We start from the raw sequence: 57,671 nt of genomic DNA on the forward strand, positions 1-57,671 counted from the left end.
GCAGATCCACCGAACTAAAGGAGGCGCACGGGTTTCTCCCGAAGTCGCGCCGCCGCCAAACCCATGCCACTATCGCTCCAGATCTGGGAGCACCAAAGGTGAGCATCAAAATCGGTCTGATCGGCTGCGGCGTCATGGGGCTCGACCATGCGCGGCTCGTCATGAACGCCATCGGCGGAGCGGATCTCTCAGGCATCTATGATGCCGACCCGGCGCGCGTGAAATCGCTTGCCGAAATGTCTTCGGCGATCCGGACCTTTCCGACACCCGAGGCATTGATCGAGGATCCCGGGATCGACGCGGTGATTATCGCCGCGCCCGACGCGACCCATGCCGCTCTCACGCTCTCGGCGATTTCCGTCCGCAAGCCGGTGCTGTGCGAGAAACCGCTTGCCACCACGCTCGATCAATGCCGGGAAGTCATCGCGGCTGAGATGGCGACGGGCCGCCGACTCGTCCATGTCGGCTTCATGCGCCGATTCGACCCCGGGTACCGCGCCATGAAAGCGCAGCTCGACAGCGGGGCTCTCGGCCAGCCCCTCTTCCTGCACTGCGTCCATCGTAACAAGGTCGCGCCAGATTACGTCACCTCCGATCTCGTCATCGCCAATTCGATGGTGCATGAGATGGACATCGCGCGCTTCCTGCTCGGCGAGGAATTCGCGTCAGTCACCCTGACCAGCGCGCGCCGCAGCCGCTTCTCCTCAGCCCGGCAGCCGCAATTCGCCGTGCTGGAAACCGCAGCCGGCGTCGTCGTCAGCATCGAAATGACACCCGACTCACAATATGGCTATGAGGTGCAAGGCGAACTGGTCTGCGAGGAAGGCACCGTCTCTCTCGCGCCCGCGCCGCCTTTCGCGCTGCGCCAGGCCGGGCTGTCGGGATACCCCGTTGAGGAAGACTGGCGCCCGCGCTTCGCCGACGCCTATCGCATCCAGCTTCAGGAATGGGTCGCGGCGATAACCAGCGGCGAATCCTCTCCGGGATCCACAGCCTGGGACGGCTACGCGGCGTCGTTCACTGCTGCGGCCGCGCTTACTTCGCTAGCGACCGGTCAGCGGGAAGCGATCGAAATGCCCGCACGCCCCGCCTTCTACGACACCTGAGACAGCAGGGCGCCTGCGAAGCCGCGCGCCTAATGCGCGGCGCTCGGTGCCAGCATGTCGGCCGGCCTCACCCAGGTGTCGAACTGCTCGCCGGTGACGAAGCCCAATGTGAGTGCCGCCTCGCGCAGGCTGCTGTTGTCGCGATGCGCCTTCATCGCGATCTTCGCTGACTTCTCGTAGCCGATATGGCGGTTCAGCGCCGTCACCAGCATCAGCGAGTTTCCAAGGTTCTCTCTAAGGCGCGGCAAGTTCGGTTCGATCCCGCGCGCGCAATGCTGCTCGAAGGCCAGCATCGAATCCGTCAGCAGCCCCACGGACTCCAGCACATTGTGCACCATGACGGTCTTGTAGACGTTGAGCTGGAAGTTGCCCTGGCTGCCCGCGAAGGCTACCGCCGCGTCGTTGCCGAAGACCTGCACCGCGACCATCGTCATCGATTCGCACTGCGTCGGATTGATCTTCCCCGGCATGATCGAAGACCCCGGCTCGTTCTCTGGTATCGTGATCTCGCCGAGCCCGGCGCGCGGGCCGGAGGCGTGCCAGCGCACGTCGTTGGCGATCTTCATCAGCGCGCCCGCCAAGGTCCGCAGCGTGGCGCTCGCATGCACCATCGCGTCATGCGCCGACAACGCGGCGAATTTGTTGGGCGCGGAGACGAAGGGATGCCCGGTCTCGTCTGCGATATACCGCGCCGCGACTTCGCCGAAACGCGGATGCGCATTGAGGCCCGTGCCGACGGCCGTGCCGCCGATCGCCAGATCCATCAGCCAGGGCAGGCTCGCCGCGATCGCCCGCTTGCATTCGTCGAGCTGCGTGACCCAGCCCGAAATCGCCTGACCCAGTGAAATCGGCGTCGCATCCTGTAGATGCGTGCGCCCAATCATGATGACATCGGCGTAGGCGCGCGCCTTGGCATCGAGCGTATCGCGCAACACCGTGATCGCTGGAAGCAGCTGCTCGGCGATTTCCTGCACGGCCGCGATATACATGACAGTCGGGAAGGTATCGTTAGATGATTGCCCGCGATTGACATCATCATTCGGATTGATCGGCTTCTTAGTGCCGACAATGCCGCCGGCCATCTGAATGGCGCGGTTCGCGATGACCTCGTTCGCATTCATGTTGCTCTGAGTTCCAGAGCCAGTCTGGAACACGACGAGCGGAAATTCACCATTCCACCGGCCGTCGATCACCTCCTGCGCCGCGCGCACGATGAGCTCCACTTTCTCAGCCGGCAATTCGCCAAGCTCGCCATTTGCGAGGGCGGCGCATTTCTTGAGGATGCCGAAAGCGCGGATGACCGGCGGTGTCCAGGCGAAACGGCCGACACCGATTGGGAAGTTCTCGATCGACCGCTGCGTCTGAGCACCCCAAAGATGATCAGCGGGCACCGCCACTTCGCCGAGCGAATCGGTTTCGATCCGCGTCCCTGCTGGAGGCTGCGTTGCTGGGATGCCGCTCATCTACCCGATCCTTGTCTCGTCGTGGCCGCTTGCTACAGCGAAGTCGCCGCCTCTTCCAGCGCCGCCCGAAGGAGGCCGCCATGGCGCAGGAGAAGAGCTTCGGCGCTCGCCGCGTCCACGTCCTTCCGCACCATCACAAGGGCGAGCTTGATTCGCCCCTGCGCCTCCTTCAGCGCCGCCTCCGCCCGCTTCGTCGAACAGCCCTCGAGTTCGACGATCATCCGGGCGGCGCGCCCGGCAAGCTTCGCGTTGGTCGGCCGCATCTCCACCATCCGTCCGCGATAGATGCGGCCGAGCCGTATCATGACCAAGGTGGAAAAAAGGGTGAGTGCCGCCTTCTGTGCGGTTCCGGCCTTCATACGGGTCGATCCGGCGATCGCCTCAGCGCCTGTATCGAGCAGAACAGCGTGCTCGGCGGCTGCGAGCAACGGCGTTCCAGGACTATTCGCCATGCCGATGACGAGCATGCCGTGCGCCCGGCCCGCCGTCGCTGCGGACACCGCCCAGGGCGTCGTGCCGCTTGCCGCGAGCGCGACCATCACGTCCTCCGGCCTCGGATCAAGGGCCGTGAGCGCCGCGACGGCCGCCGCACCGTCATCCTCGGCACCCTCCGCGGCCCTAAGCAGGCTGGCGGTGCCGCCCGCAATTAGGATGAGACTGCGCTCCGGGGGCCAATCGAAGGTCGGCGGCAGTTCCGCCGCATCGAGCGCCGCCAGTCGGCCGGAGGTTCCCGCGCCGACATAGATCAACCGGCCTCGCCCTGGCGCCAGACGCGCCGCGGCCGCGTCGGCGGCGGCTGCCAGGCCGGGCAGCGCGGGCCGCAGTGCCGCGACAGCCGCCATCTGACCCTCCCACAAAGCCTCGAGCGCGACGGCGCTGTCCCAGAGGTCGAGATCGCGGAAACGCGGTGTGACGCGCTCCGTGGTGGGCAGCGGCGCTGGAGAATGGGTCGGGCTCATGCTCCCCGTTGACGGCAGGGCGGCCGCATCGTCAAGCGGCGCGGCTGGTCAATCGGCGCACTGTGGGTATGCTAGGAGCCTCCGGTCAAAAGGAGCCCATGTCAGCATGGTCGCGCGCATCATCACCGTCGATCCCTTCGATATCGTGGTCTTCGGGGGCTCGGGCGATCTCGCCCGCCGCAAGCTGCTACCGGCGCTCTACCAGAGGGACCGCAGCGGCCAGGTGCCTGCCGAAGCCCGCGTCATCGGCTCCTCTCGCCGCCATCTCACGGATGCCGACTATCAGGCGATGGCACGCGAATCGATCACCGACTTCGTGCCCAAGGATGATATCGACCCCGAGGTGCTTGAGCGGTTCATCGCCCGCGTTGGCTATGTCTCGATGGACGCCACCGGCACGGACGGCTGGAGCGATCTCGTGGACAAGCTCGCGGATGGCGCGGACCGCGTGCGCGTCTTCTACTTCGCGACGTCGCCGGAGCTTTTTGGCCCAATCTGCCAGCAGATCGCCGCCCATCACCTCGTTACACCGCTGAGTCGGGTCGTGATGGAGAAGCCGATCGGCAAGGATCTGGAATCAGCCCAGGAGCTCAACAACGCCATTGGCCGGGTCTTTCTCGAGAGCAGCATCTACCGCATCGACCACTATCTCGGAAAGGAGACGGTACAGAACCTCATGGCTCTGCGCTTCGGCAATTCGCTCTTCGAGCCGCTGTGGAATTCCGCCCATATCGACCATGTGCAGATCACGGTCGCCGAGGATCTCGGGCTCGAAACCCGCGCTGGCTACTACGATACGGCCGGCGCGCTGCGGGACATGATGCAGAACCATATCCTGCAGTTGATGTGCCTGATCGCGATGGAGACGCCGACCTCGCTCGACGCCGATACGGTGCGCGACGAGAAGCTGAAAGTGCTGAAGTCGCTGACGAAGATGACCCCGGACCAGGTCGCGCAGCACACCGTCCGCGGTCAATACACGGCTGGCGCCTCCACGAAAGGACCCGTGCCCGGCTACCTGGACGAGCTTGGGCGTCCCACGAGCATGACGGAGACCTTCGTCGCGGTGAAGGCGGAGGTCGGAAACTGGCGCTGGGAGGGCGTGCCCTTCTACCTGCGTACCGGCAAGCGCCTGCCAAGCCGCGTGTCGGAGATCGTGGTGCAGTTCCGCGGCGTCCCGCATCGCGTTTTCGAGCATGGCGCCGGCCAGCTACAGGCAAACCGCCTGGTCATCCGCGTGCAGCCGGATGAGGGCGTGCGGTTATGGCTGATGATCAAGGATCCGGGGCCGGGCGGCATGCGCCTGCAATACGTGCCCCTCGATATGAGCTTCGCCAAGGCCTTCTCGGTGCGCAATCCGGATGCCTATGAGCGGCTGATCATGGATGTCGTCAGGGGCAACCAGACCCTGTTCATGCGCCGCGACGAGGTCGAGGCCGCCTGGGCCTGGATTGACCCGATTCAGGATGCCTGGGTCGCTTCGGAGGAACTGCCGAAACCCTACCGCGCCGGCACCTGGGGTCCCTCCGCCGCGATCGCCCTGCTCGAACGCGACGGGCGGACTTGGTACGAGGAATAGAGGTCGCGAGGGGTTGTGCTGTCGGCTCAGTCCGACAGCACACAACGCTTACGGACTCGTCGTCGGGATGACCGAGATCGAGTTGAACGGACTACCTTCTTTGAGGCGGCTGCTGATGGCGAGGTAGATGACGACCTTCTTGTCCGCGTCCAGCATCCGGAAAATGACGAGGTGCTTGAAGAATACCGAGAGGCTGGCGGCGAAGACCTGCTGCTTCTTCGGCAGGTTCGCCGGATAGGCAACCGGCCCGACGGCGCGGCAGGCGATCGAGAAGCGCGACGGATCCTCCGCCAAACCCACGCTGCCCGAGATACCACCCGTAACGGCGCGGGCGAGGTAGCACGAGGCGTTGGGCACATCGGGATCATCGTAGCGGTCCACCACCACGCGGTCATTGGCGCCGAGCAAACGGAAGGTGGTGTCCACACCGCCTACGCGCGTTTGCGCCATCGCCGCAGCGGGCAACAGCGCCATCAGGGTCGTGATCAGGAATTTCGTTCGCACCGGCGCCATCCGTGAAAGTGTTTTCGTCATTTAGCGATGAGGCGCGGCTTTCCCACGCTTGATCGCCCTGCACTTGATCGCTAGGCCACGCTCCTGCATCCCGTCAGGAGGATGCAAAGCGAGGAAGGCATGCCTTCCGCATGACCAAGAAAGCCGAGACCGAGCCGCTCGCGAAGCCAGCGCGATCCACGACCGCTCGCCATCGGTCGCGGCAATGGCGCACCGTCAATCGCCCCATCCTCGCGACGGTCGTCTTTACCTTTGCCGCCTATATGATGGTCGGACTGCCTCTCGCGGTTCTGCCGCCCTTCGTGCGTGGTCCCTTGGGGTTCAGCTCCGTTCTCGCCGGCCTTGCCGTAAGCACGCAGTATCTCGCCACCTTCATCACCCGCGCACCGGTCGGCCGCCTGACGGACTCGGTTGGCCCGAAACACATCGTCATGTTCGGGCTTAGCGCCTGCGCTGGCAGCGGCGTTCTCACCGCCCTCGGTGGGTTGTTCCAGTCGCAGCACGTCCTCAGCCTCGTGTTGCTGCTGCTGGGTCGCCTTTGCCTTGGCACCGGTGAGAGCGCTGTCTCGACCGGCGGCATCGCCTGGGCCATCGGCAAGGTTGGCGCCACGCATAGCGCCAAGGTCATCTCCTGGAACGGCATCGCGACCTACGGCGGCATCTCGCTCGGAGCCCCGCTCGGCGTGCTGATCCAAAGTATCGCTGGGTTCAGCACGATCGGCATCGCGGTGGTGGTCGTCGGTTTGGCGGCGCTACCCTTTGCCGCCGCTGGCCCGATTACGCGCTTGGTGACAGGCCCTCGGATGTCCTTCGGCAGCGTCTTTGGCCGCATCCTGCCCTACGGCGCGGCGCTGGCGCTGAGTTCGATCGGCTTCGGCGCCATCGCCTCCTTCATCACGCTCTTTTACGCGAGCCGACACTGGGGCCATGCTGCGCTCGCACTGTCGGCCTTCGGTGGCTGCTTTATCCTCGCCCGCCTCATCTTCGTCGGCAGCATCGCGCGCCAGGGCGGCAATCGTGTCGCCCTGGCCTCCTTCCTGGTCGAGTGCGCCGGCCTGGCGCTCCTGTGGCGAGCGGGTGATCCAGCCTCCGCCCTCATTGGCGCAGGCCTCGCGGGTTTCGGCTTCGCCCTCGTTTTCCCGGCGCTGGGTGTCGAGATTCTGGCGCGCGTGCCCTCGACCAGCCGCGGTGCGGCGATCGGTGCCTTCAGCGTCTTCCTCGACGTCGCCCTCTGCGTTACGGGACCGCTCGCGGGCTTCATCGTCGGCTCCTTCGGCTACGCCACCATCTTTCTCGTCGCCGCCTTCGCTGCCGCCATCGCGGCCGTGATCCTCATCATGATGGGCGCGCTGCGCACTCCAGCCAGCCGCTAGGGCAGGCGAGCCCGCCTTGCCCAACGCGCCGCCTATGCGGAGACTGGCGGAAACCAAGCGGGAGACGCGCCATGGCGACCGGTCAGCAACCCTTCGAGTTCCGCACAGTTCCCTCGATCCAGGTCGAGTGGTCCGGCGCGCAAAGACTGGGCGCCCTGCTCGCGCCTCGCTTCGCCGCGCGTCGTGCCCTCATTGTGACGGATGGCGGTTTGGTCCGCGCCGGGCTCCTCGGGCCGGTTGAAGCCAGTCTGAAAGCAGAAGGCTTTACCGTGGCAGTCTTCGATGCCGTGGTGGCGGACCCGCCCGAGGCCGTGTTGCTGAGTTGCGTCGAGCAGGCAAAGGCTGCGGGAGTGGACATCGTGATCGGCCTCGGCGGCGGATCTTCGCTGGATGTCGCGAAACTTACCGCGGTTCTGGTGAGGTCGGATCAGCGCCTTGCCGATATCTATGGCATCGGCAAGGTCCAGGGCGACCGCCTGCCGCTCGTGCTGGTCCCGACCACGGCGGGCACCGGGTCGGAGGTCACCAACATCACCATCCTGACCACCGGCGAAACCACCAAGATGGGCGTCGTGGCGCCGCAGCTCTTCTGCGACTACGTGCTGCTCGACGCCGAACTCACCCTCGGCCTGCCCGCGACCCATACCGCCGCGACGGGCATCGACGCGATGGTCCATGCGATCGAGGCCTATACCAGCAAGAACAAGAAGAACCCGCTCTCGGACGCCCTGGCCCGCGAGGCGCTGCGCCTGCTCAGCACGCATCTCGTCACCGCCTGCCGCGACGGGAAGAACCGCGTGGCGCGAGAGTCGATGCTGCTGGGTGCCACGCTCGCCGGCCAGGCCTTTACCAATGCGCCGGTCGCGGCGGTTCATGCGCTCGCCTATCCCTTGGGCGGCCACTACCATGTGCCGCATGGCCTCTCGAACGCGCTCATGCTCGGCCCGGTGCTGCGCTTCAACTCCGCCGCCGCCGCGCCGCTCTATGCCGAACTCGCGGATGTCGTCATCGGCCCGGCCAAGGGTGACGCGCAAAGCCGTGCCTCGGCCTTTGTCGGCGAGATGGAGCGGTTGATGAATGAGAGCGGCGCGCCCCGCCGCCTCCGCGATGTCGGAGTGACCGACAACAGCCTGGCCTTGCTTGCCTCTGACGCCATGAAACAAGGGCGGCTGCTCGTGAACAATCCGGTGGAGGTTACCGAGGCCGATGCCCTCGCCCTCTATCGAGAGGCCTTCTAGGGAGACTGGATCATGCCCGTCAGCGGCCTCGGCAACTATGACGACCAGAACATCTTCGCGCGCATTCTGCGTGGCGAAATCCCGAACCGCACGGTGTTCGAGGATGAGACGGTGCTCGCCTTCCACGACATCGCGCCCCAGGCGGCGGTGCATGTGCTGGTGATCCCCAAGCGCCCCTACATCTCCTTCGCGGATTTCGCGAAAGCACCGGCTGACGAAGTCGCCGCGTTCTGGCGCGCGGTGGGCCGCGTCGCCGGCGAGCTTGGGTTGGAGGAAGGCGGCTATCGCCTGCTCACCAATATGGGCGCCGACGCCGGACAGGAAGTGCCGCATTTCCACGTCCACATCTTCGGCGGCGAGCCGCTCGGCCGGATGATCCAACCGCGGGGCTGACGCGCCCGCGAGTGCGGCGGCTAACGCGGTCCAACGGATAGTCCGTCATGGCATGCGCAGGCATGCCATCCACGCCTTACCTTCGCTACGCGGGTGAAGGCGCGGATGCCCGGCCTTCGCCGCGCATGACATGGTGGGGTACGCGCCGTTCAGACCAAAGTCGTTCTGATTTAGGCACCGCTTCGACGCGGGTTTGACTGGTAATAACGCTTTTAGGTAGGATATTTTGTAATCCACCATATCAAATCTACCAACGAAGGATCAGCGTATGTCCCAAGGAGAATACGCGCTTACGATGCCTCGACGAGGAAGGCGTCGCGCTGTCGCGGCAGGGCTGGTGGCGCTTGGCCTGTTCCTGCTCGGCCTCGTCGCCCATGCCCGCGCCGATGAGGTATTGCGGATCGCCGGGACACCTGGCCCGATGGCGGAGGTGCTGCGTCACGCCGCCGACCTCGCCGCCAAGCAAGGGCTGAAGGTGCAGGTGGTACAATTCTCGGATTGGGTGACGCCCAATGTCGCGGTCAACGAGGGCTCGGTCGAGGCCAATCTCTATGAGCACAAGCCGTTCCTGAACGCGGCCATCAAGGCTCGTCACTTCAACCTCGTGCCCGTCGCCTCGGCGGTCGTGATGCCGATGGGCCTGTTCTCGCATAAGCTCAAAAGTCTGGACCAGCTGCAAAATGGCGAACAGGTGGCGATCGCCAATGATCCGGTGAACCGCGCGCGGGGCCTGCAGCTGTTTGAGAAGGCGAGGCTCATCACGCTCACGCCCGGCATCGGCGATGCCGCGACGGTGAAGAACGTGACCTCCAACCCGAAGCATCTGCGGTTCATCGAACTGGAAGCGCCGCAGCTCGCCCGCGCGCTGGACGACGTGAAGGTTGCCCAGGTGAGCTACACCTTTCTCATCGCATCCGGCGGCGATCCTAATTCAGCGCTGATCGAAGATGGCGCTGGCAACCAGCATTATGCGTTGTTCTTTGTATCCAGGCCTCAAGACGCGCAGGATCCGAAACTGCTGAAGTTCATTCAGATCTTCCGGTCCGACGATGAGCGTGCCTTCATTCTCAAGCGCTACGCTGGCGCCATTTCCCCGGCTTGGTGATCGCGATGGACCAGACGGTTCTCGACTGGCAGCCGGACCACCGTGACCAGTCGGCGCCCGTACTGCGCGTCGGCAAGGTCTCGCGCCGCTTCGGCGGCGTGACCGCGCTCGACGATATCTCCTTCACGCTGGGCGCCGGCCAGGTGCTTGGCATCATCGGTCGTTCGGGCGCCGGGAAATCCACCCTCATCCGCTGCCTCAACGGGCTGGAGCGGCCGGATGCCGGACGCATCGAGATCGAGGGACGCGACGTCACGAACCTCTCCGAACGCGGCTGGCAAAAGGAACGCCAGCGGATCGGCATGATCTTCCAACACTTCAACCTGCTTTCCACCCGCACGGTGATCCAGAATGTCGCGCTCCCGCTCAAGCTCGCGGGTGTAGCCAAAGCCGAGCGGCTGGCGCGGGCAACGGCGCTGCTTGACCTCGTGGGCCTGGCCGACAAGGCCCACGCCTATCCGGCGCATCTCTCCGGCGGCCAGAAGCAACGTGTCGGCATCGCCCGAGCCTTGGCCTCGGACCCCGCGCTGCTGCTGTGCGACGAAGCGACCTCGGCGCTCGACCCGGAGACGACCCTCTCGATCCTCGCTTTGCTCCGGCGGATCAACGAGGAGATGGGCCTGACCATTGTCCTCATCACCCACGAGATGAACGTCGCCCGGCGCATCGCCGACCGCGTGCTGGTGCTCGCCGACGGCCGAGTCGCGGAGGAGGGACCGGTGCGGGAGGTCCTGATGGCGCCGCGCGCCGAGGAGACCCGCCAGTTGCTCGCCGCCGCCAGCCTCGGCTTCGAGGATGCGGGCCGGCCGGTGCGGGAGGTGCCGCATGGCCATTTCGCTTGACGATCTGCTGACGGCGCTGTGGCAGACGCTCGAAATGGTCGGCGTCTCCAGCGTGATCGCGGCATTGCTCGGCCTGCCGCTCGCCTTGGTCATGGTTGCGACCAGCCGGCGCGGCATCGCGCCCCAGGGTGCGATCAACATGGCGCTGTCCGCCGTCGTCAACGCTATTCGCTCGGTGCCCTTCATCATCCTGCTGGTGGCGCTGATCCCCGTCACGCGCCTCATCGCCGGCACCTCGATCGGCACCGAGGCGGCCATCGTGCCGCTGACCATTGCGGCGACCCCCTATTTCGCGCGCATCGTCGAGGTTTCGCTGCGGGAGGTCGATGGCGGTTTGATCGAGGCGGTGAGGGCCATGGGCGGCAGCCGCCTCGCGGTGATGCGGGAGGTGTTGATCCCCGAGGCGCTGCCGGGCCTCATCGCCGGCTTCGTGGTGACGCTGGTGACCATGATCGGCGCTTCGGCCATGGCGGGCGTCGTTGGCGCGGGCGGGCTGGGTGACCTTGCCATCCGCTACGGCTACGATGAGTTTGACACGGGCGTCATCATCGTGGTGGTCGCTGTGCTGATCGCCTTGGTTGCGGGGGTGCAATTCCTCGGCGACCGGCTGGTTGTCCGCGTCGACCATCGCTGAAGGACTTTCGATCGATGAGTGAGGCTCTTCGTGTAGCGCTGCCCACGGCACCGGCCGCGGCCCTCGATCCACGCGCGGCACCGCCGCTGCCGTTGCCGACCGTCCGGCCGCCTTTGCTGAACGCGGTGCAGGCCATCGAGGCTGCTCATGCCTTCGCCGCCTCCATCAAGGATGGCGCGGCGGAACGCGACCGGGACCGGCTTCTGCCCATCGCGGAGATCGAACGCTTCTCGGCAACCGGCCTCTGGGGGCTGAGCATTCCGCAAGCCTATGGCGGCCTCTCGCTGCCCTGGACCGTGATCGCCGAAGTGTTCCGGATCGTCTCGGCGGCTGACCCGTCGATCGGCCAGATCCCGCAGAACCACTATGCTTTCCTCAACCTCCTGCGCGCCGAACCTGACGAGGAGCGGAAGCGCTACTTCTTCGGCAAGGTTCTGGAGGGCTATCGCTACGGCAATGCGCTGGTCGAAGTGGGAACCAAGACGGCCGCCGAGTGGAAGACCCGTATCATCCCGGATGGCGGCGGCTTCGTTCTCGAAGGCACCAAGTTCTACTGTACTGGCGCGCTATTCGCGCATCTCGTGCCGGTGGTGATGCGGACCGAGGACGGTGCTGTGCTCCGCGCCATAGTGCCGCGCAATGCCCCTGGCCTTACCGTGATCGATGACTGGTCGAGCTTCGGGCAGCGCACGACGGCTAGCGGCACGGTCAGGCTCGACCATGTGCGGATCTCGGCTTTCGATGTCATCGGGCTGAATGGATTGGGCGATAAGCCCACCGTTTATGGACCTGTCTCCCAGATCATGCAGGCTGCCATCGATGCGGGCATCGCGGCGGGGGCCCTCGCGGATACGATGGAGTTCGTGCGCACGAAGTCGCGGCCCTGGATCGACAGCGGCAAGGAGAAGGCCGCCGAGGATCCTTTCACCATCAGCCAGATCGGCGACACGCAGATCCGGCTGCACGCGGCGGAGATGATGCTGGAACGCGCCGGTCGCATCATCGATGAGGTGCTGCTGGACGAGAATCCGGAAAGCATCGCCCGCGCCTCCATCGCGGTGGCGGAAGCGAAGGTGGTGACAACGGAGGTCGCCATGCATGCGACGAACAGCTTGTTCGAGCTTGCGGGCACCAGTTCTACGCTGGGTAAATACAATTTCGACCGGCATTGGCGGAACGCGCGCGTGCATACGCTGCACGATCCGGTCCGCTGGAAATACTTCGCGGTCGGCGACTACGCACTCAATGGCACGCCACCCCCGGTGCATAGCTGGATCTGAGCGGGGCCAGCGAAGAGCGACACTTGCGGAACGAGCCGCGCTGATTGGACGCAGATGACCAAGCCCATCCTGCTCAACGCCTTCGCGATGAACACCCTCACGCATCAGTCGCCGGGGCTGTGGCGTCACCCCCGCGACCGTTCGCGCGAGTTCAATCGCCTGCCGATCTGGCTGGAACTCGCGAAGCTGTGGGAGCGTGGGCTGTTCGACGGGGTGTTCCTCGCCGATGTGCTGGGTCCCTACGACGTCTATGGCGGCAATGCGGATGGGGCGGTTCGTAGCGGCGCGCAATTGCCGACCAACGATCCTATGATGCTGATCCCCGCGATGGCCGCCGTCACCCAAAACCTCGGTTTCGGCGTCACCGTCTCGCTCAGCTACGAGCCGCCCTATCTCATGGCGCGGCGTCTTTCGACGCTGGATCACCTTACAGATGGCCGCGTCGGCTGGAATATCGTGACGAGCTATCTCGACAGCGCCGCTCGCGCCCTGGGCCAGCCACGCCAGCGCGCCCATGACGACCGCTATGCCATCGCCGAGGATTATATGACGGCGATCTACAAGTTGTGGGAGCAGAGCTGGGAGGAGGGCGCGGTGGTCGCCGATCCCGTGCGCGGCTATGGCGACCCCAGCCGCGTGCATGTGGTGCGTCATTCCAGCGAACATCTCAGTATGGAGGCGCTGCATCTCTGCGAGCCCTCGCCCCAGCGGACGCCGATGCTGTACCAGGCCGGCAGTTCCCCGCCGGGCCAGGCTTTCGCGGCGCGTCACGCCGAATGCGTCTTTGTCTCTGGCCCCTCCGCGGCGGTCATCGGGCCGCGCGTCGCCAAGCTGCGCGCGGCGTTGGTCGCGGCTGGGCGCCGGCCGGATAGCATCAAGGTTTTCGCCCTCGCGACCGTCGTCGTGGCGCCGACCACCGCCCAGGCGCGCGAAAAACTTGCCGACTACCGCGACTATGTCGATCACGAGGGCGCCCTGGTGCTCATGGGCGGTTGGATGGGCGTGGACTTCGCCGGCTATGCCTTCGACCAGAAGATCCGCTTCATCGAGAACGACGCCGGCCGCGCGGCGATGGAGAACTTCACCCGGGGCGATCCCGGCCGTGAATGGACGGTGCGGGAAGTGGCCGAGCATGTCGCGATCGGTGGCGCCGGACCGGTCTTCGTCGGCAGCCCCTCCGATGTCGCGGAGACGATGCAGGCCTGGATAAAGGAAACCGACGTCGACGGCTTCAACCTCGCCTATGCCCTGCTGCCCGAGAGCTTCGAGGATGCGGTGAACTTGCTGGTCCCCGAGCTGCAATCGCGTGGCCTCTACAAGACGGCCTATGCCCCCGGCACCTTGCGGGACAAGCTGTTCGGCGAGGGTCCGCTCCTTGCCGACCCCCATCCGGCGGCCACTGCGCGCCGCCTGTCGCATTCGGCCGCCGCCGCTGTCGTTTCCGATCCAGTCGCCGTCTGAGCAAAGCGCCAGGAGGGGGCGGGTTGCGCGGGGGCTTCTTGGGACGATAGGAAGGCCCCTGAACTCGTAGCGAGTGTGTGGCGGTGGAGGCCTGATGAAGATCCTGGTGCCGGTTAAGCGGGTGGTGGATTACAACGTCCGCGTCCGGGTGAAGGCGGATGGCTCCGGCGTCGAGCTCGCCAATGTCAAGATGTCGATGAACCCGTTCGACGAGATCGCCGTCGAGGAAGCGCTGCGTCTGCGCGAAGCCGGCAAGGCGACCGAGATCGTGGCCGTCTCCATCGGTCCGCTGCAATCGCAGGAAACCATCCGCACCGCGCTCGCCATGGGCGCCGACCGCGGCATCCTGGTCGAAGTCACGGAAGCGGTGGAACCGCTGACGGTCGCCAAGATCCTCAAGGCGATCGTGGAGCAGGAGCAGCCCGGCCTGGTAATCCTCGGCAAGCAGGCGATCGACGATGATTGCGGCCAGACGGGCCAGATGTTGTCGGCGCTGCTGGGCTGGTCCCAGGGCACCTATGCCTCGAAGATCGAGATCGGAGATGGCCGGATCGCGGTGACGCGGGAAGTCGATGGCGGATTGCAGACCGTCGACCTGAAGCTGCCGGCTATCGTGACGACGGATCTGCGTCTCAACGAGCCGCGCTATGCGAGCCTGCCCAACATCATGAAGGCCAAGAAAAAGCCGATCGAGATGAAGAAGGCGGCGGATTTCGGCATCGACACCACGCCTCGGCTCAAGGTGCTGAAGACCGTCGAGCCGGCGGGCCGTAAGGCTGGCGTTATCGTGGGATCGGTCGGCGAGCTTGTCGCCAAGCTGCGCGACGAAGCCGGCGTGATCTGACGCAAGCACGACGGGACTGAGAACGCCGGCTTGCCGGACGGAAGAGGATAGGCTGATGAAGACGCTCGTTCTGGCGGATCACGACAATGCCAGCCTCAAGGAGGTCACGGCCCGCGCCGTCACCGCCGCTCAGGCGCTGGGCGGTGAGGTCGATGTACTGGTTGCCGGGCAGGGCGCCCGCGCCGCCGCTGAGCAAGCCGCCAAGCTCGCGGGGGTTTCGCGCGTGCGGCTGGCCGAGGATGCGGCGCTCGCCCATCAGCTCGCCGAGCCATTGGCGGCGCTGCTGGTCTCGCTGGCGCCCGAATATGATGTGCTGGCCGCGCCCGCGACAGCCATGGGCAAATCGGTGATGCCGCGCGTCGCGGCCCTGCTCGACGTCATGCAGGTGTCGGACGTCATTCGCGTCATCAGCGCGGACACTTTCGAGCGGCCGATCTATGCCGGTAATGCCATCCAGACGGTGCAGTCGGCTGACGCGAAGAAGGTGCTGACAATACGTACGGCAACCTTCGCGCCGGCGGAGAGCAGCGGCTCCGCGCCGATCGACAGTGTGACGGCGGCGGCGGATCCGGGTCTGTCTGGCTTCGTCGGCGAGAGCCTGTCGCGGTCGGAGCGGCCTGAATTGCCCTCGGCCAAGATCGTCGTTTCGGGCGGCCGGGCGCTGGGCTCCTCGGAAAAGTTTCAGGAGTTCATTATCCCGCTCGCCGACAAGCTGGGCGCGGCCATTGGTGCTTCGCGCGCGGCCGTCGATGCGGGTTATGCGCCGAATGACCAGCAGGTCGGGCAGACCGGCAAGGTGGTCGCGCCGGATCTGTACATCGCCGTTGGCATTTCGGGCGCAATCCAGCATCTCGCCGGCATGAAGGACAGCAAGATCATCGTCGCCATCAACAAGGATGCTGAGGCGCCGATTTTTCAGGTCGCCGATTACGGCTTGGTCGGCGATCTGTTCACGCTGCTGCCGGATCTCGTGAAGGCGCTCTGAACGACTACGTTTGATCAGCGCGTTATCCTCGGCCGTTGACGGCGGCTCGGCCCCGCTCGACCAGCGCCTGGAAGCGGGCATGCTTTATGCTCTCAAGATATTTATTGGTGGGATTTGGGTTTGGGAGCCAGTGGATGCCGTTGAAGCTGTAAGCATCCTGCCGCAACAGGACGGCAGTGGGAAAAGGATTCGAGAAGATATATTTGGTGACGTTTGAAGGCAGGTCCGCCAAATTTTGACTGTAGTTTACTGTGCTTGGTTGAGTGAATGTAATCACGCCTGGAGCTGGCCCTCTATTATAATGGGTCCAGCTTTGCCCATGAACTTCGGACCCGCGAAGGCCCACTTTGAGCAGGTGATCCAGCGAGGGAAAGAAAAACTCGCCATTTGCCCAGTCCTGAGCGGGAATGGTTGGCTGCCGATCAACATCCAAAAAATATTTGTCGATCGCTGACTGCGAGATGGAACTCGTCGTTGAGGTCGTTGAGGTCGTTGAGGTCGTTGAGGTCGTTGAGGTCGTTGAGGTCGTTATTGGCGGCGATGGCAGCAGGCCCGCGACCTGCGCGGATGCCGCCGCTTTCCTTTTGACCATCTCAAAGTTGATCAGGTCGTCTCGAATCGGCAGGCCGCGATAGAGCTCCTTCAGCACGCTGCGCCTGCAATCCGAGAGCGCCTCCTCGACGTACGGCACGAGGCGCCAGTTCTGCGCCATAGCCCAGTAAGTAGCCTGTTCCCGCGTGTTCCTCATCCTGGCGTTGAAGTCTCTGGCCGCTTGCAATGCTTTGAGGACGCCCTGAAATTCACCTGCTCTTTGGCCGCTATTGCCATTCTTGAAGGCAAACCTGACGTCTTCGAGGAAACCATCGACCACCCCGTTGGTGGATCTCGGCGCGGAGCGAAAATCGTCCATCTCCATAAGGCGTTGCACGAGTCCCTCGGTCTGGAGTCTGAGGTAGTAGCTTTGGAGATCTGTGAGATTGTTGCTCGCGATGGGAAGATACGAGGCAGCCGTCTGTCTTACTGCGGGGACCTGCCCGGGAAGCGATAAGAGCTGAGAGCCAATTTGGACGGGGGGAGCCACCGGGAAAAACGGACCAGCGATGGAACCCATTTGCGAACCCGCCGATAGCGGGGTTGTTCCGTTGAGCGCTGGCGCGTACATGCCGACATCCGTCTCATTGAGTGCAAACACCGCAAATACTGGACGAATACTTACCGATCGGTTTCCAATTGCTATCTTCAACGACCATCTTCGCACCTTGTTCAGCGATCATGGCGGTGGGCGTGTTGGTATTGCCCGAGGTGATGGTCGGCATGATCGACGCGTCGATGACGCGGAGGCCCGCGATTCCCAGCACGCGAAGACGTTCATCGACCACCGCGAGCGGATCGCTCGGCAGCCCCATCTTCGCCGTGCCGACGGGGTGGAAGATCGTCGTGCCGATAATGCCCGCCGCGCGATGGAGCGACTCGTCGTCATCGCCCACCGTCGGGCCGGGCAGGTATTCCTCGGGCGAGAAGGGCGCGACCGCCTTCTGCGACATCAGCCGCCGCGTCACGCGGATGGCGTCGGCCGCGACGCGGCGATCCTCTTCCGTCGTCAGATAATGCGGCGCGATCATGGGCGCGTCGCGCGGCTCGGCGGAGCGCAGCCGAACCGTGCCGCGCGAGGTCGGGCGCAGGTTGCAGGCCGAGACCGTAATGGCGGCGAAGCGATGGAGCGGATCGCCGAACTTGTCGAGCGACAACGGTTGAATGTGAAACTGGATGTTGGCGCGCTCCTGTCGCGGATCGGATCGCGTGAAGATCCCCAATTGCGACGGCGCCATGGTCAGTGGTCCTCGCCGGCGCAGCGCGTAGTCGATGCCCATCCAGCCACGCCGGAACAGCGAATAATAGATGTCGTTCATCGTCCGCACGCCGCGCATCTTGTAGATGGCGCGCTGCTGAAGATGGTCCTGCAAATTGCCGCCGACGCCGCGCAGCGCGTGAACCATCGCGATGCCGTGCGGGGCAATCGCCTCCGCATCGCCGACGCCCGAAAGCTGCAGGATTTGCGGCGAGCCGATGGCGCCCGCGCAAAGGATCACCTCCCGCGCTTTCGCCTCGGTGCGCGCGCCGTTACGCAGGAAACGGATACCCGTGGCTCGCTTGCCCTCGAAAATCACGCGCTCGACATGCACGCCGGTTTCCAGTCGCAGATTCGGGCGGTGCAGAACCGGCTTGAGAAAACCGCGTGCGGCCGACCAGCGGCGACCATGTTTCTGGTTGACGTGGAACGGCCCGGAACCCTCGTTATCGCCGGTATTGAAGTCGTCGATCTTACGGATGCCCATCTGCGCCGCCGCCTCACGCACCGCTTCTAGCACCGCCCAGGCGATGCGCGGCGCCTCGACGCGCCAGCCGCCGCCGACGCCATGGAATTCGCTCGCGCCGAGAAAATGGTCCTCCAGCCGCTTGAACGCTGGCAGCACGTCGTCCCATCCCCAGCCGGTCAAGCCGAGCTGCCGCCAATGGTCGTAATCCGCCCCCTGCCCGCGCATCGCGACCATCGCGTTGATCGAGGATGACCCGCCGATGACCCGGCCGCGCGGATAGGCAAGCGACCGGCCGTTGAGCCCGGCTTCGGGTTCCGTGCGGAACATCCAGTCGGCGCGCGGATTGCCGATGGCGAAGAGATAGCCGACCGGGATGTGGAACCAAATCCAATTGTCCATGCCGCCTGCCTCCAGCAGCAGGACCCGGCGGCGCGGATCGGCGGAAAGCCGGTTCGCCACGATGCAGCCGGCGGTTCCGGCGCCTACGATGATGGTGTCGTAATCGCCGTCGAGAAGGCTCGTCATGGACGGTGCCACGACCGAGGGGCCGGTTGCGTCACGCGCTTTTCCTCAACCGGCGTCGCTTGCCATCTGACCAACCTCGTCAGGACCCGCGGTTTCCTTCCGCGCCGGGTTTTCCGCCGGACTATCCGCAGCCAAAGCGCTCACCACCAGCGGATCGATTCCCGGCGCGCCTGCCGCGATCTGCGCCGCGAAGGTGCGTCGCATCTTCGGCGTCCAAAAGGATTCGAGATGCTTGGCGATGCCCGCCATGGCCTCGTCATCCGGATAGGAGCGGAAGAAGCTGGCGATCTGGTTCGCCATGCGGATCAGCTTGTCGTCGCCGCTCACTCGGCGGGCGCCTCTTCGAGCGAGGCTAGGCGCATCAGGCTGAAATCCTCCTCCGCGTTTTTCTCCTGCCAGGCGGAGATATGGTTCGTGCGGCGCACCTGCACCGCCGTCACCTTGTATTCCGGGCAATTGGTCGCCCAGTCGGTGTGATCCGTCGTCACCACATTCGCGCCCGTCGAGGCATGGTGGAAGGTCGTATAAACCACGCCCGGCTGCATCCGCTCGCTGATCCGCGCGGGCAATGTAATGTCGCCCGAACGGCTGGCGAGCGAGACCAGTTCGCCGTTCTTGATGCCGCGATGCTCGGCGTCGAAGGGGTGGATTTCGAGCACATCCTCCTCATGCCAGCGGCTATTCTCGGTCCTGCGCGTCTGCGCGCCGACATTGTATTGGCTGAGGATGCGGCCGGTGGTGAGGATCAGCGGGAAACGCGCGCCGGTGCGTTCCTCCGTCGGCACGAATTCCGTGATCATGAAACGCCCTTGCCCGCGCACGAAGCGATCGACATGCATCATCGGCGTGCCGGTCGGCGACGCCTCGTTGCAGGGCCACTGGATCGAACCCAGCGTGTCGAGCTTCTGATACGACACCCCGGAGAAAGTCGGCGTGAGCCGCGCGACCTCGTCCATGATCTCGGACGGATGCGTGTAGTTCATGGGGAAGCCCAGCGCATTGGAGAGAGCCATCGTCGCCTCCCAATCCGCGAGACCGCCCAGCGGAGTCATGACGCGGCGCACGCGGTTGATCCGGCGCTCGGCATTGGTGAAGGTGCCGTCCTTCTCCAGGAAAGACGAACCCGGCAGGAAGACGTGGGCGTATTTCGCGGTCTCGTTCAGGAACAAATCCTGGATGACGACGCATTCCATGGCGCGCAGCCCGGCGGTGACATGCTGCGTGTCCGGATCCGACTGCGCGATGTCCTCGCCCTGGATATAGAGGCCCTTGAAGCCGCCGCCCACCGCTTCGTCCAGCATATTGGGAATCCGCAGGCCCGGCTCGCCGGAAAGCGGCACACCCCAGATCGCCTCGAAGCTTTCGCGCACCGCGTCATTTGCCACATGGCGGTAACCCGGGAATTCGTGCGGAAAGCTGCCCATGTCGCAGGAGCCCTGCACGTTATTCTGCCCGCGCAGGGGATTAACGCCAGCGCCGAGTTTTCCGATATTCCCGGTCACCATCGCGAGATTCGCCATGGCCATGACGGTGGTCGAGCCCTGGCTGTGTTCCGTGACGCCGAGGCCGTAATAGATCCCCGCATTGCCGCCGGTTGCGTAGAGTCGTGCCGCTCCACGAACGTCGGCGGCGGGAACACCGGTTACGTCCTGCACGGCCTCGGGCGCATTGTCAGGCCGCGCGACGAAGCGCGCCCAGGTCTCGAAGGCCGGCATTTCGCAGCGGGCGCGGACGTAATCCTCGTCGATCAGCCCTTCCGTCACCACGACATGCGCCATCGCATTGAGCAGCGCGACATTTGAGCCCGGCATGAGCTGCAGGTGATAATCGGCCGCGACATGCGGCGTGCGCACCAGATCGATGCGGCGCGGATCGGCGACGATCAGCCTGGCCCCCGCTCGCAAACGCCGCTTCATGCGGGAGGCGAAGACCGGATGCCCATCCGTCGGGTTGGCGCCGATCACCAGGACGACATCGGCATGATCGACCGAAGCGAAATCCTGCGTGCCAGCCGAGGTGCCGAGCGTCGACATAAGCCCGTAGCCGGTCGGCGAGTGGCAGACCCGGGCGCAGGTATCGACGTTATTATTGCCGAAGGCACCGCGCACGAGTTTCTGGACGAGATAGGTTTCCTCGTTGGTGCAGCGAGAGGACGTGATGCCGCCGATCGAGTCGCGGCCATATTCCGCCTGAATGCGCTTGAACTCGGAGGCCGCGTGGTCGATCGCTTCCTTCCAGGTGACTTCACGCCAGGGATCGGTGATCTTGGCGCGGATCATCGGCTTGGTCTTGCGGTCCTTATGCGTCGCATAGCCGAAAGCGAAGCGGCCTTTCACGCAGCTATGCCCGGCATTGGCCTTGCCGTCCTTGAACGGCACCATGCGCACGACGGTCTCGCCCTTCATCTCCGCCTTGAAGGAACAGCCGACGCCGCAATAGGCGCAGGTGGTGACAACGGAATGTTCCGGCACGCCGATTTCGATGACGCTTTTCTCGTTCAGCGTCGCGGTCGGGCAGGCCTGCACGCAGGCGCCACAGGAGACGCATTCCGAGCCCATGAAGTCGGTGCCGCCGGGCGAAATCTTCGAATCGAAGCCACGCGCCAGCATGGTCAGCGCGAAGGTGCCTTGCACTTCCTCGCAGGCGCGGACGCAGCGCGAGCAGGCGATGCATTTCGACGCCTCGAAGGTGAAATACGGGTTGCTCTCGTCCTTCGCGGCGCTGAGATGGTTGGCGCCGTCATAGCCGTAGCGGACCTCGCGCAGGCCCACTTTGCCTGCCATGTCCTGCAACTCGCAATCGCCATTGGCCGAGCAGGTCAGGCAATCCAGCGGATGGTCGGAGATATAGAGCTCCATGACACCTTTGCGGCGCTTGGCGATCTCTGGCGATTGGGTATGCACCACCATGTTTTCTTCGGCCGGCGTTGTGCAGGAGGCCGGATAGCCGCGCCGTCCCTCGATCTGCACGAGGCACAGGCGGCAAGACCCGAAGGGCTCCAGATTATCGGTGGCGCAAAGCTTTGGGATCTGCGTGCCGAGGCCCATCGCCGCCGCCATGACCGAGGTACCGCGCGGCACGGAAACCGCCTGGCCGTCGATGGTGAGCGTCACGCGTTCCGGCGAAAGACGGATCGGCGTGCCGTAATCGGTTTCGCGGATCAGGGACATGCTGATGCCCTCCTCGTTTTCGCCATCGTCATTCGCTTACTCCGCCGCCGCTGGCAGGTGCCGCGCACGATCGAAATCCTCGGGGAAATGGGTAAGGGCGCTGCGCACCGGCACCGGTGTCAGGCCGCCCATGGCGCAGAGCGATGCGTCGGTCATGAGTTCGCACAGATCATCGAGCACCGCGAAGTTGCGGTCGAGATCGACGCCGGCCGTGATGCGGTCCATCACTTCGACGCCACGTACCGCGCCGATGCGGCAGGGCGTGCATTTGCCGCAGCTTTCATGGGCGCAGAATTCGAAGGCGAAGCGCGCCTGGGCGGCGAGATCCACGCTGTCATCGAAGACCGTGACACCGCCATGGCCGAGCAACCCGCCTGCCTTGGCGAAAGCCTCGTAATCCAGTGGCGTGTCGAGCATCGCATCCGGAAAATAGGCACCCAGAGGCCCGCCGACCTGAACCGCGCGAAAGGGCCGGCCGGTGCGTGTGCCCTGGCCCCAATCCTCGACGATTTCCCGCAAGCTCACGCCGAAGGGCAGTTCGATGAGGCCGCCGCGCGCGACATTGCCCGCGAGCTGCACCGGCAGGGTGCCGAGTGACCGGCCCATCCCCAAAGCGGCATAGGCAGCCGCGCCGTTCGCCATGATCCAGGGCACGCTCGCCAGGGAAAGAACATTGTTGACCACGGTGGGTTTGCCGAACAGCCCTTGGATCGCCGGCAGTGGCGGCTTCGCGCGCACCATGCCGCGCTTGCCTTCCAGACTGTCGAGCAAGGAGGTTTCCTCGCCGCAGATATAGGCGCCCGCGCCCATCCGCACCTCGATATCGAAGGCGTGGCCGGAGCCTTGGATATCGGCGCCGAGATAGCCCGCTCGCTGTGCCGCGGCGATGGCGCGGTTCAGCGCGCGGATGGCGTGGGGATATTCGGACCGCGTGTAGATGAAGCCCTTGGTGGCGCCCACGGCCACGGCGGCGATGGTCATGCCCTCGATGAGGGACAGCGGATCGCCTTCCATCAGCATGCGGTCGGCGAAGGTGCCGCTGTCGCCCTCATCGGCATTGCAGACGATGTATTTGCGGTCGGCCTGGGCCAGCGCCACGGTGTTCCACTTGATGCCGGTGGGAAAGCCCGCGCCGCCCCGGCCGCGCAGACCCGATAGCTTCACCTCATCGATGATGACAGGCCCCTCGGCGGCCAGAGCGCGGTCGAGCCCGGCATAGCCGCCATGGGCGCGATAATCCTCGACCGAGGCCGGATCGACGATGCCGCAGCGCGCGAAGGTCAGGCGCGTCTGGCGCGCGAACCAGGGGTGGTCTTCCGGCCGGCCAATCCGCTTGGGATGGTCGCCGCCCGTCAGCATCCCCGTATCGAGCAGACCCACGACATCCGCCGTGGTGACCGGCCCGTAGCCGATGCGCCCCTCGGGCGTTTCGACTTCCAGCAACGGTTCCAGCCACACCGCGCCGCGCGTGCCGGTGCGAATCACATCGAGGGTGAGGCCCCGCGCCGCCGCCTCACGCTCCAGCACTCGCATCACCTGATCGGCGCCGAGCGCCACGGCCGCCGCGTCGCAAGGGAGGTAGAGCCTCGTCATGCCACGGCCTCCGCCGCCAGGGCGTCCGTGACTTGGGCGAGAAGAGGCGGCGTCAGCCGGGCCAGCGGCTCGCCATCCAGCAATGCCGCCGGGGCGCAGGCACAGAGGCCGAGGCAGAAGGCGGCTTCCACGGTCAGCGCGCCATCGGCGGTCGTGCCGCCCCAGTCGAGCTCCAAGCGGCCAAGCACATCGGCGGCCAGGGCGACGGCGCCCATCGACTGGCAAGCCTCGGCGCGGCACAGCTTCAGCACATGGCGGCCGGGAGGCGCCTCACGGAAATCCTGGTAGAAGCTCACCACGCCCAGGACCTCGGCGCGGGAAAGGTTGAGATGCTCCGCGATCAGCGGCACGGCGGCACGCGGGACATGCCCGAAGGCCTCCTGAAGCGCATGCAGGATGGGCAGAAGCGGTCCTTCCAACCCGCCATGCGTAGCGAGGATTTGGCGGGCGGTTTCCTCGTCCCACGGCGCCACGCCCTGCAAAAGCTCGGAGAGAGGAGATGGTCGAGAGATCGTCATGCGCTTCCCGCGAAGAGCTTTCGTTTCGGTTTGCTCGCTGTGCCGGTTTTCGCAGCCGCCACCAACGCTCCCTAGGACGAACCGCCGAGGGAAGGCTTGTCCGTCCCCGTCATACAGCGGGGGAAGACAGACCTAGCCTACCGTGAATCTGGCATGCCAGGCCAGCGCCGTGCCCCAAAGGCCAGCGCGCACGGCCCCGCGACCTGGGCAAGCGTCGCCTGGGCGAGTTGTGGAGCGAGCGTCGCCCCCCTTAAGCTGGCGGACGACCATGGAAAAGCAGCATGAACTCACCCGCCTCGCTCGCCGCCATCCCGCAGACCTATGACTGACCGGACCTACAGCATCCCTGGCCTCACCGGCCCTGCGGAAATCAGGGTGGATCGCTGGGGTATTCCGCATATCCGCGCGGCCTCCCGGCTGGATGCCTTCCTGGTCCAGGGCTTCAACGCCGCGCGGGACCGGCTTTGGCAACTCGATCTTTGGCGCAAGCGTGGCCTTGGCTTGCTGGCGGCAGATCACGGCCCCGGCTTCCTGGCTCAGGACCGGGCCTGCCGCCTGTTCCTCTATCGCGGCGACATGGACGCCGAATGGGCGGCGAATGGGCCGGAAGCCAAGCAGATCGTCACGGCCTTCGTCGCCGGTATCAACGCTTTCGTGACCCTCGCCGAGACCGACGCACGCCTGATGCCCCCCGAATTCCCAGCACTCGGCCTGACGCCGGCCCGTTGGCAGGCCGAGGACGTGGTGCGCATCCGCAGCCATGCGCTCGTAGCCAATCTCGCGTCGGAGGTCGCGCGTGCCCGCGTCACCCAGGCTGGCGGCGATGTGGCCGCCGACGCCCTCCGCCGTCACCTCTCGCCCGACTGGACGCCGATCGAGGTGCCAAAGCTTGATGCGCCGCTACCCCCCGACCTGCTCGCGCAACATCTGCTGGCGAGAGCCGAGCCGAGCATCTCGCCGGAACGCCGTGCGGCGACGCTGGATGCCGCCTGGGCATGGACCAGGCTCGACGACACTGGCCGGGTCACGCGCGGCGCTGGCGGCAACCCGGCGCCGGCGGCCGAAGGCTCGAACAACTGGGTCGTTTCCGGCACGCGTACGGAAACCGGCCGCCCGATCCTGGCGAGCGACCCGCACCGCGCCTATGGCACGCCCTCGCTACGCTACATCGCCCATCTGACCGCGCCGGGGCTGGATGTGATCGGCGCCGGGGAGCCTGCTCTGCCCGGCGTCTCCCTCGGCCACAACGCCGACCTCGCCTTCGCGCTGACGATCTTCCCGGCCGACCAGGAAGACCTCATGGTCTACGAGACGGACCCGGCCGACCCCACGCGCTACCGTTACGGCGACGGCTGGGAGACGATGCGGATCATCACCGATTACATTCCTGTGCGTGGCGAAGCCGACCAGCCGGTGAAGCTCGCGTTCACGCGCCACGGTCCGGTGATCTGCGAGGACGCGGCGCATCACCGCGCCTATGCCGTCCGCAGCGTCTGGTCGGAGCCGGGTGCCGCTGCCTATCTCGGCAGCCTCCGTTACCTCGATGCGAAGACGGCGGGAGAATTCACCGCGGCGCTCGATCACTGGAAGGTGCCGCCGGTCAATCAGGTTCATGCCGATACCGCCGGCCATATCGGCTGGCGGGTCGCCGCCGCCGTGCCTCGCCGCGCGAATTGGGACGGGCTGAGCCCTGTCCCGGGCGATGGCCGTTACGAATGGGATGGCTTCCACCCCGGCGCCGATCTTCCCGGCCGCCTCGATCCGCCGCAGGGCTTCATCGCCACCGCCAACGAGATGAACCTGCCGCCCGATTATCCCAACGCGCAGCGCCGCCTCGGTTTCGAATGGAGCGAGCCATTCCGCGCCGACCGCCTGCATACGCTGCTGGCCGAGGTGAAGCCGATGAGCCTCGACCTGTCGCGGCGCCTGCAGAGCGATCTCGCCTCCGAACCTGCCAGGCGCCTCCTGGCTTTGGTCGCGGCGCGCGGGCTCGGCCATCCGGTTTTCGTCGATTGGGACAGGCGAATCACCGCTGATAGTGCCGCCGCTGCGCTCTTCGAGGTTTGGTGGAGCCGCCATCTGCTGCCCGGCGTCGTCGCGGCACTGGCGCCCTCGCCGGCGGTCGCGGCTTTGATCGCTATCGGCGACGAGGTTTCCGTTCTTGGCGCCCTAGAGCATTCCGCGCCACATTGGACCGAGGCGGCGCGGGATGCGCTGATGCGCGACACGCTGGCGGCGGCGGATGAGGATTGCGCGCGGCTGATGGGTCCGGATCGCGCCGCATGGGCCTGGGGGCGGCTGCACCAACTGCGCTTCGCTCACGCGCTTGGGCAGATTCTTCCGGAAATCGGCGGGCGTAGACTTGACGTCGGTCCCGTGCCGATCGGCGGGTCGAACACGACCGTCGGTCTCGCCGAATATCGCGATACGGATTTCGGTATCATTTTCGGCGCGTCGTTCCGCATGGTTCTGGATGTAGGAGACTGGGATCGCAGCCTCGCCATCAACGCGCCGGGCCAAGCGGGCAATCCCGCCTCCCGACACTATGACGATCTCACGCCGCTCTGGGCCGCCGGCGATTGCGTGCCGCTGTTATTTTCCGACGAGGCAGTGGAGGCGGCAACTGTTGCGCGCATCCATCTGTTACCCAGCGACGGGTTCGGCCGCAGAACGTGACGATCTCATACAGTACCGTAACCCAAACGACCCGACATGGCACACGAAGGCGCGCGGGGGCACCCCGTGCCATCCACGCCTTGCCTTGTCACGCAAGCAGGGCGTGGATGCCCGGCCTTCGCCGAGCATGACGTGGTGGAACGAGCAGGGTTCAAGCTAAAGACATGCCATCCTACTGGTTCGGGATGGAATAAATCTTGCCAAGGTAAGGGGATTTGTCGATCTGATCGAGCGCCGTCACATAAACCGTCTTGTCGTCAGGACTGAAAGCCAGGTTCGGCACTTGAGGGGATGGCAGGCTCAGCGTGCGAAGCAGCTTGCCGTCCGCGTTCACGATAAAGATCTTCCCGACCAGGGGAGCCTTCACGTCACGCGGACTCTGCCCGATGTAGATCTCGCCCTTCGAGTCGATCTTCACGCCATCCGGCCAGATATGCACGACATGGTTGGTAAGATCATCCAGGTTCAGGAAAACGCGCCGATCCGATAGTGAGCCGTCCTCGGCGATCTTGAATTGCAGCAGCCTGTTATCCTCGGTTTCGACGACATAGAGGATCTTTCCGTCGTTCGAGACCACGAGACCATTGGCATTATGCAGATCCACCGCCTCCTGCGTGATGGTTTCGTCTTTGGCGATGTAGAATACCTTGCCGTCGATCACCGGTCCCTGATCGCCCGAGGCGGTGAAATAGATCCCGCCCTTCTTGTCCGGGGCGAAATCATTCGGCCCGACGAACTTGTTGCCATCCTTGTCCTGCGTATAGGGTTTCAGCGTCTTGCCCTCGGCCGAAACTCGCCCGATCGTGCCGTTATCGTAGCAGGTGACGATGAAGTCGCCGCGCACGGTGGGAACCACGGCGGATTCGCCGCAACCCTTGTCGGTATTGAAGATGACGTTCTTCGTGCCGTCCCAGGTTGTGATCGTGTTGCGGTCATATTCGATGTACCAGAGCTTGCCCTTGTACCAAACTGGCCCTTCAGGATAATGCGCATCATTGTTCAGAATCTTGATGCCATCGGCATGAGCAAAAGACGCCAGACTGGTCGCGAAGAACAGTCCGAGCAGGAACTTCTTCAACGGAATCTCCTTGGGTTCGGGTGCTGGCGCACGGCTCAGCCGAAGGTGGCTTGCGACAGGAAAAGGCGGTTGGCGATTGGAGGAATACCGGTCAGGCCCTTCTTCACCGGCACAAGGTAATCGTAGAAATAGGCGAAGATGATCGGCGTCTCGTCGAGCAGCAGCGTTTGGATCTGCTTTGCGAGCACACGTTGACCGCCGAGGTCGGGTGCCTTGCCGTATTGGCCGACAAGCGCGTCATAGGTCGGGTTCTTGAAATGCGCCGCGTTCCAGGTGCCGTCGCTGAGCAGCGGCGCGCGCATGAAGACATTCGGCACGCCGCGATGACCATAATCCGTGATGCCCAGGGTGCTATCGAGCCAGTCGGATTTGCCGAAGACCGCCGTGCCGTAATAGGCGCTCTGATTCTCGACATTCAGTTTGATGTCAATGCCGACATGCTTCGCGAAGTCCTGGATCAGTACGGCGTAGTCCGGAATTTCGATATATTGCTCGGTTGTCAGCGTGACCTTGAAGCCCTTTGGAACACCGGCGGCAGCCAGCAATTGCTTCGCTTTGCCAAGATCCTGCTCGCGTTGCGGCAAGGAGTGATCGGTCATCGGAAAAGCGGGGGCAAAGGGGCTGTCATTGCCGACAACCGCCAGGCCACGGAACAGTCCCTTGACCAGCTTCGCTCGGTTGAGCGTCAGCGCCAGAGCCTGCCGTACGCGCTTATCGGCGAAGGGGCCGACATCGCACCGCATATGAACTTGCTCATGGCCGGAGCTGCGCTCGCGAATGATCTCGAAGCGTGGGTCGTTTAGAAGTGCCTGCCCGCCCGATACCGGGATCTGCGCCAGAACATCGACCTCGCCGCCCTGCATCGCGAGAATCTGTGGTTGCAGATCCGCGTAGAAGGTGAACTCCGTGCGATCAGGCAGTGCCTTCGCGCCCCAATAATCCGGATTGCGTACAAAGGACGCGCCGACCCGTGCCTTGTATTTGTCGAGCTTGAACGGTCCTGTGCCATCCCAGTTGTTTTCGAAGTCGCCCTTGTAGCTCGCCGGGAGGATGACGCAGTTGTAGTTGTCCGAGGACACCACGTAGGGAAATGCGCCATACGGCGTGTCGAGATGGAAGGCGACCGTCAGGTCATCGACCTTCTTGCTATTGCCCGGTGACAGAATACCCTTGAACGCGGAAAGCGCATTGGATGCATTCTTCGGGTCGCAAAGACGATCGATGCTGGCGACGACGTCTTCGGCCTTCATCGTAGCACCGCTGTGGAACTTCACGCCGCTGCGCAGCTTGAACGTCCAGACGGAACCGTCCGAATTATGCGTCCAGCTCTCAGCGAGAACCGGCCGCAACGTGAAATCCGGCCGCAGGACCGTCAGGAACTCGCCGGTCTGGATGAGAAGTTCGAGACCGCCATTATCCGCGATCGTCACCGGATTGATCGAGGCCGCGGGTGTCGTCAGCCCGACACGGATCGTGCCGCCCGGCTTTCCCGCCGCTCGCGCTGCGCTGGGTTCCGCGAACATCCCATAGGCGGAGGCCACGCCACCGAGCAGCGGAAGAGATAGGCCAAGCAGGCTTCCCTGGCGCAGAAAAGTGCGGCGGTCGATGCGGCCCGACGCCAATTCATCAATCAGGTCGTTATCGATTGCGTCAAGCCGGCGGCGGAGTTTCTCGATCGAGTTTCTATCGGCTGCCATGGTGGTCTCCTATTGGGAGGTGCGGCGATGCAGCTCCGTGGTGACGATGTACAGGCGTCGAAGGGGCAGTTCCGTCGGCGCGGCTTGGCGCCTTCCAGCGGTTCCCGCATCAAACACGTTTGTTACAACAAATGTAATGCAGGAAATGGGCCACGGTTTACGAAATATGGCGAACTCCACATACAAGAGAGAAACTTCTGAGGAACGCGGAACGGGAAAACTACGCTACTCAACCCAGGGTTTAAGACCAAGAATTCCGGTCGGCGGCTGAAGAAAGCAAGCCCCGGCTATTCACCCGGTTACTGTCTCGCGCCAGCCCTGCAAGCTTTGCCAATCGGCTTCCAATCGTCGGAAGCGTGAGAGGGAGAAGCTGGAAATATCGGCAAACCCGCAGGCGCCGCGCAAAACAAGATCGCAAATAGCGCGCCCCGATGCCGGAGAAAGCCCGAAGCCGATGCTCGACAATGTCGCGATCACGACATTCCCGGTCGCCTCCGGCTTGTCCAGTATCGGCCGCCCATCAGGTGTGTTCTCGATAATGCCGGCCCAGCTTCGAATGATCCGGGCATGTGCCGCTCGTGGAAACATCCGGGCCAGGCGCCCCGCGATATTCGCCATCAATGGCGTACTGGATGGCGGACCGGCAGCCTCGCCGAATTCAATCCATTCGTGTGGTCCGCCCCCATAGGCGAGGTTGCCACGCAGGGTTTGCCGCCCATACAGGCCGTTGCCGTCAACGCCGCCAATCGGCATCAGCGGCAGCGGCTCGGTCACGATCATCTCGGCTCTAGCGGCAACCATGGGCACATCGAGATCCAGCATTGCCGCAAGCCGCCCGGTTGCCGGGCCTGCTGCGATGACGACCTGATCGCATTCGATCTCGCCCTGGTCAGTCATCACACCAATCACGCGGCCTCCGGCGCGCCGAAAACCCCGCACGCTGGTATGCTGCATGACCCGCCCGCCGAGATCCTGCATCGCCCAGGCATAGGCTTGAACCGTGCGGTGCGGATTAGCATGACCGCCGAAGTCGTAGAAATAACCGCCGACCGCATCCTCACCGGCAAGCGGCACCATCTCGAGAACCTCTCGCGCATCGAGAAGGGTCGAGGCGAAGCCCTGTCGTGCGGCGTTGCGAACGGCGCGTCCGTAAAGCTCAAGCTGGTGCTCGTCATAGGCGATGCGAATCCGCTTTGCCTGGAATTCAGTCGGATAACCGAGCAGCCCATCCATTTGCGGCCATAGTCGCTGCTCCTCGACAAAGAGCGGGCTGAAATGATGCGAGCAGCCTCCGCCGTTGCGTCCCGACGCGCCCCATCCGATGATGCCGCGATCCAGCACAACAACATCCACACCTTCGCGCGCCAGCCACCAGCCCGCGCTCAAACCCGTCGCACCACCGCCGATCACCGCAACAGTCGCGCCGCGCGGAGACTGGGACAGGCTCATTCGCTTGCCACCTCCGCATCCTGATCGCGTTCTCCTGCGGTGTAAGTTTCAGGCACATCCCAATACGGAACATATTGGGACGGCATGCCAAACCATGTGTCCCAGTGCTCTGCCATGGCAGCAGATTCGGAAGAGGCGAGCGCGGCGAGGTTCAGCCGCATAGGGCGAACGGGCGCGCGATGGGTCGCGGCGGGGATGCTCTCCAAAGGAACATTGGCCGCCAGAGCAAGAAGTGCGGCAACTTGTTCGCGGCATCGCCGTCCCTGGCAAACACCCATCCCCGCGCGCGTCAATCGCTTGACCTGATCAGGATGCGGCGGCGAGTCGCCGAGCAGGCTGTGGAGGTCGCGCCGATTCCGCCGCACCGGATCCGCCTCACTCGCAGGCGGCAGGTCCTCCCATCCGAGATAGCGCGGCGGCCGGACTTCGAGAATTTCATGCGCCGTCACTTCCTCGCATTGGCATACGTGGGCGGCGCCTTCGGAGTCGATCACCGCGGCCTGTACCCAGCGAAGACGATACTCGCCGAAATCGGGGGTTGGGCCGCCGCTAGTCTCCGCCTGCACCTGTTCTGTCTGAGATGCGGCGCGGCGCCCTTCCGCGCGGGCGATCTCGGGATCAAGCGTTTTCGCGGCCCAGATGCCGGCGCAGTCGCCAACCGCGAAGATGCCAACTTTGGTCGTGCGCTGCGCGCCATCCAAAACCGGAACGACACCACCTCGTCCGCCGTCGAAAACCGTTTGGCAGCCTACGGAATCGAGCAACTCGATGACCGGAACAGCGCCGACGCCGAGCAGCACCGTATCGCAAGCAATCGTCAGCTCGGCGCCATCGGAATCACTCGCGCGCCACGGAGAAGCGATCACCGCCTCGACGGATTCCTGTGCACCCACCGCTTCGCGCGGCACATAGCCAAACAGCCCCCGCGTTCCGCCAGCCGCCAACTGCGCCCACAAAACTGGCGATCCGAGTGGCTCGAAGACGTGGTCAATGACCGCGGCGATCTCGACCCCCGCATCACGCAGTTCGAGCGCGGACTGCAATGCCTCGGTGCTGCTTCCCAGCACCACTGCCCGGCGTGCCTGTAAGGCGCCATAGCGTTTCGCCAACCGAACGGCGGCCGTGATGCCAACAACGCCGTTCTTCTCCCATCCGGCGAAGGAGAGGCCCATATCGCGCCGGCCCGCCGCGACGATGATCTGCTCCGCGCCGACCATCCAGGACCGATCGCCATCCATCAGCCCCGCGACGGGTCCAGGCAGCCAGCCAACATCGGGTCCAGGCGCATAGACCCCCCAGCATGTTGTGCCGAGGCGAATATCGATGCCGGCGTCGAAAGCCTCGCTGAATGCCGGTTCGCTCTCGACGACGGCTTCAAGCATTGCATTGCGGTTGCGCACGGCATTCGTCATGCCGCCACCAAAATGCAGCGGAACATTCTCGCCCATCGTCTCGGCACTCAATGGATTCTCATCAACGAGGATGACGGACCGCCCGAGGCTAGCCGCCTGAAGCGCCGCCGCGAGACCGGCGGGCCCTGCTCCGATAATCAGAACCTGCGTTCGCTCATGCACCGGAAGATCGGTGCCCGCGATCGATTTCGGGTCAGGCCGAAAAGGCATATCGCCTCCTGATCGCAAACAATGAAGGAGGCGTCACGGCAGTGCCCTTTGCGGCAAAGGCGGCGATCGCGACAGCGGGATCGCACTTCCTGCCGCGAGTGAGGTCTCTCGGGCACGCGTCGCCTTTCCGGCGGGGCGCGTTGCCTCGGAACTCGGGGTGCGGCCGAACATGGCGCGATAGGCATGGGCGAAATGGCTCGCATTCGCGAAGCCTGTCGCCAGCGCGACCTCCACCATGGGCATCGGCGTCTGACGCAGCAGCATCCGGGCATGTTCGAGACGCAGCCTTAGATAATAGGCGGCGGGCGTGACGCCGAAATGCCTGCGGAAGAGCCGCTCGACCTGGCGCAGGGAAACGCCCGCGACTGCTGACAGTTCCGCGCCCGTCCCCGGCTGTTCGAGATAGGCGTCCATATAGGCGAGGACTCGCAGGAGAGCCGGGTTTCTGACACCGAAACGCTCCGAAGCGGACATGCGTTGCGGATGTCCACCTTCACGCACTTCGGTTTGCATGAACCAGTCACTCACCGCCATGGCGAGCGCGCTGCCATGTTCGTGGGCAATCAGTGCATGCATCATGTCCAGCGGCGCCGCTCCACCCGAGCAGGTGAGCCGATCGCGATCAATCTCGAACAGACATTTGCGCAAGTTGAGGTCGGGAAATTCCTCGTTGAATCCGGCCGACAATTCCCAATGCAGCGTGAAGCGATAGCCGTTCAGCAGCCCTGCGCGAGCGAGAATGTACGGACCAGCCGAAACCCCGCCCATCCGAACGCCTTGCCGCGCCAGCACCGCCAAACGCCGCAGAGTTGTGGGATCGCGAAAGCTCATGGCCGAGGCACCCGCGCAGACAATCAACCAGTCGAGGTCGCGCGAAGACGCCCAGTCGAGATCGGGCGTCACCGTCAGGCCGTTCGACGCCTCGACCGGCGTTCCTTCCGGTGTCAGGTGATGCCATTCATAGAGCGGGTGTTCCGCGATGGCGTTGGCGGCGCGCAACGGCTCAATCGCGGAAGCGTAAGGCAGCAGCGCGAAGCCGGGGATCAGCAGAAAGCCGATCCGCGTGGTGCGCTCCGATCTGGCGGGGGCGATTATGAAGACCGCCCGTCGCGATTGGGCGACCGGGAAAGGCCATCGAGATGATGGTCAAGCTTCTCGCAATACCAATCGACGAATTTCAGCACGCCCGCTTCCAGGGAGGGCGAATAGGGGCCCGGCCGATAGCCGCTCGATCGGACGCCGGCTTGGTTGCGTTCGACCAGCGCCTTGTCCTGATCATTGGTGATCGTCCAGACCTTCAGAAGATTGCTGAGGTCGTAGTCGCGGCCTTCGACGGCGTCCGCATCGACCAGCCACTTGGTCGTCACCAGCGTCTCCTCGGGGCCGAGCGGAAGCATGCGGATCAGCACTGTGTAGTCGTTCAGGCAATGGTTGAAGGTCGAGGGGTAATGGACCCAGCGCAGCGAACCATAAGCATCCGCCGGCGCCTGGCCGAGTGGACGGCCAACCGCGATCTTGCCGTCCATCGTCATGGACCGGGCATCGCCGGTGAGCGGCAGGCGGACGGCCCGGTGGGTTGGCCCCTCGCTGACGCTCGGCCCGAATCCCGCGGTTTCCCACTTGTCCCAATAGGACCTGATATTCGTCGCCTGATCCGGATTGGCGAAATCGTAGATGTCGAGGAACGTCAGCATCAGCTCGTCATGGCCGGTGGCGCAGTGATAGCACTCGCGAGAGTTCTCCATCACCATTTTCCAGTTGCCGTATTCGACAAGATCGGCCTCGAACGCCACCTTCGCGTGTTCGAGTGCGTGTGGCGCAAGCTGTTGGGTCAGCGCCTCCTGATAGGGCGCGAAATCCGGCGGATCGTCGGCGAGGCAAACATAGATCGTGCCGCCGACCGTCCGGACATGCACGCTGACAAGGGGAAACTCCTCGGGGTTGAAGTCTTCCGGCATGTGTTTGGCGTGGGCGAGGGTGCCATCCAGCCGGTAGGTCCAGCGGTGATAGGGGCAGATGAGCGCCGGTGTATGTCCTTTGGCGGCATCGCAGAGCTTGAAGCCACGATGACGGCAGGTGTTGAAGAACGCGCGCACCTCACCTTTGCGGTCGCGCAACACGATGATCGGGCTGTTGCCGATGGTGACCGTGAGGAAATTGCCAGGTTTCGGGATCTCGCAGAGAGCGCCGACGAAGATCCACTCGCGTTCGAAGATCGCCGCGATGTCGAGGGCATAGATGTCAGGGTCGGTGTAGAAGGCGCCCGGCAAGCCATGGCGCGGGCGCCGTGCACGGAGCAGATCGCGCACCGAGGCGGCACCTCCGGCGAATGTCTGTCGTTCCAAGGTTGCGCTGGTGGAGATCATGGGCATTTCTTGCCGTCGTGCTGAGAGAGTGTTGACCAATGAAACTCGCCTTCCCCGATTGCAGCGCGGAGATGGCTGCCGCTTTCGATCCGGAGATCCGCGCCCTGCTTCCGACGCTGGATGTGCGGCTTGCCGAGCCTGGCGCGGAAGGATTGGTGGCGGCTGCGCAAGGCTGCGCCGGCCTCGTTCTGTTGCGGACTAAAGTCGACGCCCGCACTCTCGCGGCATTGCCGGATCTGCGCGTGATTTCCTACCTCAGCACCGGCGTCGGAAGCTGGGTGGATCTCGCGGCGGCGCAGGCGCGCGGCATCGCCGTGCATCGTGTGAAGGGTTATGGCGACGGTTCGGTGGCCGAGCACGCGCTTGGCCTGATCTTCGCGGCGCGGCGCGGTATAGCCGCCATGGATCGCGGCATGCGGGCCGGCCAATGGGCGCCACAACTCGGCCGGGACATCGCCGGAGCACGTCTGGGCGTTCTGGGGCTTGGCGGCGTCGGCCGTGCCCTGGCGGTTCTGGGCAAGGCGGTGGGCTGCGAGGTCGTTGGCTGGAATCGCTCGCCGCCGCCTGATGCGCCCTGCACCTTGCTGGAGTTCGACGAAGTATTGGCGACGTCCGATATCGTCTCGCTGCATCTCGGGCTGGATGAATCGACCCGTGGCATCATTAATCGCCAGCGGATTGCTTTGCTGAAAAGTGGTGCGGTCCTGGTGAACACGGCGCGCGGCGGCTTGGTGGATGAGGAAGCGCTTGTGGCCCGCTTGAGAAAAGGCGACCTGCATGCGGGCCTCGATGTTTTCGCGCAGGAGCCGCTGCCGCCGGGTCATGTTCTGACCACCCTCGACAGCGTCACGCTGTCCCCCCACGCCGCATGGTTCACGGTGGAGGCGACGCGCCGTCTGTTGCGCGCGGGCATCGTCTCGCTGCGAGACGCCCTGAGCTGAGGGACCCGCAGAGTAAAGGGACCGGTCGCCAAGGGATACTGTGCCGAGGCGACTGTTTCAGGCGCAACGAAATCCACTGATGCCGTGCTCCGATGCAGGGGAAAGACTGCCCCTCATCAAAGCACCGTGTTGTCGTAAATACGACCTAAACTTGCGTCTGGCCGACGGAGTGGGCCGGGTGACGGGCGATCCAGTGCCGCGCGATGGAGGAGCGGTCGCACAGCCAGACGCCGTCGTGGGTCTGGATATGATCGAGTAGCCGCGCCAGCGCGCCAATCCGGCCGGGGCGGCCGATGATCCTGGCGTGTAGGCCGATCGACATCATGCGCGGGCGGCCCTCGGCGCCTTGGCGATACAGCCAATCGAAAGCGTCGCGGCAATAGGTGAAGAAGTCGTCGCCCGTGCTGAAATCAGCGCCGCGCGGCAGGCGGCTGTCATTGTTGTCGAGGCTGTAAGGGACGATCAGATGCGCGCGGCCATCCACCTTTGTCCAATAGGGAAGATCGTCGTTATAGGCGTCGCTGTCGTAGAGGAAACCGCCAGCCTCCACGACCAGCCGACGGGTATTGGGGCCAGGCCGGCCGGTGTACCAGCCAAGCGGCCGGCGCCCGATCATGCGGGTTATGACCTCGATATTGCGGGCGATATCCGCGCGCTCGACTTCCTCCGGGACCTGCTGGTAGTCGATCCAGCGCTGCCCGTGGCAGGCGACTTCCAGGCCGCTGGCGGCGATCTCGGCGGCCGCATCGGGGTTGCGTTCAAGCGCCATGCCGACGCCGTAAATCGTCGCATCGACGCCGCGCTCGCGGAACAGGCGCATGATCTCCCAGAAACCCACGCGGCTGCCGTATTCGAACATGGATTCGACGTTGAGATCGCGCAGTCCTTGCAGGGGAGGGACCGCGCCGAGATCGGTGAGCACATATTCCGAATGCGGGTCGCCGTGCAGCACCGAGTACTCGCCGCCTTCCTCGTAGTTCAGCACGATGGAGACTGCGATCTTGGCGTCATTCGGCCAGCGCGGATGTGGCGGGCGGCCGCCATAGCCGAGGAGATCGCGAGGATAGGGTTCGGCTGAGATCATTGCTGTGCCCGAGTCATTCGATGCTCTGTCAGGTGGCCGATCGCCGCGCGGCGATCCAGTCCATATAGCCATGAAACGCTTCGCGCGTCGGGCGGGGCGTCCAGCCGGTATCGGCAGCGATGCGCGAGATATCGTAGGCACCCCACATGCCGCCGGTCAGGCTCGCATCATTGAGGATGTCGGCCCGCTCGCCATGCGCGATCTCGGCGGTGAATCCAGGCGTCTTCTCGGCGGCCCAGTCAACAAGTTCACGGATCGTCGTGACGTGGCCGGCGGCTATGTTGTAGGCCGAAAATCGCAGTTTCGGCGCGTGCAGCAGCGCAAGGATTGCGGTAGCCACATCCTCCGCATGAATATAGTCACCGACGACATCGAGCGAATTCGCGCGCACGGGGCTGGCGCCGTCGAGCGCCATGTGGGCGATGCGATTGGGAATATGGCGGAAGTTGCGGCTCGCCGTCGCGCGGTCCATTGTGCCGTAGACCGATGACAACCGGACGGAGGCGGTGGAGAGCCCGAACAGGTCGCCATAGCGTTCGGTGATGAGTTCCGATGCCAGCTTCGAGATTCCGTAGAGCTTTCGCGGCATGACATAGCCATCCTCGGGCAAAGGCTCACCGGGACGATCGGGACCGTGATGCTTGTAGACCGCGCCGGAGCTGACATAGATGACGCGTTGCAGACCGGGCAATGCGCGGGCCCAATCCAGCACGGCCACGGTTCCCATGATGTTGACGTCGATGATGCGGGCAGGATTTTCCGCTTCGGGCTCCCGCTTCGCCTCGGCCGCTGAACCGCGCGACAGCGGCGTCACGGTCGCGCCGTGGACGATGTGCGTTATGTCAAACCCCGCCAGCGCATCGCGCCAGCTTTCCGGCCGCGTGACATCCGCGACAATGACGGACAGGCGATCTGCCACCGGCGCGAAATAGCGCAACGCCTCAGCGTCGAGCGGTGCGGTGTCCAGAGCCACCAGCCGCAGGGTTGGGTCGGACTCCAGCCAGCGCCGCGCTAGCACGCTCATCACGAAGCCCGTCGCCCCAGTCACCAATACGGTCATCGCGAATCTTCTCTCATATCGGGAAATCGACGAGCAGGCTGATCAGCGTCTGTGTCGCGACACCGAAGTCATCCAGCGTCATCGCCTCATCCGGGTTGTGACTGCCATTCTCGTTACGGATGAAGATCATGGCGCTCGGGATCCCCATTTGCGCGAAGACCGCCGCGTCATGGCCTGCGCCGCTCGCCATCTCGAAAGGCGCGTCGAGCAGACCCATGATCTTCGCACGCAGTCTTGTGTCCATGAGTGCCGGTGGCGAATCGCTAGTGGTGCCGAGATCGAAGCTCACCCGATAATCTCGCCCGATACGTTCAGCCGCATCTCGCGCCTCGGCCGCCACGATGTTCATGGTGGTGTCCGACGTGCTGCGGATATCCAGAACGAAGCGCGTTTCTCCGGCGATCTTGCTGGGGCCGTGCATTGTGGCGTCGGTGTAAAACTCACCCGAGGTCAGCACGAGATCCGCGCCGGCCGCTTCCTCACGCAGCCACACTGCTTCCATCTGATGCAGAAGTGCGACTGTCGCGGCCACCGCATCGCGGCGATAGGGGCGGGCGACGGCGCCGGAATGCGCATAGGCGCCGACGCACCGCGCATTGCGGAACCGTTTGCAGCCCCGGATGCCGGTGACCACGGCAACCGGCAGGCCCTCGTTGACGAGCGTCGGACCCTGCTCGATGTGCAGCTCCAGATAGGCGCGGATGCTATTTGGTTCGATGAGGTGACGCCGCTCGCGAATTGCGCTGGGATCGAAGCCTTGCGCGGCCAATGTCGCCTCTAGAGTGAGTCCGGTATCCGCGCGCGCGACCGACAGGCAATCCGGATCAAGCAGCCCGAGAGCCCCGGCGCTCCCGACATAAGCGATATCGAACCAAGCGGATTCCTCGGCGCGGATGCCCATCACGGCGATGTCGCAACGCGGCACGAAACCGCCGCTTCGCAATGCCGAGAGGGCGCAAAGCCCTGCTACGACACCCGCCGCGCCATCGAAATTGCCGCCCTGAGGCACGCTGTCGAGGTGGGAGCCGATGATGATGCGCGGCGCCGCGCGGTCAAGGCCCGGCAGTGTCATCGTCAGGTTGCCGATGGCATCGACCGCGCATTCCAGACCGATCGCGACGGCCCTGCGCCTCAGAATGTCATGAGCCGCCTGCTCACCCGCGCCGTAGCTATCGCGAACGATACCGCGTCCGACGCGCGTGGCCAGCGCCAGCTCATCGAAGATCGCGCCGGCGAGGTCGGGATCGAATTGAATGATGTCGTTAATCGGCAAGATCCTCGAAAACTGGTTGCTCGCTCTGCAAGTTCAGCGAGAATGCGTGTCACGTCAGCGACAATTTCATCCAGCCATGGAACCACCATGAATGTCTAGTTTGCTCGCCGGAAAGATCGCCGTCGTCACCGGAGCAAGTGCCGGGATCGGTCGCGCTATCGCCCTCAGCTTCGCGGCAGAGGGGGCGACGGTCGCGCTCGCCGATATCACTACCGAACCGCTGGAAGGCGGCGAGCCGACGCTCGATCTGATTACCCGTGCGGGCGGCAAGGGCATTTTCGAAACCGTCGATGTCTCGAAATGGGAGGATCTCGACCGGCTCGTGACGAAAACGGTGGCGCTCTATGGCCGGCTCGATGTCATGGTCAACAACGCGGCGATCTATTCGGGAACGCCGCTGCTGGATACGACGATCGAGCAGTGGGAGCATGTCATGGCGGTCAATATGACCGGCATGTTCCTCGGCTGTAAGCGCGCGGTGCAACAGATGATCTCGCAGGAGCCTCGGGAGGAGGTGCGGGGGCGGCTGATCAATCTTGGCTCGCAGCAGGGTATCGTGACCTCGCCGCGCGATACGCCCTATGGCGTCAGCAAGGCGGGCGCCATCTATCTCACGCGGCAGATCGCCGTTGACTATGCCAAGGACCTGATCGTCTGCAATTCGATCTCGCCGGGCAAGGTCGTGACCGGCAAGCCGGGGCTGCCGATGGATCCCGCTCTGATGGAGAATGCCCGACGCCGCACGCCCTGGCCGCGTCTCGGCCGGCCGCAGGACATCGCGAATGCCGCCGTGTTCCTGGCGAGCGACCGCGCCACCTTCATGACCGGCTCGAACCTCGTGGTCGATGGCGGTTGGCTGGCCGCCTGATCCTCAGCCGCCGCGGCGCTTCTGGTTGAGGCTGTCGATCAGCACCGCACCGAAGATCACCGCGCCCTGGATGAACTGCACCCAGAAGGGCTGCACGTTTTTCAGCGTAAGACCGTTGTTGATCAGGCCGATGATCAGCACGCCCAGCAGCGTACCCAGGATGCTGCCCTTGCCCCCGAACAGGGACGCGCCGCCGATAACCACGGCCGCGATCGCGTTCAGCTCCAGCCCCACCGCCGCGATCGGCTGCGCGCTGTCCAGCCGCCCAGCCAGCACCACGCCGCCCAGCCCCGCCAGCGCGCCGCTGATGATGTAGACGATGGCGAGCGTGCGCGTCACGGGAATGCCCGCCAGCCGCGCGGCGTCGCGATTACCGCCCACGGCATAGACCTCGGCGCCGAACACCGTGCGTGCCAGCACCAGGCCCGCGATCAGGAACACCGCCGCCGCGATCAGTGCCGCGACCGGGAAGGGGCCGATATTGCCGCCGCCGATATTGTCGAAGGCGTCCGGGAAGGAGAAAATCGTATTGCCGTTGGTGACGATGAAGGCGAGGCCGCGCGCCATGGCGAGCACCGCGAGGCTCACGATGAAGGGCGCCATGTTCAGCGTCGTCACCGCGAAGGCGATGAAGCCGCCCGACAACGCGCCGATGCCCACACCCAGCAGCACCGCGATGGGCACCGGGATATGCGCGTTGAGCGCGAGCCCCGCCATCACGCCGGTAAAGGCCACCACCGAACCCACGGATAGGTCGATGCCGCCCGTTACGATGACGAAAGTCTCGCCCACCGCCACGATGCCGATCAGCGAACTGGCAAGCAGGATCGAGAGCAGATTGGCGGAGGTCAGGAAGGACGGCGTCGTTATCGCCAGATAGACCGAAATCGCGACGAAACCCACCACGATGGTCAGCTCGTTGATGGCGCGCGTCACCGAGGAGAGACCGAAGTTTCGCTTCGGGGCGGGGGAGGTTTGACCGGATGCCATCGACAGCCTTCTCTTTAACGGACGCCGCGTCAGCCGAGGGCTGCGAGGGCCATGATGCGTTCCTGGCTGAAATCGGCCTTGGCGACCATCCCGGCGATGCGGCCTGTCCGCATCACCAGGACACGATCGCAGAGACCCAGCAGCTCCAGCATGTCGGAAGACACGACCAGGATCGCCGCTCCGCGCTCCGCCAAGGCGTTGATGAGCCGATAGACCTCGACTTTCGCACCCACATCGATACCGCGCGTCGGCTCGTCGAGCAGGAAGATGCGCGGCTTCGTGGTCAAGGCGCGAGACAGTACGACCTTCTGCTGGTTGCCGCCCGACAGCGACCGGACAAGCTGGCGAATGCCCGGCGTGCGGATGCGCAGGTCTTCGACAGCGTGCTCCGCCAGCCGGTCGATCCGGCCTTGCGCGAGGATCGAGCGCAGCCAGGAAACCTTGGTGAGGGTGGACATCGCGACATTGGTGCGGAGCGAGAAGGGCATCACCAGACCCTCGCCCTTGCGGTCCTCTGGCACTAGCGCGACCCCGGCGGAAAGCGCCTGGCGCGGCGAGCGAATATGGCGCTCCCGCGACTCGACATGGATCTTGCCCTTGGTCGCGGGTAGGGCGCCGTAGATCGTCTTGAGCACTTCGGTTCGGCCCGCGCCGATCAGGCCGCCGAGGCCGACCACCTCGCCGGCCCGAAGCTCGAAGGAGACATCCTCGAAGCGGCCGGCGGAACTGAGCCCCTCGACCTGGAGCAGCACTTCGCCCAGCGTGGCGTGGCGGGCGGGGAACAGCGCCTCGATCGGGCGATTGACCATCGCCTGGATCAGCGCGTCCTCGGTCCAATCCTTGGTCGCTCGGGTTTCCACGGCGGCGCCGTCGCGCAGCACCGTCACGCGGTCGCAGATCTCGAAGACTTCTTCCAGATGGTGGCTGATGAAGACCAGCCCGACGCCGGCATTCCGCAGCGTCGCGATCGTGGCGAACAGGATGCGCTGCTCGGCCGTGGTCAGCGTCGCCGTCGGCTCGTCCATGACGATGACCCGCGCCTCGCGGGACAGCGCGCGGGCGATCTCCACCAGCTGCTGCTGCGCGATGCCGAGCCGGCGAACCAGCGTGCGTGGCGAAACGGAGAGGCCGACGCGGGCGAGCAACCGGCTCGCCTCGCGGTTCAGCGCGGCGCGGCGTATCCCGCCGAGCCTGCCGCGCGGCAGATGGCCGAGGAAGATGTTCTCGGCCACCGAACGCTCGGGGATGAGGCTGAGTTCCTGGTGGATCACGATGATCCCGGCATCCAACGCGTCTTTGGGACGCCTTGGGCTGAATGGCACGCCCTCAAGATGCAACTGGCCCGCATCGGGGCGAAACACCCCGGCGAGAATCTTCATCAAGGTGGACTTCCCGGCGCCATTCTCGCCGACGATACCGAGCACCTCCCCCCGGTCGAGGGAGATGCTGACATCGGAGAGAGCTTTCACCCCGGGGAACCCCATGGAGATGCCCTGCATCTCCAGCAGCCGCGTCATGCTGTCAGGCCCGCATTTGCGCGGGGTCTTACGGCCAAGTCCTGTTGCCATCCACGCCTGCCCACGACTTCACTAGGAAGGCGTGGATGCTCGGCCTTCGCCGAGCATGACGAATGGGTTGGGTTGAGCGGGCGGCTCACCGGCTCAAGGGACAGGCTGGCCTCGAGAGTATCGTCATGGCACGCGAGGGCGTGCCATCCACGCCTTGCCTTAGTCGAGCAAATAAGTCCTGGACGCCCGATCCTCACCGCATCCAACAACATATTGTCGCCTTACTGGCTCACCTCGTCGCCCCACAGGCCATAGGCCTTGGCCGCCGGGCTATCGATCGTCTCTTTCGTCAGCAGCATATGCGGCCAGAATTGATGCGCGGGGATGCTTGCCTTGTCGCCATGCAGATAGGCCTCGACATAGGCGACCGACTGCTTGGCCATGGTCAGGGGGTTCTGCGACAGCGTGCCATCCATCTGGCCCTTGCGGATGGCGCTCAGCGCCTGCTCGGTGCCGTCGATGCTGATGATCACGATGTGCTTCGGATCGCCGATCGGCGCGAATCGGTTGGCCTGGCGGATCGCGCGGATGGCGCCGACCGCGTTGTCGTCATTGCCGTTGAACACCGCGTCGATGTCGTTATGGGCCGCGAGAAGCTGGGTCATGATGTTGAAGGCCTTGTCGGCATCGAAATCCGCCGCCTGCTTGGCCACCAGCTTGAGGTCCGGATTGTCCTTTTGCAGCACCGCCAGCTCGGCGGCGAAGCCTTGCTCGCGCTCATCGCCCGCCGTGGTGCCGAGGAGACCTTCGAGATCGACCACATTGCCCTTCACCGAGCCGTAGCGCTTCTTGAGCTGCTCCGCGATGAAGTCGGCGCCCTCCTTGCCGAGCGCCACGTTGTCGGTCTCGAGGAAGTTCACCTGGCAATCGCCGCAGGCGGCGCCACGGTCCAGCGTGAAGACCGGAATGCCCTTCTTATTGGCTTCCTTCACCACCGGCACGATGGAATTGGCGTTGATCGGGTTGAGGATCAGCGCCGCCACATGCTGGTTGATGAGGTCGGTGACCTGGTTGGTCTGGGTATTCGCATCGCCATTGGCGCTGGTATTGATGAGCTTGAGGTCAGGATGTTGGGCGATCCCGGCCTGCACGCCCTTCGTCATCCCCTGGAAGAAAGGATTGGCGAGGGTGGCGACGCTGAGCCCGACCGTATAGCTGTCGGCCGCATGGGCTGCCGAGGCGGCCCATGCGAGACACGAGACAGCGGCAATCGCCGCGAGATTCTGCTTGAGTTTGGACATGAGTTCTCCCTCGCGCCGAGACTTTTCGCTTTTTTACGCGGCGTTGATTAGGACAGTAGATAGCCCCCCTGGCAGCGTCAACGCGGCGAAACTCGCCGTCGGCGGCAAACCAGATATGCCTCAAACGAGACAATTTGAGCCACGGAGCAATTGAAGGGTCGGAGTCCAACAGACCTCGCACGCTCCCAATGACACTTTTGCTTCAGCACGCCCGCCTCGCCGTGCGGAAGGCAAAAGCCGCGGCCCGAGACCATTTTCCCCCGGGGGGACACGTGCTAATTGAGGACTAAGCCTGACCGACATTCACCCAATGGCGGATCGGGAGGCTGGCCGAAGTGGAAGGTGCGCCGTGGCGTGCCAGGACCACGAGGACGCATCCGATCCGGCAACCCTAGACCAGCGGTAAAGGAACCAACCCATGGCCTCAGACGCACCGAAGACTCTGAACCGGCTGGGCCAAAGCTTGTGGCTCGACAACATCACGCGCGATCTTCTCGATAGCGGCACGCTTAAGCGCTACATCGACGAGCTGTCGGTCACGGGCCTGACCTCCAACCCGACCATCTTCGACAACGCCATCTCGAAGAGCAAATGGTACGACAAGGAAATCATCTCGCAGCTCGATAGCGGCGCCAAGGGCGAGGGCCTGTTCTTCAACATGGCCGTGCAGGACCTGAGCCGCGCGGCGGATCTGTTCCTCCCGGTGTACGAGCGCACGGGCACGGTGGACGGCTTCGTCTCGCTCGAAGTGTCACCGGTCTTCGCCTATGACACCAAGGCGACGGTCGATCAGGCCAAGACGCTGCACAAGCAGGCGAACAAGCCGAACCTCTTTATCAAGATCCCCGGCACGCCCGAGGGCCTGCCCGCGATCGAGGATGCGATCTTCGCCGGCATCCCCATCAACGTGACGCTGCTGTTCTCCACCGACCAGTACAAGCTCGCCGCCGATGCCTATATGAAGGGACTGGAGCGCCGGGTCGCCGCCGGTCTGTCGGCCGATGTGCGCTCCGTCGCCTCGCTGTTCATCAGCCGGTGGGATGCGTCCGTGACCGAGAAGGTCCCGGCCGAGATCCGCAATACCCTCGGCCTCGCGGTCGGCGCGCAGTGCTACAAGGCCTATCGCGACATCATCGAGAGTGACCGTTTCCAGCGTCTGCAGAATGTCGGTGCCCACGCACAGCGCCTGCTCTTCGCTAGCACCGGCACGAAGGACAAGAACGCGTCCGACACGCTGTATATCGCGGGCTTGGCCGCTCCGAACACGGTCAATACGATGCCGGAAGGCACGCTGCTGGCCTTCGCCGATCACGGCAAGTCAGCGACCGCCCTGCCGCGTGACGGCGGTAACGCCGAGGAAGTTCTGGCCGCGCATGTGAAAGCGGGCATCGACCTCAGCGCGCTATCGACCGAGCTGCAATCAGCTGGCGCCAAGGGCTTCGTGAAGTCCTGGACCGAGCTGATGGGCGCGATCGAGTCCAAGAGCAAAGTGCTCGCTTAGTCTTCGAACGACCAAACCCCTCTCGTCGCACAGGTGGCGAGAGGGGCGCTTTACTGTTCCGTGCCGATAGAGCGTTGCCACCGGCCTGATCCTGATCTAGCTGGCTGGAAAGACTCTCGGCGAGGAGACTTCCCAAAGTGCATATTCTCATCCTAGGCGCTGCCGGCATGCTCGGCCGCAAGCTCACCGATCGGCTGGTGAGCGGGACGGCGGGCCTGTCGCCCGACACACTGACGCTGGTCGATGTCGTTGAGCCGCTGGCGCCCGCCGGCTTCAAGGGCAATGTGACGCGTCAGGCGGTGGACCTTTCGGCCGCCGGCGTTGTCGATCGCTTCGTCGCGACGCGCCCCGACATCATCTTCCACCTCGCCGCCATCGTTTCCGGCGAGGCCGAGGCGGACATGGACAAGGGTTACCGCGTCAATCTCGATGGCACGCGGTATCTGCTGGAGGCCATCCGGCAGGAAGGCGCGCGAGCCAATACGGAGAAGTATTACCCGAGGGTGGTCTTCACTTCCTCGATCGCGGTTTTCGGCACGCCGATGCCGCCGGTCATTCCGGATGACTTCAACCTCACGCCGCTCTCCAGCTATGGCACCCAGAAGGCCATCGGCGAACTGTTGCTGGCGGATTACAGCCGCCGAGGCTTCCTCGATGGCATCGGCCTTCGCCTGCCGACCATCTGCGTGCGGCCGGGCAAGCCGAACCTGGCGGCATCCGGCTTCTTCTCCTCCATCATCCGCGAGCCTTTGGTGGGTCAGCCGGCGGTGCTGCCGGTCAGCGACAAGGTACGCCACTGGTTCGCCAGCCCGCGCGCCGCGATTGGCTTCCTCATCCATGCCGCGACCTGCGACCTCGCGCCCTTGGGCGGCAGGCGAAGCCTGGCGTTGCCGGGCGTCACGGCCACCGTCGCCGAGGAGATCGAGGCGCTGCGAAGCGTCGCCGGCGAGGCCGCGACCCGGCTGATCACCCGCAAAGCCGATCCCGCGATCGAACGTCTCGTCAGCAATTGGCCAGAGGCTTTCGACACCCAGCGCGCACTCGCGCTCGGTTTCCGCGCCGATGCGTCCTTCGAGGCGATCGTGCGCGTGCATATCGAGGAAGAGCTGGGCGGCCGCGTTTAGCGTCGGTGTCTTCGACGCTAAGCCGCGGCCAAAGGATCCGTCATTTCACGCAAAGGCGGGGCGGCCCCCCGCGTGCCGTCCATGCCTCGCCTTCGTCGAGCAAGGAAGGCGTGGATGCTCGGCCTTCGCCGAGCATGACGTGGCGGAATTGGCGCGGTTCAAACCAAAGACATCCTTCGCACGGATCACGACAGGCTCCTTATCCTCTGCGCCAGACCCGAACGCCCTGACGCGGAGAGTGGCCATGCGCATCCTCTTCATCTCGTCCAATCGCATTGGGGATGCCGTCATTACCTGCGGCGTTCTGGATCACCTCATCCGAACCTACCCCGAAGCGCGCTTCACCATCGCCTGCGGTCCTGCCGCACGGGACGTTTTCGCGCGGATGCCGAACCACGAGCGCACGATCATCGTCGTCAAGCATCGGCGCGACCTGCATTGGTTGAGGCTGTGGCGCGACGCGGCCTTTACCTTCTGGGATCTCGTGGTCGATATGCGCGGCTCCCTCATCGCCTATCTTCTGCCGACGCGCAGGCGTGCCGTGCGGCGGCGGGTTCCGGGGCGGATGTACGAGCAATACGCCGCCATCCTCAAAATTAAACCGCCACCGCTGCCGATCGTCTGGACGGCGCCGGAGGATCGCGCGAAGGCGGCAACGCTGTTGCCGCCGGGCCGGCCAGTGATCGGCTTCGGCGCGACCGCGAATTGGGCGCCGAAGGTCTGGGCCGCCGACCGTTTCGCGGAACTGTTTCGCAGGCTCGCCGAGGGACCGCTGCCGAATGCCATCCCCGCCGTCTTCGCGGGACCTGGAGACGCGGAGCGCGACATGGCCGCACCTTTGCTCGCGGCACTGCCGGGCGCGCTCGACTTCCGTGGCAACCTCATCATCCCGGAGGTGGCCGCCTGCATCCAGCGCTGCGCCCTCTATGTCGGCAATGACAGCGGGCTCATGCACCTCGCCGCCGCGTCCGAAACACCGACGATCGGTTTGTGCGGGACGACGATCGATCGTGCGGAGGAAATGGCCCCGGCCGGCAAGCATGCGGCCTGGGCCTTGGCGGACGGACCGTCGATGGAGAGCCTTTCCGTCGATACGGCCTACGCGGCCTGCATGCGAATGCTGGACACGGTGCCGGAGCGGACGGCGACGATATTGGCGGCGCGTTGAGGCGGGATGTCTTTGGTTTGAACCGCGCTCATCCCACCACGTCATGCTCGGCGAAGGCCGAGCATCCACGCCTTTGCTTGCTTCACGAAGGTAAGGCGTGGATGGCACGCCTTCGCGTGCCATGACGGATCTTTCGGGTCGCGGCTCGCATCAGTGCATCACGTTCGCACCACGCCTAACCCGTTGGCGTTGAGCGCAGCCGGTCGAGTGCCGTACCGGCCAGGATGAAGCTGTCGTCGTGGTCTTTCAGGACGAAGCCGATCCGCTCGTAGAAGGCGCGTGCCGAGGCGTTCATCCGATCGACTTCGAGCAGGATGAAGCCGCAATCCTCGTGAGCCTCGCGCGCCAGCACCGCGCGCAAGAGCGCGATGCCGAGGCCCGCGCCTCGCTGCGCTTCGTCCACATAAAGATCGGATAAGTAAACGCCCGGCCGCCCTCGCCATGCCGAGAACAGCCAGGAGTAAAGGCAGAAGCCGACCAGCCCATGCGCCTGTTCCGCCACCAGGATGGTGAAGCGGCCTCGCCCCGCAGCCCCGTGCGCAAGCAGATCCGCGGCGGTCGTCCTGGGGACGAAGCCCGGTTCGATGTGTTCGGCGAGTTTGCGAATCATCGCCGCGACCGCGCCAAGCTCGTCTACCTTCGCCTCCCTGATAAGAGCCGACGAACTCAAGCCGATGCCCCAGCCGGCAGACCAGCTCCCCTCGCGAAGTCGAGGAGGCTCGCGGTGATCCCATCCATGATCTCGTCGATCTGCGCCTCCGTCACGATGAGCGGCGGACAAACCATGAAGTGATCGCCGATACGGCCACCCCGTGTGCGGCGCGAATAGAGGATTAGCCCACGCTCGTACGCGATATCGATCAGCCGCAGATGGGCGTTCAGCTCAGCCGGGAGCGGCGCCATCGTCTCCCGATCCGCCACCAGCTCGAAGGCCAGCAGCAGCCCCTTGCCGCGCACGTCGCCGATAAATGGGAAACGCTGCATGAGCGCCTGAAGCCGCGCCTTCAGCCGTTCACCTCGATCCTGCGCCGCTTCCAACAGGTCCAGCCGATCGATCTCCTCGATCACCGCGAGGCCGGCGGCACAGGCGAGGGGATTGCCGGCATAGGTATGGCCGTGCATGAAGCCGCCATTGTCGATCACGGCATTGGCGATCCGCGCGTCAGCCACCATCGCGCCGAGCGGCACGTAACCCGCACCCAGCCCCTTCGAGAGTGCGATAAGATCGGGCCGTACGCCCCAATGGTCCAGCGCCAGATATTTCCCGGTGCGGCCGGCGCCGCTCATTACCTCGTCGCTGATCAGCAGGATGTCGAACTCGTCACAGATGGCGCGGATCTCGGCATGGTAGCTGTCCGGCGCCACCAGCGCTCCGGTCGAGGCGCCGCCCACCGGCTCCATGATGAAGGCGAGCACCGTCTCCGGCCCCTGCCGCAGAATCTCCTCCCGCAGCATCCGCGCATAACGCAGCCCGCGTTCCTCGGCCGAGAGGCTGTCCCGGTCGAGGTAGCAAGTCGGCGCAGGGATCTTCGGCATCTCGCGCATCATCGGCGCGAAAGGCGCACTCATCAGTGACATGCCTGTGACTGAAAGGGCGCCCAGGGTCGTGCCGTGATACGAAGGGAAGCGCGAGATGACCTTCCAGCGCTGCGCCTCACCGATCGCCAGCGCATATTGGCGGGCGAGCTTGAGGCAACTCTCCACCGCCTCCGAACCGCCCGAGACGAAGAAGACGCGGTCGAGCCCCGGCGGCATCTTCGTTGCGATCCGGTTGGCGAGTTGCTCAGCCGGTTCGTTCTCGAAATGCAGGCGATAGCCGAAGGTCGAACGGTCCATCTGCCGCCGCATCGCTTCCAGCACGGCCGGGTTGGAGTGCCCGATGTTGGAGACCATCGAGCCGCTGGAACCGTCGAGGTAGCGCTTGCCGTTCTGGTCCCAGAGATAGACGCCCTCGGCCCGATCGAGCAGGGGCCGCCGCAGCCGCGTCTGGTAGAACAGTTTCGACGCGGATTGATCCGTCGGCATAACGCCTCCCCCTATCGCCACACCCTAGCTTCGGCCGGGACGCCGCATTTGCCCAGGCCCGCGAGGCGTGCTTGAGACAGTTGATCCGCTGACGACCCCAAGCATCGAGGCCCTTACGATGACCGACCTGAATGCCGTGCTCGACGCCGCCGATAATGGTCTGGATCGCAGCCTCGACCGGCTCTTTGAATTCCTGCGAATCCCATCAATCTCCGCCGATGCCGCCTATGCGGCGGATTGCCGCCGGGCCGCCGATTGGGCCGCTGCCGCGCTGACCGAAATTGGCTTCGAGGCCTCGGCACGGAAGGCGCTGGGGCAGCCCATCGTCGTCGGCCACCGCCGCACCGGTCGCGCTGGCGCGCCGCATGTCCTGTTCTACGGCCATTACGACGTGCAGCCGCCCGACCCGCTGGATCTTTGGACCTCGCCGCCCTTCGAGCCGCAACGTGTGCCGGGTCCGCGCGGTGAGGCGATCGTTGGGCGCGGCGCGTCGGACGACAAAGGCCAGGTGATGACCTTCGTGGAAGCCTGCCGCGCTTTCATCGAAACGCGGGGCGAATTGCCCATCGACGTCACCGTGTTGCTCGAGGGCGAGGAGGAATCCGCTGCCCTCAGCCTGGTGCCCTTCCTCACCGAGAACCGGGAGGAGCTGAAAGCCGATTTCTGTCTCATCTGCGATACCGACCTTTGGAATGCGGAGACCCCCGCGATCACCACGATGCTGCGCGGCATTGTCTATGAGGAAGTCACCATTCGCGCGGCGTCGATGGACCTGCATTCCGGCATGTATGGCGGCGCGGCGCAGAATCCGATCCGTGTGCTGGCCCGCATCATCGCCGACTTACATGACGCCGAGGGTCGCGTGACGCTCCCCGGTTTCTACGACGACGTGCGGGAATTACCGCCGGAGGTGAAAGCGGGCTGGGACGCGTTGGGCTTCGACGATGCCGGTTTCCTCGGCGCGGTCGGCCTGTCGGTTCCGGCCGGCGAACGGGGGCGCTCCGTGCTGGAGCAAATCACCACACGGCCGACCTGCGACGTGAATGGCATCCTGGGTGGCTACACGGGGGAGGGGGCGAAGACCGTCATCCCCTCCGAAGCCTCCGCCAAGATTTCCTTCCGTATGGTGGGCGGGCAGGATCCGAAGGCGGTGCAGGCGGCCTTCCGGCAATTCGTGACGGAGCGTCTGCCGGCCGACTGCGAGGCCCGTTTCCTCGGCCACGGCAATAGCCCGGCCGTGACAGTGCCTTCCGACGGCGAACATGTGCGGCGCACACAGGCGGCCCTGACCGAAGAGTGGGGCAAGGCGGCCGCGATCATCGGTTCGGGTGGGTCGATCCCCGTGGTGGGCGACCTTCAGCACGTTCTCGGCATCGACTCGCTGTTGGTCGGCTTCGCGATGGACGACGACCGCATCCATTCGCCTAACGAAAAATACGACTTACGCAGCTTCCAGAACGGAATCCGCTCGTGGATCAGGATCCTCGACGCTCTGAAGTGACCAACCGACGTTGAGCATTGCAATCGCCCGCTCGGATCTCGCCGGGCGAAATGGTGAGAGCTGCTTCAGATCGCGAAGACGATCGGCGCATGGGCCGGGCGCTTCAGGCCCGAAACCTGGGCGCGCTGGATGAGCGCCTCCAGCGTAATGGCCTGCAAATGGGCATGGACATGCTGTTCCAGCTCGACCCACAGAGGCTCGACCGCCGCCGTCTGCAACTCGCCGCCTGCTTCCGTGACGGTTTCCTCCGCGCCGTCGCCTCCCGTCACCGCTTCCACGATCTCGGCGAGGTTGATTTGACGGGCGCTGCGGCCCAGACGGTAACCGCCTTTCGGGCCGCGCGTGCTGTCCAGCAGGCCGACTCGGGCGAGTCCCTGCAGAACCGGCTCGATTCCACGCCGAGCCATCGCCAAACGGTCTGCGATATCACCAGCGCTTTCAAGGCGCTGCCGGCCGGCGTGCCATCCTATATCCAGCATGACCGCGATAGCGGTATAGGCCCGTTCGCGACGCATGAGCATCGACGTTCTCTCCTTGATCGCGGCGAAGCTAAGAAATTCACTTCCTCCGAGGGTTATATAGGACAATGACGGGTTCGGTAGGAGTCGCTGGCAGGAAAAAAGGCCGGTCGACGGAAATTGCGCGAGAAAACGAACAAGCACGGGCCGCCCACGCCGTATCGGTGCCGCGCGGGCGGATTTATGGCAGCATTCTCGATGCCATCGGCGGCACGCCACTCATTCGCCTCGCACGGTTCAAGGCTGAGGATGGCCTCAGCGCGGACGTGCTCCTCAAGCTCGAATATCTCAATCCGCTGGGCTCGGTGAAGGACCGCATCGGCCTGGCGATGATCGAGGCCGCCGAACGGGATGGTCTGATCGAGCCTGGCCGCAGCCTCATCGTCGAACCGACGTCCGGCAATACCGGCATTGCCCTCGCCTTCGTCGCGGCCGCCAAGGGCTATGCGCTGACCGTGGTGATGCCGGATTCCGCCTCCATCGAGCGGCAGAAGATGCTGCGCTTCATGGGCGCGACCCTGGAACTCACGCCCGCGCGGATGGGCATGGCCGGGGCGATCAGCCGGGCCGAGGCGATCATTGCGAAGTCACCGGGTTCGTGGATGGCGCGGCAATTCGACAATCCGGCCAACCCGGCCATCCATGCAGCAACGACCGCCGAGGAGATCTGGGCGGATACGGGCGGCGAGGTCGATATCGTCGTCGCCGGCGCCGGCACCGGCGGGACGCTTACGGGCATCGCACGCGTTCTAAAGGCCCGGCGGCCTGGCATGCGCATCATCGCGGTCGAGCCCGCGGAAAGCGCAGTGCTCTCGGGCGACGATCCCGGGCCCCATGAGATCCAGGGCATCGGGCCTGGTTTTTGCCCCATCAACCTCGAAATGGAGCGGATCGACCAGGTAATTCCGGTCTCGGAGCGGGATGCCATGCAGGAGTCCCGCCGCTGTGCGCGGCTTGAGGGCATCCCGATCGGGATCTCCTCGGGCGCCGTACTCCATGCGGCACTGCGGCTGGCGAAGGATCCGGCCAATGAGGGGAAGAACATCGTGGCGATCGCGGCCTCCTCGGCCGAGCGTTATCTCTCCACGAATCTCTTCGCCGGACTGTAAAGGCTAGGTCGCTATAACGAAGTTGTGACGCTATTGCATGGCTGGATGCTGCGCTGCGGCATAGACTGTCAGGGCCCTCGGACATATGTTGCATCGCAGCATAACCATGCCGAGGAGGCATTTAGCCGTGGCATCTCTTACCCATTCTCGTCACCGCAGCATCGGCCGCGCTTTGGCCGACAGCGTCAGCGCCGTGACCTTCAGCATCCAGGCTCGCTTCGCAGAAGCGAAGGAGCGCCGCCGGATCTCCAAGGAGCTGTCGATGTACACGGATCGCGAGCTGCAGGAACTCGGCTTCAGCCGCAACGACATCCCTGCGATCGCGGCCGGCCACTACCGCCGCTAAGTTGTAACGGGAGCTCGGCGCGGATAAGGCGCCGGGGCTCCCGAGGCCTCAACCGCGATCAAAGATTCGTCATGGCATGCGAAGGCATGCCATCCACGCCTTGCGGCGACGGCCCCGCCTTTGTCATGCAAGCGAAGGCGTGGATGCTCGGCCTTCGCCGAGCATGACGAGGTCGAGTGAGTACGGCTCAGTACCAAAGACACCCAGCCCAACCTATCGGGTTGGCGGCGAGCCCAGCACGCCGGCGGTATAGCTTTCGACGACCTCCGCGATCGGCAGCCCGGAAACGGCGTGAAGAACCGCCTCGTTCGTGATGACGTGAGCGGGGAAGGCGAGATCCCCGCGAATATCCGGCGCCGCCGAACGCGACGACCAGAAAACTTGCGACGACAGTGTCGTCCGCCGGAAATGCAGCGCGCTGATGACCCGCCCAAAAGGCGTGTCGGTGCTTTGGAGCAGCCGGTTCATCTCGGTCGTAAGCCGGTCGGCGACGTACCAGTTGTCTGCTTCCGAGAGCAACTGGCCCCCGCATAGCAGACGAACATGCCGGTAGTGGATCGTCTCGCCCGAGGTGATGCGGAGGTGGGTCCGCACATCGGGCGGCGCGGGTTTATCCGGAGCCGGTGGCCGCTCGGCAATGACGCGAGGGTCCCGCGCGATCTGGTAGGTCTTGCACCAGCTTTCGAGCACCGCCGTCGCGCTCGGCTGCGTCAGCAATAGGTTTTCGAGGCGCTTTAGGCGGAACTCGGCCTCGGCCCGCGACGCCGGGTTGTCAGGCCACGCGACCGCGTGGTCAGCCGCCTTCACGGGATACGCCTGCAACAGCAGCAATGAGAGCGCCGCGAGACCCGTCGGCAGGCGCCACCGGGGGCGGCGTTTGGGATGCGGGTCCATCGGCCACTCAGCCGCCCGCGACGAGACGCTCGAGCCAGTGGATCGTGTAGTCGCCAGCCTGAAAGGTCGGATCGTCCAGGATCCGGCGATGCAGGGGCAGGGTGGTTTTGACGCCGCTCACCACGAACTCGTCGATCGCACGCCGCATGCGCGCTATGGCCTGCGCGCGGTTGGGCGCGTGGACGATCAGCTTGGCAATCATCGAATCGTAATAAGGCGGCACCCGGTAGCCGCCATAGAGCGCGCTATCGACCCGCACCCCGAGTCCGCCCGGCGGATGGTAGACGCTCACCACGCCCGGCGTGGGCATGAAGGTCTCGGGATCCTCGGCATTCACGCGGCATTCGATGGCATGGCCGGAGAACTGGATGTCCTCCTGCGCGTAGCCAAGCGGCTCCCCGACGGCGATGCGGATCTGCTCGCGCACCAGATCGACGTTGCAGACCATTTCGGTGATCGGATGCTCGACCTGCAGACGCGTGTTCATCTCGATGAAGGCGAACTGCCCGTCCTGATACAGGAATTCGAGTGTCCCGGCGTTGCGGTAGCCGAGTTCCTTGAGCGCATTGGTCACTGTCACACCCAGCGCGTCGCGCTGCTCGGCGGACAAAGCAGGCGAACCGGCCTCTTCCAGAACCTTCTGATGGCGGCGTTGCAGCGAGCAGTCACGCTCTCCGAAATGAACCACATTGCCGTGGGTGTCGGCGAGCACCTGCATCTCGATATGGCGCGGCCGGTCGAGATACTTCTCCATGTATACGGCGTCGTTGCCGAAGGCCGCCTTGGATTCCGCGCGGGCCACGGACCAGGCTTCGGAGAGGTCGGCGGCGGTCGGCGCGACCTTCATGCCACGTCCGCCACCGCCCGCCGCCGCCTTGATCAGCACCGGGTAGCCGATGCGGGACGCGACTTCCCGCGCCGCTTCCAGATCGGGCAAGGCGCCATCTGATCCCGGCACCAGCGGCACGCCCAGCCGCATCATCGCCGTCTTGGCCGCGATCTTGTCGCCCATCATGCGGATGTGGTCGGCCGAGGGGCCGATGAAGGCGAAGCCATGCACCTCCACCATCTCCGCGAAGCTAGCATTCTCGCTGAGGAAGCCATAGCCAGGATGGATGGCGTCGGCCCCCGTGACGCTCGCGGCAGAAAGAATTGCCTGTATGTTGAGATAGCTGTCCCGCGCCGCCGGCGGCCCGATACAGACGCTTTCATCCGCGAGGCGCACATGCATCGCGTCGGCATCGGCCGTCGAATGCACGGCGACGGAGGCAATCCCCATCTCGCGGCAGGCGCGCTGGATGCGAAGCGCGATTTCTCCGCGATTGGCGATCAGGATTTTGCGGAACATCGCGTGTGTCAGTCGACGATCATGAGGAGTTCGCCGAACTCCACCGGTGTCGCGGTGCGCACCACGATCTGGGAGACAGTGCCCGCGCGCGGCGCCTTGATCTGGTTGAAGGTCTTCATCGCTTCGATGAGAAGCAGCGTCTGGCCAGCCTCCACCCGTTGCCCAAGAGTAACGAACGGAGGTGTCTCAGGATCGGAGGAAAGATAGGCGATACCCACCATGGGGCTGGCGACGGCGCCCGGGTGATCAACCTCGGGTTCTGCGATGGTTTCCGGCAGGGCGCGCGGTGGGACAGCGACCGGAGCAGGCGGCGGTGCGGCAGCCACGGGTGCATGGTGCATAGCGACGGTGGCCGGCGTCCGCACGATGCGGATGCGGCGATCCTTCTCCGCTATCTCGATCTCGGTCAGGCCCGTTTCGTCGAGAATGGCGGCGAGTTCGCGGATATCCTCGGGCTCGAACGACAACCGGCTCATGAACGATCCTCCAGCAGCCGGGCCATCGCGGTCAATGCCAGGGCGTAACCATGTGTTCCGAATCCGCACAGCACACCCGTTGCCATTGTCGACACATAAGAATGGTGCCGGAATTGCTCCCGACGATGGATATTCGAGATATGCACCTCGATGACGGGTAACTCCGTAGATAGCAGCGCATCGAGCAGCGCGACCGAGGTATGGCTGTAGCCGGCCGGGTTGATCACGATCCCCTGTGCCCGTCCCCGGCATTCCTGGACCCACGAGATCAACTCGCCCTCGCCATTGGTCTGGCGGAAATCGATCGCCAGGTCGAGGCCCTCGGCTGTCTCAGCGCAAAGCTGTTCGATGTCATCGAGCGTCGCGGCACCGTAAATCTGCGGCTGCCGCAAGCCGAGCATGTTGAGGTTGGGGCCGTTGAGCACGGCAACGAGAGGGGCGACCATCACCCGCGCCTAGCATAGCGGATTGCCGGGGCCAATGGCTTCCCGCCCGTGCCGCCCTCAGAGAAGCTCACAGGCCTCGTCAAAGGTGAGGCGCGGGTTGCGTGGGCCTTCGGGCGGAATGCCATAGCCGAGCGACACCAGGAAGTTGGACCGCCAGCCGCGCGGGTCGAGAAAGAGCTGGTCGACGCGATTGGTATCGACCCCCGACATCGGCCAGCAGTCGAGCCCGAGCAGGCGTGCCGCCGCGATAAGGTAGCCGCCTTGCAGCGTGCCGTTGCGAAAGGCGGTCTCCTGCGAGAACTCGTCGTTCCAGGCGAACCAGGACCGCGCATCGGCCTGCGGATAGAGGCGGAAGAGATTGTCGTAGAAAACCGGGTCATAGGCGACGATCACCGTGACCGGCGCGGCCATGACGCCCTCGACATTGCCCGGCGACAGGGTCTGCCGCAGCTTCTCCTTGGCCTCCCGGCTGCGCAGGAACAGGAAACGGGCAGGCGAGGAATTGGCCGAGGTCGGCCCGAGCTTGGCGAGATCGTAGAGCCGGCGGAGGGTGCTGTCCTCGACCGGACGGTCAGTCCAGCCGATCGGGGTCCGCGCGTCGATAAAGAGCAGCGGGAGGCCGGGGACTTCACGGTCGGCCTCGGTGAAGTCAGGCGCCGGGATGACCTCGGGCGCGGCCTCGATCTCGGTCTCGGGCTCAGTCGGGAAGGCGATATCCTCGTCGCCGGTCGGCACGATAGGCTCATCGACGGCAGCCACGCGTTCGGGCTCGTGCGGTAAAACGATGTCCTCATCGCCGGTGGGCACGACAGGAGCTTCTACGGAGACGTGCTCGGCGCTTGCTTTTGCGACGCTGGCAGTTTCAGGTTCAAGCGTCTCAGCCATCGCACCGGTCTCCACGAAAGCCGGAGTGATAGCACGCGCCCCGCCTCGGGCAATGCCGGCCGGACTTCGCGGATAGCGCGCCTTCGCGGCGGGTAAGCCCGATTGCTCCGGCGACCGCAGCCCGATGCCTAAAGCTCGACCTGCTCCACGGACGTCACTTCCGGCACGTAGTGGCGCAGCATGTTCTCGATGCCGTGCTTCAGCGTGGCGCGGGAGGAGGGGCAGCCGCTGCAGGCGCCCTGCATGTGCAGTTTCACAACGCCATCGCGATAGCCATGGAACACGATGTCGCCGCCGTCGCTTGCGACTGCCGGGCGAACCCGCGTATCCAGCAATTCCTTGATCTGGTCGACGATCTCGCGGTCCTCGGGGAGGATCTCCTCCTCGGCGATCACGGCGGCTTCGTTCACCACCGGGCGACCGGAGAGGAAATGCTCCATCAGCGTGCCGAGCACCTGCGGCTTAAGCTCCGCCCAATCCTCATCCTCGGTCTTGGTGACCGTGATGAAGTCCTGGCC

The 57,671-nt window shown here is 64.7% G+C and carries 50 protein-coding genes and 1 pseudogene (1 of these 51 only partly in view); 21 read left to right on the forward strand and 30 right to left on the reverse strand.

Features of this window, described 5'->3' with window-relative positions; translation table 11 throughout:
* Positions 1–98: 98 nt before the first annotated feature.
* Complete coding sequence (locus GSQ83_RS22430) at positions 99–1,106, forward strand: Gfo/Idh/MocA family protein (protein WP_158805105.1); 1,008 nt, start codon at positions 99–101, stop codon at positions 1,104–1,106.
* A 29-nt stretch (positions 1,107–1,135) separates the two neighbouring features.
* Here the strand turns inward: GSQ83_RS22430 and fumC are convergent, their stop codons facing one another.
* Both fumC and GSQ83_RS22440 read right to left on the reverse strand, forming a co-directional pair.
* The gene (gene fumC, locus GSQ83_RS22435) at positions 1,136–2,569 is read right to left on the reverse strand and encodes a class II fumarate hydratase (RefSeq protein ID WP_158805106.1); all 1,434 of its coding nucleotides are present in this window, start codon (positions 2,567–2,569) and stop codon (positions 1,136–1,138) included.
* 32 nt (positions 2,570–2,601) lie between these two features.
* Positions 2,602–3,528: an N-acetylmuramic acid 6-phosphate etherase gene (locus tag GSQ83_RS22440; protein WP_158805107.1), complete on the reverse strand. Its 927-nt coding sequence runs from the start codon at positions 3,526–3,528 to the stop codon at positions 2,602–2,604.
* A gap of 106 nt (positions 3,529–3,634) precedes the next feature.
* Between GSQ83_RS22440 and zwf the strand changes: the two genes are divergently transcribed.
* A complete protein-coding gene (zwf, locus tag GSQ83_RS22445; RefSeq protein ID WP_158805108.1) occupies positions 3,635–5,107 on the forward strand; it encodes a glucose-6-phosphate dehydrogenase in 1,473 nt (490 codons plus the stop codon).
* 48 nt (positions 5,108–5,155) lie between these two features.
* Here zwf and GSQ83_RS22450 read toward each other — a convergent pair whose 3' ends face one another.
* Positions 5,156–5,620, reverse strand: coding sequence for a CreA family protein (locus GSQ83_RS22450; protein WP_158805109.1), 465 nt, complete (start codon positions 5,618–5,620; stop codon positions 5,156–5,158).
* Between the two features lie 131 nt (positions 5,621–5,751).
* Between GSQ83_RS22450 and GSQ83_RS22455 the strand changes: the two genes are divergently transcribed.
* The 10 genes and pseudogenes from GSQ83_RS22455 to GSQ83_RS22500 all read left to right on the forward strand — a co-directional run bounded on the left by GSQ83_RS22455 (position 5,752) and on the right by GSQ83_RS22500 (position 15,775).
* Entirely contained in the window at positions 5,752–6,993 is a 1,242-nt protein-coding gene (locus tag GSQ83_RS22455) for an MFS transporter (protein ID WP_158805110.1), read from the forward strand.
* A gap of 71 nt (positions 6,994–7,064) precedes the next feature.
* Positions 7,065–8,231: an iron-containing alcohol dehydrogenase gene (locus tag GSQ83_RS22460; RefSeq protein ID WP_158805111.1), complete on the forward strand. Its 1,167-nt coding sequence runs from the start codon at positions 7,065–7,067 to the stop codon at positions 8,229–8,231.
* Between the two features lie 12 nt (positions 8,232–8,243).
* Entirely contained in the window at positions 8,244–8,624 is a 381-nt protein-coding gene (locus tag GSQ83_RS22465) for a histidine triad nucleotide-binding protein (RefSeq protein ID WP_158805112.1), read from the forward strand.
* A gap of 268 nt (positions 8,625–8,892) precedes the next feature.
* Positions 8,893–9,729, forward strand: coding sequence for a MetQ/NlpA family ABC transporter substrate-binding protein (locus GSQ83_RS22470; protein WP_216850489.1), 837 nt, complete (start codon positions 8,893–8,895; stop codon positions 9,727–9,729).
* Between the two features lie 5 nt (positions 9,730–9,734).
* A pseudogene (locus GSQ83_RS22475) lies at positions 9,735–10,463 on the forward strand (methionine ABC transporter ATP-binding protein); the annotation flags it as partial.
* Between the two features lie 91 nt (positions 10,464–10,554).
* A complete protein-coding gene (locus GSQ83_RS22480) occupies positions 10,555–11,205 on the forward strand; it encodes a methionine ABC transporter permease (RefSeq protein ID WP_158805114.1) in 651 nt (216 codons plus the stop codon).
* A 14-nt stretch (positions 11,206–11,219) separates the two neighbouring features.
* Positions 11,220–12,485: an SfnB family sulfur acquisition oxidoreductase gene (locus tag GSQ83_RS22485; RefSeq protein ID WP_158805115.1), complete on the forward strand. Its 1,266-nt coding sequence runs from the start codon at positions 11,220–11,222 to the stop codon at positions 12,483–12,485.
* Between the two features lie 54 nt (positions 12,486–12,539).
* Positions 12,540–13,946, forward strand: a complete 1,407-nt coding sequence (locus tag GSQ83_RS22490) for an LLM class flavin-dependent oxidoreductase (RefSeq protein ID WP_158805116.1) — start codon at positions 12,540–12,542, stop codon at positions 13,944–13,946.
* Positions 13,947–14,040: 94 nt separating this feature from the next.
* Positions 14,041–14,790, forward strand: a complete 750-nt coding sequence (locus GSQ83_RS22495) for an electron transfer flavoprotein subunit beta/FixA family protein (RefSeq protein WP_158805117.1) — start codon at positions 14,041–14,043, stop codon at positions 14,788–14,790.
* A 55-nt stretch (positions 14,791–14,845) separates the two neighbouring features.
* Entirely contained in the window at positions 14,846–15,775 is a 930-nt protein-coding gene (locus tag GSQ83_RS22500) for an electron transfer flavoprotein subunit alpha/FixB family protein (protein WP_158805118.1), read from the forward strand.
* 22 nt (positions 15,776–15,797) lie between these two features.
* On the opposite strand, the gene GSQ83_RS30090 is transcribed toward GSQ83_RS22500, so the two are convergent.
* The 6 genes from GSQ83_RS30090 to GSQ83_RS22530 are packed head-to-tail and all read right to left on the reverse strand — an operon-like array spanning position 15,798 to position 23,899.
* Positions 15,798–16,937, reverse strand: coding sequence for a hypothetical protein (locus GSQ83_RS30090; RefSeq protein ID WP_216850491.1), 1,140 nt, complete (start codon positions 16,935–16,937; stop codon positions 15,798–15,800).
* Between the two features lie 13 nt (positions 16,938–16,950).
* A complete protein-coding gene (locus GSQ83_RS22510; protein ID WP_158805119.1) occupies positions 16,951–18,618 on the reverse strand; it encodes a GMC family oxidoreductase in 1,668 nt (555 codons plus the stop codon).
* A gap of 45 nt (positions 18,619–18,663) precedes the next feature.
* On the reverse strand, positions 18,664–18,945 hold the full coding sequence (locus GSQ83_RS22515) for a formate dehydrogenase subunit delta (protein WP_254065845.1): 282 nt from the start codon (positions 18,943–18,945) through the stop codon (positions 18,664–18,666).
* A complete protein-coding gene (gene fdhF / locus GSQ83_RS22520; protein ID WP_158805120.1) occupies positions 18,942–21,788 on the reverse strand; it encodes a formate dehydrogenase subunit alpha in 2,847 nt (948 codons plus the stop codon). Before fdhF ends, GSQ83_RS22515 begins: the two co-directional genes overlap by 4 nt.
* 36 nt (positions 21,789–21,824) lie before the next feature.
* Positions 21,825–23,381 (reverse strand): NADH-quinone oxidoreductase subunit NuoF, encoded by a 1,557-nt coding sequence (locus GSQ83_RS22525; protein ID WP_158805121.1) that lies wholly within the window; start codon positions 23,379–23,381, stop codon positions 21,825–21,827.
* Positions 23,378–23,899: a formate dehydrogenase subunit gamma gene (locus GSQ83_RS22530; protein WP_158805122.1), complete on the reverse strand. Its 522-nt coding sequence runs from the start codon at positions 23,897–23,899 to the stop codon at positions 23,378–23,380. The genes GSQ83_RS22525 and GSQ83_RS22530 overlap by 4 nt, the downstream gene beginning before the upstream one ends.
* A 321-nt stretch (positions 23,900–24,220) precedes the next feature.
* Between GSQ83_RS22530 and GSQ83_RS22535 the strand changes: the two genes are divergently transcribed.
* Positions 24,221–26,575 (forward strand): penicillin acylase family protein, encoded by a 2,355-nt coding sequence (locus GSQ83_RS22535; protein ID WP_158805123.1) that lies wholly within the window; start codon positions 24,221–24,223, stop codon positions 26,573–26,575.
* A gap of 172 nt (positions 26,576–26,747) precedes the next feature.
* On the opposite strand, the gene GSQ83_RS22540 is transcribed toward GSQ83_RS22535, so the two are convergent.
* From GSQ83_RS22540 to GSQ83_RS22565, 6 genes are all read right to left on the reverse strand, one after another.
* Positions 26,748–27,653, reverse strand: coding sequence for an SMP-30/gluconolactonase/LRE family protein (locus GSQ83_RS22540; protein WP_158805124.1), 906 nt, complete (start codon positions 27,651–27,653; stop codon positions 26,748–26,750).
* 35 nt (positions 27,654–27,688) lie between these two features.
* Positions 27,689–29,350 (reverse strand): ABC transporter substrate-binding protein, encoded by a 1,662-nt coding sequence (locus tag GSQ83_RS22545; protein ID WP_158805125.1) that lies wholly within the window; start codon positions 29,348–29,350, stop codon positions 27,689–27,691.
* A 291-nt stretch (positions 29,351–29,641) separates the two neighbouring features.
* A complete protein-coding gene (locus GSQ83_RS22550; RefSeq protein WP_158805126.1) occupies positions 29,642–30,799 on the reverse strand; it encodes an FAD-binding oxidoreductase in 1,158 nt (385 codons plus the stop codon).
* Positions 30,796–32,421, reverse strand: a complete 1,626-nt coding sequence (locus tag GSQ83_RS22555; protein ID WP_158805127.1) for an FAD-dependent oxidoreductase — start codon at positions 32,419–32,421, stop codon at positions 30,796–30,798. The genes GSQ83_RS22550 and GSQ83_RS22555 overlap by 4 nt, the downstream gene beginning before the upstream one ends.
* 33 nt (positions 32,422–32,454) lie before the next feature.
* Positions 32,455–33,420, reverse strand: a complete 966-nt coding sequence (locus tag GSQ83_RS22560) for a GlxA family transcriptional regulator (RefSeq protein WP_216850493.1) — start codon at positions 33,418–33,420, stop codon at positions 32,455–32,457.
* Between the two features lie 92 nt (positions 33,421–33,512).
* Positions 33,513–34,787 (reverse strand): aromatic ring-hydroxylating dioxygenase subunit alpha, encoded by a 1,275-nt coding sequence (locus GSQ83_RS22565; protein ID WP_158805128.1) that lies wholly within the window; start codon positions 34,785–34,787, stop codon positions 33,513–33,515.
* A 38-nt stretch (positions 34,788–34,825) separates the two neighbouring features.
* Between GSQ83_RS22565 and GSQ83_RS22570 the strand changes: the two genes are divergently transcribed.
* Positions 34,826–35,728 carry a 2-hydroxyacid dehydrogenase gene (locus tag GSQ83_RS22570; RefSeq protein WP_158805129.1) on the forward strand — a complete coding sequence of 301 codons (903 nt, stop codon included), beginning with the start codon at positions 34,826–34,828 and terminating at the stop codon, positions 35,726–35,728.
* A 145-nt stretch (positions 35,729–35,873) separates the two neighbouring features.
* Here the strand turns inward: GSQ83_RS22570 and puuE are convergent, their stop codons facing one another.
* The 3 genes from puuE to GSQ83_RS22585 are packed head-to-tail and all read right to left on the reverse strand — an operon-like array spanning position 35,874 to position 39,145.
* Complete coding sequence (gene puuE / locus GSQ83_RS22575) at positions 35,874–36,812, reverse strand: allantoinase PuuE (RefSeq protein ID WP_158805130.1); 939 nt, start codon at positions 36,810–36,812, stop codon at positions 35,874–35,876.
* A 28-nt stretch (positions 36,813–36,840) separates the two neighbouring features.
* Positions 36,841–37,872 carry an NAD(P)-dependent oxidoreductase gene (locus GSQ83_RS22580; RefSeq protein ID WP_158805131.1) on the reverse strand — a complete coding sequence of 344 codons (1,032 nt, stop codon included), beginning with the start codon at positions 37,870–37,872 and terminating at the stop codon, positions 36,841–36,843.
* 13 nt (positions 37,873–37,885) lie between these two features.
* Positions 37,886–39,145, reverse strand: a complete 1,260-nt coding sequence (locus tag GSQ83_RS22585) for a Zn-dependent hydrolase (protein ID WP_254065846.1) — start codon at positions 39,143–39,145, stop codon at positions 37,886–37,888.
* A gap of 91 nt (positions 39,146–39,236) precedes the next feature.
* Here GSQ83_RS22585 and GSQ83_RS22590 point away from each other — a divergent pair, with 91 nt between their 5' ends.
* Positions 39,237–40,013: an SDR family NAD(P)-dependent oxidoreductase gene (locus tag GSQ83_RS22590; protein ID WP_158805132.1), complete on the forward strand. Its 777-nt coding sequence runs from the start codon at positions 39,237–39,239 to the stop codon at positions 40,011–40,013.
* Positions 40,014–40,016: 3 nt separating this feature from the next.
* On the opposite strand, the gene GSQ83_RS22595 is transcribed toward GSQ83_RS22590, so the two are convergent.
* The 3 genes from GSQ83_RS22595 to GSQ83_RS22605 form a co-directional block, all read right to left on the reverse strand.
* Complete coding sequence (locus tag GSQ83_RS22595; RefSeq protein WP_158805133.1) at positions 40,017–41,003, reverse strand: ABC transporter permease; 987 nt, start codon at positions 41,001–41,003, stop codon at positions 40,017–40,019.
* Positions 41,004–41,032: 29 nt separating this feature from the next.
* Complete coding sequence (locus GSQ83_RS22600) at positions 41,033–42,571, reverse strand: sugar ABC transporter ATP-binding protein (RefSeq protein ID WP_216850494.1); 1,539 nt, start codon at positions 42,569–42,571, stop codon at positions 41,033–41,035.
* A 221-nt stretch (positions 42,572–42,792) separates the two neighbouring features.
* Entirely contained in the window at positions 42,793–43,812 is a 1,020-nt protein-coding gene (locus tag GSQ83_RS22605; RefSeq protein ID WP_158805134.1) for a sugar ABC transporter substrate-binding protein, read from the reverse strand.
* 418 nt (positions 43,813–44,230) lie between these two features.
* On the opposite strand from GSQ83_RS22605, the gene tal reads away from it, so the two are divergent.
* The 3 genes from tal (at position 44,231) to GSQ83_RS22620 (ending at position 47,605) form a co-directional block, all read left to right on the forward strand.
* Positions 44,231–45,313, forward strand: coding sequence for a transaldolase (gene tal / locus GSQ83_RS22610; protein ID WP_158805135.1), 1,083 nt, complete (start codon positions 44,231–44,233; stop codon positions 45,311–45,313).
* A gap of 137 nt (positions 45,314–45,450) precedes the next feature.
* Complete coding sequence (gene denD, locus GSQ83_RS22615; RefSeq protein ID WP_158805136.1) at positions 45,451–46,437, forward strand: D-erythronate dehydrogenase; 987 nt, start codon at positions 45,451–45,453, stop codon at positions 46,435–46,437.
* 244 nt (positions 46,438–46,681) lie between these two features.
* Positions 46,682–47,605 carry a glycosyltransferase family 9 protein gene (locus GSQ83_RS22620; RefSeq protein WP_158805137.1) on the forward strand — a complete coding sequence of 308 codons (924 nt, stop codon included), beginning with the start codon at positions 46,682–46,684 and terminating at the stop codon, positions 47,603–47,605.
* A 175-nt stretch (positions 47,606–47,780) separates the two neighbouring features.
* Here GSQ83_RS22620 and GSQ83_RS22625 read toward each other — a convergent pair whose 3' ends face one another.
* Together GSQ83_RS22625 and GSQ83_RS22630 are read right to left on the reverse strand one after the other, a co-directional pair.
* Positions 47,781–48,275: a GNAT family N-acetyltransferase gene (locus tag GSQ83_RS22625; RefSeq protein ID WP_216850496.1), complete on the reverse strand. Its 495-nt coding sequence runs from the start codon at positions 48,273–48,275 to the stop codon at positions 47,781–47,783.
* Positions 48,272–49,630, reverse strand: coding sequence for an aspartate aminotransferase family protein (locus GSQ83_RS22630; protein ID WP_158805138.1), 1,359 nt, complete (start codon positions 49,628–49,630; stop codon positions 48,272–48,274). Before GSQ83_RS22630 ends, GSQ83_RS22625 begins: the two co-directional genes overlap by 4 nt.
* A gap of 118 nt (positions 49,631–49,748) precedes the next feature.
* Between GSQ83_RS22630 and GSQ83_RS22635 the strand changes: the two genes are divergently transcribed.
* Positions 49,749–51,131, forward strand: coding sequence for a M20/M25/M40 family metallo-hydrolase (locus GSQ83_RS22635; RefSeq protein ID WP_158805139.1), 1,383 nt, complete (start codon positions 49,749–49,751; stop codon positions 51,129–51,131).
* 65 nt (positions 51,132–51,196) lie between these two features.
* Here the strand turns inward: GSQ83_RS22635 and GSQ83_RS22640 are convergent, their stop codons facing one another.
* Positions 51,197–51,652, reverse strand: coding sequence for an Rrf2 family transcriptional regulator (locus GSQ83_RS22640; RefSeq protein ID WP_158805140.1), 456 nt, complete (start codon positions 51,650–51,652; stop codon positions 51,197–51,199).
* A gap of 65 nt (positions 51,653–51,717) precedes the next feature.
* Between GSQ83_RS22640 and cysK the strand changes: the two genes are divergently transcribed.
* On the forward strand, positions 51,718–52,758 hold the full coding sequence (gene cysK, locus GSQ83_RS22645; RefSeq protein ID WP_158805141.1) for a cysteine synthase A: 1,041 nt from the start codon (positions 51,718–51,720) through the stop codon (positions 52,756–52,758).
* A gap of 127 nt (positions 52,759–52,885) precedes the next feature.
* Complete coding sequence (locus GSQ83_RS22650) at positions 52,886–53,104, forward strand: hypothetical protein (RefSeq protein WP_158805142.1); 219 nt, start codon at positions 52,886–52,888, stop codon at positions 53,102–53,104.
* Positions 53,105–53,317: 213 nt separating this feature from the next.
* Here the strand turns inward: GSQ83_RS22650 and GSQ83_RS22655 are convergent, their stop codons facing one another.
* The 6 genes from GSQ83_RS22655 to GSQ83_RS22680 form a co-directional block, all read right to left on the reverse strand.
* On the reverse strand, positions 53,318–53,998 hold the full coding sequence (locus GSQ83_RS22655) for a hypothetical protein (RefSeq protein WP_158805143.1): 681 nt from the start codon (positions 53,996–53,998) through the stop codon (positions 53,318–53,320).
* 7 nt (positions 53,999–54,005) lie between these two features.
* Positions 54,006–55,346, reverse strand: a complete 1,341-nt coding sequence (gene accC / locus GSQ83_RS22660; RefSeq protein WP_158805144.1) for an acetyl-CoA carboxylase biotin carboxylase subunit — start codon at positions 55,344–55,346, stop codon at positions 54,006–54,008.
* A gap of 8 nt (positions 55,347–55,354) precedes the next feature.
* Positions 55,355–55,822 carry an acetyl-CoA carboxylase biotin carboxyl carrier protein subunit gene (locus tag GSQ83_RS22665; RefSeq protein ID WP_158805145.1) on the reverse strand — a complete coding sequence of 156 codons (468 nt, stop codon included), beginning with the start codon at positions 55,820–55,822 and terminating at the stop codon, positions 55,355–55,357.
* Positions 55,819–56,268, reverse strand: coding sequence for a type II 3-dehydroquinate dehydratase (aroQ, locus tag GSQ83_RS22670; RefSeq protein WP_158805146.1), 450 nt, complete (start codon positions 56,266–56,268; stop codon positions 55,819–55,821). Before aroQ ends, GSQ83_RS22665 begins: the two co-directional genes overlap by 4 nt.
* 57 nt (positions 56,269–56,325) lie before the next feature.
* Entirely contained in the window at positions 56,326–56,931 is a 606-nt protein-coding gene (locus GSQ83_RS22675) for a malonic semialdehyde reductase (protein ID WP_254065863.1), read from the reverse strand.
* A gap of 350 nt (positions 56,932–57,281) precedes the next feature.
* Positions 57,282–57,671: the 3' portion of a NifU family protein gene (locus GSQ83_RS22680; RefSeq protein ID WP_158805148.1), read on the reverse strand. It continues 168 nt past the right edge of the window; 390 of the gene's 558 nt are visible here — the last part of the coding sequence; its start codon lies beyond the right edge, outside the window — the gene reads right to left on this strand; its stop codon occupies positions 57,282–57,284.

Origin of the sequence: Acidisoma sp. L85, assembly GCF_009765865.1 — a bacterium.
GTDB lineage: Bacteria > Pseudomonadota > Alphaproteobacteria > Acetobacterales > Acetobacteraceae > Acidisoma.

Bases quoted from the DNA above. Each gene is read 5' to 3' on its own strand.
- fumC (WP_158805106.1), bottom strand. From the start codon at position 2,569: ATGAGCGGCATCCCAGCAACGCAGCCTCCAGCAGGGACGCGGATCGAA.
- GSQ83_RS22440 (WP_158805107.1), bottom strand. From the start codon at position 3,528: ATGAGCCCGACCCATTCTCCAGCGCCGCTGCCCACCACGGAGCGCGTC.
- zwf (WP_158805108.1), top strand. From the start codon at position 3,635: ATGGTCGCGCGCATCATCACCGTCGATCCCTTCGATATCGTGGTCTTC.
- GSQ83_RS22450 (WP_158805109.1), bottom strand. From the start codon at position 5,620: ATGGCGCCGGTGCGAACGAAATTCCTGATCACGACCCTGATGGCGCTG.
- GSQ83_RS22455 (WP_158805110.1), top strand. From the start codon at position 5,752: ATGACCAAGAAAGCCGAGACCGAGCCGCTCGCGAAGCCAGCGCGATCC.
- GSQ83_RS22460 (WP_158805111.1), top strand. From the start codon at position 7,065: ATGGCGACCGGTCAGCAACCCTTCGAGTTCCGCACAGTTCCCTCGATC.
- GSQ83_RS22465 (WP_158805112.1), top strand. From the start codon at position 8,244: ATGCCCGTCAGCGGCCTCGGCAACTATGACGACCAGAACATCTTCGCG.
- GSQ83_RS22470 (WP_216850489.1), top strand. From the start codon at position 8,893: ATGTCCCAAGGAGAATACGCGCTTACGATGCCTCGACGAGGAAGGCGT.
- GSQ83_RS22480 (WP_158805114.1), top strand. From the start codon at position 10,555: ATGGCCATTTCGCTTGACGATCTGCTGACGGCGCTGTGGCAGACGCTC.
- GSQ83_RS22485 (WP_158805115.1), top strand. From the start codon at position 11,220: ATGAGTGAGGCTCTTCGTGTAGCGCTGCCCACGGCACCGGCCGCGGCC.
- GSQ83_RS22490 (WP_158805116.1), top strand. From the start codon at position 12,540: ATGACCAAGCCCATCCTGCTCAACGCCTTCGCGATGAACACCCTCACG.
- GSQ83_RS22495 (WP_158805117.1), top strand. From the start codon at position 14,041: ATGAAGATCCTGGTGCCGGTTAAGCGGGTGGTGGATTACAACGTCCGC.
- GSQ83_RS22500 (WP_158805118.1), top strand. From the start codon at position 14,846: ATGAAGACGCTCGTTCTGGCGGATCACGACAATGCCAGCCTCAAGGAG.
- GSQ83_RS30090 (WP_216850491.1), bottom strand. From the start codon at position 16,937: ATGTACGCGCCAGCGCTCAACGGAACAACCCCGCTATCGGCGGGTTCG.
- GSQ83_RS22510 (WP_158805119.1), bottom strand. From the start codon at position 18,618: ATGACGAGCCTTCTCGACGGCGATTACGACACCATCATCGTAGGCGCC.
- fdhF (WP_158805120.1), bottom strand. From the start codon at position 21,788: ATGTCCCTGATCCGCGAAACCGATTACGGCACGCCGATCCGTCTTTCG.
- GSQ83_RS22525 (WP_158805121.1), bottom strand. From the start codon at position 23,381: ATGACGAGGCTCTACCTCCCTTGCGACGCGGCGGCCGTGGCGCTCGGC.
- GSQ83_RS22530 (WP_158805122.1), bottom strand. From the start codon at position 23,899: ATGACGATCTCTCGACCATCTCCTCTCTCCGAGCTTTTGCAGGGCGTG.
- GSQ83_RS22535 (WP_158805123.1), top strand. From the start codon at position 24,221: ATGACTGACCGGACCTACAGCATCCCTGGCCTCACCGGCCCTGCGGAA.
- GSQ83_RS22545 (WP_158805125.1), bottom strand. From the start codon at position 29,350: ATGGCAGCCGATAGAAACTCGATCGAGAAACTCCGCCGCCGGCTTGAC.
- GSQ83_RS22550 (WP_158805126.1), bottom strand. From the start codon at position 30,799: ATGAGCCTGTCCCAGTCTCCGCGCGGCGCGACTGTTGCGGTGATCGGC.
- GSQ83_RS22555 (WP_158805127.1), bottom strand. From the start codon at position 32,421: ATGCCTTTTCGGCCTGACCCGAAATCGATCGCGGGCACCGATCTTCCG.
- GSQ83_RS22565 (WP_158805128.1), bottom strand. From the start codon at position 34,787: ATGATCTCCACCAGCGCAACCTTGGAACGACAGACATTCGCCGGAGGT.
- GSQ83_RS22570 (WP_158805129.1), top strand. From the start codon at position 34,826: ATGAAACTCGCCTTCCCCGATTGCAGCGCGGAGATGGCTGCCGCTTTC.
- puuE (WP_158805130.1), bottom strand. From the start codon at position 36,812: ATGATCTCAGCCGAACCCTATCCTCGCGATCTCCTCGGCTATGGCGGC.
- GSQ83_RS22580 (WP_158805131.1), bottom strand. From the start codon at position 37,872: ATGACCGTATTGGTGACTGGGGCGACGGGCTTCGTGATGAGCGTGCTA.
- GSQ83_RS22590 (WP_158805132.1), top strand. From the start codon at position 39,237: ATGTCTAGTTTGCTCGCCGGAAAGATCGCCGTCGTCACCGGAGCAAGT.
- GSQ83_RS22595 (WP_158805133.1), bottom strand. From the start codon at position 41,003: ATGGCATCCGGTCAAACCTCCCCCGCCCCGAAGCGAAACTTCGGTCTC.
- GSQ83_RS22600 (WP_216850494.1), bottom strand. From the start codon at position 42,571: ATGGCAACAGGACTTGGCCGTAAGACCCCGCGCAAATGCGGGCCTGAC.
- GSQ83_RS22605 (WP_158805134.1), bottom strand. From the start codon at position 43,812: ATGTCCAAACTCAAGCAGAATCTCGCGGCGATTGCCGCTGTCTCGTGT.
- tal (WP_158805135.1), top strand. From the start codon at position 44,231: ATGGCCTCAGACGCACCGAAGACTCTGAACCGGCTGGGCCAAAGCTTG.
- GSQ83_RS22620 (WP_158805137.1), top strand. From the start codon at position 46,682: ATGCGCATCCTCTTCATCTCGTCCAATCGCATTGGGGATGCCGTCATT.
- GSQ83_RS22630 (WP_158805138.1), bottom strand. From the start codon at position 49,630: ATGCCGACGGATCAATCCGCGTCGAAACTGTTCTACCAGACGCGGCTG.
- GSQ83_RS22635 (WP_158805139.1), top strand. From the start codon at position 49,749: ATGACCGACCTGAATGCCGTGCTCGACGCCGCCGATAATGGTCTGGAT.
- GSQ83_RS22640 (WP_158805140.1), bottom strand. From the start codon at position 51,652: ATGCTCATGCGTCGCGAACGGGCCTATACCGCTATCGCGGTCATGCTG.
- cysK (WP_158805141.1), top strand. From the start codon at position 51,718: ATGACGGGTTCGGTAGGAGTCGCTGGCAGGAAAAAAGGCCGGTCGACG.
- GSQ83_RS22655 (WP_158805143.1), bottom strand. From the start codon at position 53,998: ATGGACCCGCATCCCAAACGCCGCCCCCGGTGGCGCCTGCCGACGGGT.
- accC (WP_158805144.1), bottom strand. From the start codon at position 55,346: ATGTTCCGCAAAATCCTGATCGCCAATCGCGGAGAAATCGCGCTTCGC.
- GSQ83_RS22665 (WP_158805145.1), bottom strand. From the start codon at position 55,822: ATGAGCCGGTTGTCGTTCGAGCCCGAGGATATCCGCGAACTCGCCGCC.
- aroQ (WP_158805146.1), bottom strand. From the start codon at position 56,268: ATGGTCGCCCCTCTCGTTGCCGTGCTCAACGGCCCCAACCTCAACATG.